Consider the following 57671-nt stretch of genomic DNA (forward strand, 5'->3'; position numbering starts at 1 on the left):
ACCATTGCTACACCGATAGAGAGCACCAGTAAAGACTTAGTAAAATTCATAGAAGATCCTTTATTAATCGTTTTAATGTCGTTATGGCTGGAAATATACTTATATATTGAAGGTTTTTAGTGATCACTCTCTTAATTACACTGCTGATAATTTGAGTATTTACCCTAACTTTAAGCACAAGCGATTAATCAACATAATTCGATTAATTCTGATAATAAACATTAATTTATAAAGAAAATGTGACTAGCTCTATTGATACGGCGAACAAAATAGATAGCTCTAAAGAGTGTCGGAAATGAAAACGAAGTTGTACTAAGTGGCTAATGTAAGCACAGTGACATGATGCCCACGGAGTAATATCCGGAAAATAAAAACTATCGCTAAAAAGACAAGCAATATCATTTTACAGACTTTATCCCGATACGCCCTTTCATAACGAGGGCGCTCTCTTTATGATGAACACAATTAAATTAACTTTGCTAACGGCAGCACTCATTATTCGAGTCACTGCTATGAATGGCAAAATCAAGACTCAACACATGGAGATTCAACATGGCTTACTTTTCACTAGCCTTCGGTACGGCAACCAAAAACCGCGACAATAAAATCATTGAAGCGTTCTTCCCTAACCCACTTCTAAACCCAAGCGACGCTCTTGTAGCAGCTGTAGCTGAAGTGTCAGGTTACGCTGAAGGCAACCAAGCTATAGAAATCTCTGCTGCACAAAGCGCAGAACTAGCGAAAGCATTCGCAGCAAACGACGATGCAGCAAACGCATCTTTCGCAGAAAAAGCGGCAGCGTCTGAACAGCCACTTGTTCTTGTTGTTCTTGCAACTGACGAGAAGCCAGCATCAGTTGCTGAAGGCTTCCTAAAGCTACAACTTATCTCTAACCGCCTAGTACAACCACACGGTACAGTACTAGACGGCATCTTCGGTCTACTGCACAACATCGCATGGACAAACGAAGGCCCAATCGACCTTCCTGAGCTACCAGAGCGTCAAATCGAAGCTCGCCTAGCTGGTCGCGCTCTATCTGTAGATTGCGTAGACAAGTTCCCTAAAATGGTGGATTACGTGGTACCAACAGGTATTCGTATTGCTGATACTTCTCGTGTTCGTCTTGGCGCACACGTAGGTGAAGGCACAACAGTAATGCACGAAGGTTTCATCAACTTCAATGCAGGTACTACTGGCGTAAGCATGGTTGAAGGTCGAATCTCTGCGGGTGTTGTTGTGGGTAACGGTTCTGATATCGGCGGCGGCGCTTCTATCATGGGCACTCTGTCTGGTGGTGGTACGATGGTTATCTCTATCGGCGAAAACTGTCTACTAGGTGCAAACGCAGGTCTTGGCTTCCCAATGGGCGACCGTTGTACAGTTGAGTCGGGTCTTTACGTGACTGCGGGAACTAAAGTTCGCATGCTAGATAAAGAAGGCAACGAAGTAGAAATCATTAAAGCTCGTGACCTTGCTGGCGTTTCTGATCTGCTGTTCCGTCGCAACTCGATCACTGGTCAAATTGAATGTCTAGCGAACAAGTCTGCGGTTGAGCTAAACAGCGAGCTACACAGCAACAACTAATCTAAGCGCTAGATGCTAAATGCTAAATGCTAAATGCTAGAGAATACGAAGCCGTTGGGGTTTAATCCAGCGGCTTTTTTTATAGCGGTAAAGTTGAGAAGACTATGCTTTTTCTGCTGCTAACTGCTCAAGGGCTTGAATTGAAGTTTCTGAAACGAGCGCTCCATCCATGTAGTAACTAACTTTGTCGCCATCACGAACACCCATCAGTACAGCTTTTTGGCCATCATTGTAGGTAATGTCCATACGTATGGTGTTTTCATCGATTTGTTGCATTTCGCCTTGTTCGATATGGCGATTGTTGAAGCCAAGTGGGGCTTCTTTCAATGAATCATCTAGGCTGTCGTTCACATCAATCATGGTATCGACTTTGCTATCAAAGATGTGAGGCGCGCCAGTGAGTGGGTTTTTACCTGCCCAGAATTCGATCGAGTTAAATACGATGTAATCGGCTGCAAATGTTAAAGCGTAAACTGGAGCAAGCAAGAAGTTGACCCCGGCACGAGCGTAGCGGTTATCTACAACTTCTACGTTGAACTTCATTAATTTCCCAGTAACGGCGTTACTACCGACACACCCAGCTAACGACATGACAATCGCTGCCACTGCAACTGCTTTTGTGATTGTTGTTTTCATAGATCCCTCTTATGCCACGATGATTGATTCAGTTTTTGAACGGCCAAATTGAATTGTTCTTGTATGAATACAAGAAATGATGGCCTAACAAATTGATTACATAACATTTAGCGTAGTGGAGTTTTTTAGAACAGCAAACTGCAAACCTTAATCATTTCGGTCAGACTCCTCAAATTTTGGAAATAAAAAAGCGCAGACCTTTCGATCTGCGCTTTTCTCATTTTATCAAAAATGTCTGTTTAAAGAACCAGATTAACCCACATTCTTACGTGCATTTTGGAACATACGCATCCAAGCACCATTCTCGCCCCAACCTTCTGGAGACCAAGAGTTAGCAACCGTACGGAATACACGTTCTGGGTGAGGCATCATGATAGTCACGCGGCCATCCGTGGTTGTTAGGCCTGTGATAGCGTTTGGCGAACCATTCGGGTTGTTTGGGTATTGCTGCGTTTGGTTACCGTTGTTATCAACGTAACGTAGAGCAACAGTACCTGAATTTTCAATCGCGTTTAGGTGGTCGTTGTCACGTACTTCTACGCGACCTTCACCGTGAGAAACAGCGATTGGCATACGAGAACCTTCCATACCATTGAAGAACACAGAGTCAGACTTCTGAACTTCAACTAGGCTGAAACGAGCTTCAAAACGCTCTGATTCGTTACGAACGAAACGTGGCCAGTACTCTGCACCCGGGATGAGTTCACGCAGGTTAGACAACATCTGACAACCGTTACACACACCTAGAGAGAAAGTATCTTCACGCTTGAAGAAGTTTTCAAATTGGTCACGAGTAGAGTCGTTAAACAGAACCGATTTAGCCCAACCTTCACCAGCGCCAAGTACATCACCGTAAGAGAAGCCACCACAAGCTACAAGGCCATTGTACTCTTCTAGTACCGCTTGACCCGTTAGGATGTCGCTCATGTGAATATCAGTTGCTTCAAAGCCTGCACGGTCGAATGCTGCTGCCATTTCAACGTGAGAGTTAACACCTTGCTCACGTAGAATCGCCATCTTAGGCTTAGCGCCTGTGTTTATCATAGGAGCATTGATATAAGGCGCTGCAATATCTTCGTTTACATCAAAGCTTAGGCTAACGTTCAGACCTGGGTCTGAGTTATCTTTCTTCGCTTCGTGCTCTTGGTCTGCACAGATAGGGTTATCGCGTAAACCTTGCATCTTATGCGTAGTTTCAGCCCAGATAGTACGCAGTTCAGTACGGTTACGTTGGATTACAACGTCTGCGCCAGACTTAATCACTAGCTCATCAGAAGCCGCCCCTTCACCAACAACAGAGCCAATCACATGTGAACACGCTTCTAGACCGTTTGCTGCAAGAGTAGAAAGAACAGCGTCTAGGTCGTCGTTGCGTACTTGGATTACTGCACCTAGCTCTTCGTTGAAGAGTACCGCAAGCGTATCTTCACTATTCTCTGATGCAGATAAAAGCGCTGCAATATCAGCGTTAACACCACAGTGACCTGCGAACGCCATTTCTGCTAGCGTTACGAATAGACCGCCATCGCCTTTATCGTGGTAAGCCACAACTTGATCGTTAGCAACAAGCGCTTGAACGCCTTCGTAGAAACCTTTTAGTTGCGCTGCATTGTCTACGTCTGCTGGCTTGTCACCAAGCTGCTTGTAAACCTGCGCTAGTGCTGTAGCACCCATACGGTTTTTGCCGTTACCTAGGTCGATAAGAACCAGTGAAGTGTTGCCTAGTCCTTCAAGGTTATTAGGGGTGCGAAGCTGAGGCGTAATCGTCTTACGAACATCTTCAACACGTGCGAACGCAGTGATAACAAGAGATAGCGGAGACGTTACTTCTTTCTGCTCGCCGTTCTCTTCCCACTTAGTCTTCATCGACATTGAGTCTTTACCCACAGGGATAGTTAGACCCAGTGCTGGACATAGTTCTTCACCTACGGCTTTAACCGCTTCGTAAAGGCCCGCATCTTCACCAGGGTGACCTGCTGGAGACATCCAGTTAGCTGACAATTTAATGTGTTTGATATCGCCGATGTTCGTCGCTGCGATGTTAGTGATTGCTTCACCAACCGCTAGGCGAGCTGACGCGCCAAAGTCTAGAAGTGCAACTGGCGTACGCTCACCAAGAGACATTGCCTCACCGTGGTAAGAGTCGTAACTTGCTGCAGTTACTGCGCAGTTAGCAACTGGAACCTGCCATGGGCCAACCATTTGGTCACGAGCTACAAGGCCTGTTACCGAGCGGTCACCGATAGTGATAAGGAATGTTTTTTCTGCCACTGTTGGTAGGCGAAGAATACGGTCAACCGCTTCGTTTAGTTCGATACCAGAACGGTCAATCGCAGGATTGTTTGCTTTTAGCGTTTTCGCATCACGGTGCATCTTAGGTGTTTTACCTAAAAGGATGTCCATTGGCATATCGATTGGCGTGTTGTCGAAGTGTGAATCTTCAAGTTTAAGTTCACGCTCTTCCGTTGCTTTACCAACAATCGCGAATGGAGCGCGTTCACGCTTACAAATCGCTTCAAATGTCGCTAAGTCTTTATCAGCAACCGCCATTACGTAACGCTCTTGAGATTCGTTACACCAGATCTCAAGTGGGCTCATGCCCGGCTCATCGTTTGGCACGTCACGTAGGTTAAAGATACCGCCACGCTCGCCATCGTCGACTAGCTCAGGAAGTGCATTCGAGATTCCGCCCGCGCCCACATCGTGGATAAATGCGATTGGGTTCGCATCACCAAGCTGCCAACAACGGTCGATAACTTCCTGACAACGACGTTCCATCTCTGGGTTTTCACGTTGTACAGAAGCAAAATCTAAATCTTCAGAAGACGAACCAGAATCCATTGAAGATGCAGCACCGCCACCAAGGCCGATGTTCATTGCTGGACCGCCAAGAACGATTAGGCTTGCACCTACTGGGATCTCTTTCTTCTGAACATGATCATCACGAATGTTACCTAGACCACCAGCCAGCATGATTGGCTTGTGGTAACCACGTACTTCTTCACCTGCGTGAGAGTTTACTTTCTCTTCGTAAGTACGGAAGTAACCTAGTAGGTTTGGACGACCAAATTCGTTGTTGAATGCTGCGCCACCAAGAGGACCTTCAAGCATGATATCCAGAGCCGTTACGATACGGCTTGGCTTACCAAAGTCTGTTTCCCAAGGTTGAACGAAGTTTGGAATCTTCAGGTTAGATACAGAGAAAGCAACCAGACCCGCTTTTGGCTTACCGCCAATACCAGTCGCGCCTTCATCACGGATTTCACCGCCTGAACCTGTTGATGCGCCCGGCCATGGAGAGATTGCCGTTGGGTGGTTGTGCGTTTCAACTTTCATCAAGATGTGTGTTTTTTCTTGGTGGTAGTTGTATTGGCGAGTTTCTGGATCTGGGAAGAAACGACCGACTTCAGAACCTGTCATTACCGCTGCGTTATCTTTATAAGCAGACAGAACGTGTTCTGGTGTCGTTTCAAAGGTGTTCTTAATCATCTTGAACAATGATTTTTCTTGCTTAACGCCATCGATAGTCCAATCAGCGTTAAAGATCTTGTGACGACAGTGCTCTGAGTTCGCTTGTGCAAACATCATTAGCTCGATGTCAGTCGGGTTACGACCTAGCTTCTCAGTGAAGCTTTCAAGAAGGTAATCAATTTCGTCTTCTGCAAGTGCTAGACCTAGGGTAACGTTTGCTTTTTCAAGCGCTTTACGTCCACCAGTTAGTAGGTCAACTTCCGCATAAGGAGCAGGCTCAGCAACAGTGAACAGTGCCGCCGCTGATTCGAAGTCAGTGAAAACCACTTCCATCATACGGTCGTGCAGAATGGCTTTCAGCTCAACAAGTTGAAGCTCAGAAAGTTCAGAAGAGGTTTCAATGTAGAAAGCAGTACCGCGCTCTAGACGTGACACTTTAGCCAGTCCGCAGTTGTGTGCGATATCTGTTGATTTTGAAGACCAAGGCGAGATAGTGCCCGGGCGTGGCGTTGCAAGCAGCAATAAACCTTCAGGTTCATGCTCTTCAATCGTTGGACCGTAAGTCAGTAGCTTTTCTAGCTTCTCAACTTCAGACTCATCTAGGTCTGCCGTTAGATCAGCAAAGTGGGCAAACTCAGCGTAAATACCTGTTACAGGTAAGCTTAATTCACGACAAAGCTCTAAAAGCTTGTTAACACGAAACTCAGATAGAGCTGGGGAGCCACGCAAAATTCTCATGTGCTTAGGTCTCTTATGCAGTTGATTAAGGTAGTATTGGAATAAATTCAGTGGGTTATAGGAACAACCTAACTGTTTTCTTCGAAGCTATTCCCGAAGGTTGCCAAACCTATGCCGATTCCACCTCTTCAATGCGAGCGCATTATAAAGCATTTCTTTTTGTGACGTAACACCAAAAGCAACCGTTTGCGTTATTTTTTTTATCTTTCTGTGTAAATGGTAGTTTTGCTGCATTAATCACCACTTTTACAACTGTTTAATTAAACCTGCTTTGCCAGCCATGCGGGGTTTGGTATAAAGGGGCTTCCACTTTTTGAGATTTCATTTTGATGCCTAAATTTACGCTCATCTTTTCGTCTAAATTTCTTCTGCTCGCTATCGCTCTGTTTGGGCTAACTGGGTGCCAGATTGAATCTGAACCTAAAAGTGTTCTTGAGCAGATACGAGATCGCGGCGTTCTTCGTGTCGGTACCTTGAATAACCAACTCTCTTATTATATTGGTCCTGATGGCCCTGCTGGTTTGGATTACGAGTTAGCTCGTGAGTTTGCAGAAGAGCTTGGTGTAAAGCTTGAGATCAAACCCGCTTACCGCTTATCCGGCCTATTCCCTGCGTTAAAGAAAGGCGAGATCGATCTGATCGCGACCGGACTAACACAAAACAGCAACCTGACACGTGCCTATCGCGCTGCGCCCGCTTATTATTATGTAAGCCAGCAAGTCGTGTACAAAAAAGGCCAGTGGCGCCCAAGAAACCTTGAGCAACTGATCAAGTTCGAGAATGAGCGTCAGGCTGATTTCGTAAAAGCACAAACTGAATCAGAAGAGATAGCGACTACTGACACATTGACGCCATCTTTGGTTGTAGTGAAAGACTCACACTTTGAGCCAACATTAAAACAGCTGCAAAACACACACGATGACTTTATCTACGATGCGATCGGCAATGCTGATATCAACGACTTGCTAAAAGAAGTCTCTACAGGGGAACGCTTGTTTACTGTGGCGGATTCGATTGAGCTGTCACTCGCACAGCGTTTATACCCAGACGTAGCCTTGGCTTTTGAACTTACAGAAGACCAACCGATCTCTTGGTATTTACAGAAGTCTGAAGATGAAAGCCTTTATGCGCTGCTGATTGAGTTTTTCGGTAACCTAAAGCAGTCTGGTGAGCTCGCTTCATTGGAAGAGAAGTATATTGGCCATATCGGCACCTTCGATTATGTCGATACTCGTGCCTTTATCCGCGCCTTGGATAGCAAGCTGCCAAAATGGTCTCCACTGTTTCAGAAATATTCGCAAGAATTTGATTGGCGCTTGATTGCTGCTTTGGCATACCAAGAGTCCCACTGGAATCCTGTCGCACGCTCTCCAACCGGTGTTCGAGGCATGATGATGTTAACGCTACCAACCGCGAAGAGCGTTGGTGTGACCAATCGTCTTGACCCTAAACAGTCGGTACAAGGCGGGGTTGAATACCTGCGTCGTATCGTTAACCGAGTGCCCGACTCAATCACTCAACACGAAAAGATCTGGTTTGCGCTTGCCTCATATAACGTAGGTTACGGGCACATGATGGATGCTCGTCGCTTAACCAAAGCACAAGGCGGTGATCCTGACGCTTGGGGTGATGTGAAAGACAGGCTGCCTCTGCTAAGACAGAAGAAGTACTACAGCAAAACTCGTTACGGTTATGCGCGTGGTGATGAAGCAAGGAATTACGTTGAGAACATTCGCCGCTATTACCAGAGTATTATTGGTCATGTTAATAAGCGTGATAAAGAGGAAGAAGCCAACCTTGAAGGTTTAGTGGTTATCCCACCTTTAGAGATCTCAGGCGCAGAATCAACAATCAGTGCGGCCGAATCCGCTGTGAATGACTCTGAGTCCTCCAAATAAATGAAAAAGAGCAATGCCACATAGCATTGCTCTTTTTTTTTGCTAAGAGGTTCGTGGCTAGATTCAGCAATTAAGTTAATAACGTGGCCGTTAAACCTCAAGTGTCATATTGCAGTAACAATCGAACTTTATAACGACACACCACAGATACATTATGCTTTGTTGTATTCAACTACTGGTCTTGGGGCGGCGTTTCTTACTTACGATGTTGGCTATTACCATGATGACTGCGAAAAACAATATGACAGCAAACGGAACGCCAGATTCGCGACAAAGCTCATAAACAAATAACCACTATAATTAAAACTGAAGTCATAATTACATAGCCAGACGACAAATAGGAAATCGTTGAAATGATGAATAAAAAACTGAAATCGAAGCGCCTTGATAAGACCGTTGCTGCAAACCGTCGTAAGCGCATGCTTTCAAACAATAAGAAAAAGATCATTTGGCGCAACCGTGCTTTCATGCAGATGCTTACTGAGTAAATATAATGACCAAGTAAGTTTTTCTGCGGTACTCATGTTATTGAGGGTGCCGAAAGCTTCTTGTCTCATTTAAGTTTAGGTTTACTTCCGTTTTCCAGCCTGTTGCTCTTCTTCTAAAAGCTGTTCTTGTTGCAAACGTTCAAGCTTTCGCTTTTCTTTTATCTCTTTTCTACGACGTTTAAAAAATGCCTGTAACTGTTCGCGACATTCTTTCTCCAATAAGCCACGTTCAACGTCGGCATAATGGTAAGAGGCTTGGCTTTCAAATAAGTTAAGTACAGTACCCGCTGCGCCCGCTTTTAAGTCAGGTGCTCCAAACACAATGCGCTTTACTCGGCTGTGCAACAACGCACCAGCACACATAGGGCATGGTTCTAAAGTGACGTACAACGTGGTATCCAGTAAACGATAGTTTTCCAAAGCTTGGCCAGCTTTACGCAAGGTTTCTATTTCCGCATGCGCTGTGGCATCGTGGCTGCCAATCGAACGATTCCAACCTTCAGAAATAATCTCCCCCTCTTTCACCAACACAGCACCAACGGGAACCTCCCCCTCTTTCTCTGCTTGCTTAGCCACCTCGATGGCGCGTCGCATGAAGATTTCATCTTGAGGGCTAAATTGATGGTCTGACAAAGGAGGACTCCGAAAAAGGTAAAGGTAAAGGTAAAGGTAAAGGTAAAGGTAAAGGTAAAGGTAAAGGTAAAAACAAAAAATAGGTATGCGACGAAGCATACCTAATCTTGGTGATTATGAACAATAAAGAGATAACGAACAACAAGCGCGGGCTTGTTCGTTAAATATCTAGCGGCTTATCTAACTAACAGCATCGCCTAGCTCATTGACTATTTTTGTCGCTTTAACACTCACAATTCGATTATTTTCCACAGAGATAATTTCGAACTGCCATTGTTGATATTGAACGACTTCGCCAATATCAGGTAAGCGACCAATCAACCATGTAACTAAACCGTTCAAAGTTTGGAAACCTTCCTTCTCACCTCCTAAATCTGATAGCTCTAAACGATTCTTCAGTTCGCTGATAGGGATTAACCCATCCACTAGCAAGCCATCTTCAACTTCCTCTGTCCATAGGTCATTGGGGTTATTGGATAACTCACCTGCAATCGCTTCGAGAATATCGTAATGAGTCACAAGGCCTTGCACATCGCCATACTCATCGACAATGAATGCCATCTCGGTACCCGACTCTTTAAAGTAGCCAAGTAACCGCAGTGCCTTCATCGATTCTGGAACATAGATCGGCGACTTAGACAGCCCCATAATGACTTGAATACTTAAATTGCCCGCCTGATTCAGCAAAGCCTTGGCTGATACCGTACCGACTACTTTATTGAGATGGTCTTGGCATAGTGGAAAAACACTGTGCTTTGAAGAGCGCAGTTTCTTAAATATCTGCTCGACAGGTTGGTCAATATCGAGAAAATCGACATCTCGGCGTGGGGTCATCAAAGAACTCACCAGGCGATCATCAAGCTGCAAGATATTACGAATCATCTCTTGCTCGCCGCGCTCAATCACTCCAGACTCTGAGCCCTCTTTTACAAGTGCATGGATATCGTCTTCAGTAACACTATCCTCTTCGCCACTGCGCCCCATCAACTTTAAGATGCCTTCAGTTGACGCAGACAACGCAAATACAAACGGCGTCGCAATTCTAGATAACCAAAAAATAGGCAGGGCCACCAACACAGCAATGTTCTCAGCTTGAGACTGAGCGAAACGTTTTGGCACCAACTCGCCTACAACAATGGCGAAGTAAGTAATACCCACAACCACAACGGCGGTAGACAGGATATTCGCTTGTGTTGGATCGAATCCCCACAGTTCAAGTTGAACCGCGAGTGGAGCTGATAACGTAGCCTCACCGACAATACCGCTGAGTAAGCCGATTACCGTGATACCGATTTGAATGGTTGAAAGGAAGCGGGTTGGATTTTCTTTGAGCTCAAGTGCAACCTGAGCGGAGCGATGTTTTTCGGCTAAGCGTTTCAACCGACTATTTTTTGCTGCTACCAGTGCAATCTCAGACATGGCAAACAGACCATTTAAAACAATTAACCCTACTAAAAGCAGAATCTTCATGTGGATTGGATTTCCTAACTTTACCGGCCAACAATTAGCCGTAATCCGGAGTATAAGCTGAGTGCCTTTATTTTGAATATAAAAAGTTTTGGATATAGAAAGTTTTGAATATAAAAAGTCTTGGATATAAAAAGTAGGAAAAAAATAGCGAAAAAAAAGCCCGCACATTTCGGTGCGGGCTTCGATGATTTTGTCTTACTGACTTTTGCTTTTCTTACTTAGCTTTACTTATCTTACATTGTGTAAGTGTAAGGAGCTTGGATACCTAGTGGGATACCAAGAGCCCAGTAAGCTAGCAAGAAGATAGACCAACCGATTAGCATAGCAATCGAGAATGGCATCATTAGAGAAGCTAGAGTACCGATACCTGTCGACTTAACGTAGCGTTGACAGTAAACAACAACCAGTGGGAAGAACACCATCAGTGGAGAGATGATGTTAGACACAGAATCGCCTACACGGTAAGCCGCTTGAGATAGCTCAGGAGAGATACCTACAACCATTAACATTGGAACTAGGATAGGGCCAATCAGTGCCCATTTTGCAGAAGCTGAGCCGACAAGAAGGTTAACTGATGCCGTTAGTAGAATCATACCTACAACGGTAGCTTCACCCGGAAGATCCATTGCTTTCAGGCCTTCAGCACCGTAAAGCGCTAGCATTGTGCCAATATTCGATTGAGCGAATGCAGATAGGAATTGAGCACAGAAGAACGACATTACAATGTATGCGCCCATCGTTGCCATCGTCTCTGACATTGCTTTGATAACATCATTGCTGTTCTTAAAAGTACCCGCTACACGGCCGTAGACGATACCTGGAATAATGAACAGAATGAAGATCAGAGGAACGATAGACTTCATAACAGGTGCTGAGAACGCCGTTAGCTCACCTTCAGGCGAACGAAGTGCTGAGTTTTCAGGAACCAAAGCTGCGATTAGCAAACCAATACCAGCCACCATTGCCCAACCCGCAAATTTGAATGCTTTAGATTCAATCGCTGTGAACGTACCTAGATCCGGTGCTTGTTCAGCATCTTCATCTACTGGTGTTTTTGCAAGACGAGGTTCAATGATCTTCTCTGTCACGTACCAACCGATACCAACAATGAGAACTGAAGACAAGCCAGTAAAGAAAATGTTCGCTAGAGGGTTAACCACGTATGCAGGGTCAAGAACGTTTGCCGCTGTTTGAGTGAAGCCTGCTAGTAGCGGGTCAATACCTGAAGGAATGAAGTTCGCTGAGAAACCACCTGATACACCAGCAAACGCTGCTGCAATACCCGCTAGAGGGTGACGACCCGCTGCGTGGAAGATGATACCGCCAAGAGGGATTACTAGAACGTAACCTGCATCTGCTGCTGTGTGAGACACGATAGCAACAAGGATTAGCATTGGCGTTAATAGCTTAGCTGGCGTGAAGTTAAGCATCTTCTTAAGGCCAGTCGTAATGAAGCCTGAAGAGTCTGCTACGCCAACACCTAGCATAGCAACAAGTACGATGCCTAGCGGTGCGAAGCCTGTGAACGTGGTAACCATATTCGCCAGGAAGCTAGCAAGCGCTTCACCAGTTAATAGGTTATTTACTTCTAGAGCAGCACCCGTTTGAGGGTTGATTAGGTCGAATGAAAGATTCGACAAAAGTGCAGATGCTACCCATACAATAACTAGAGCCCAGAAGAACAGAATTGCTGGATCTGGAATTTTGTTGCCGGCGCGTTCAATGAAGTTTAGAAAGCGATCCATTCCACTGATTTTCTCAGTCGACGGTGCTTTTTTTACGGCTTGGTTACTCATGGTAACTCCATATGTGATGTTGTTTGTTTAGGCCTAATATAAGTTTTGACCATGGCCTATTGGTACAGCACATATTCTATTAAAGTCCCTATCAAAAAGCACAAGGTTCCACCGTCTTTTCCAAAAATGGAGACATATTTTGCAAAAATACCATACAACAGCAACAATATAAAAACACAAAACACACCATTCCATATACAGGATTTTAACTAGCACGTAAACAATGTCCGAGAAGTGAAAAATGTCAGTAAAAGGAGTGACGTAGGCCTTGGCATGTAACAAACGTTTGCTTGATAGATCAATCAAATTCGCTGTATTTGGAGAGCATAGTCTCAAGAAAAATGCTTTGCGCGCGGTTCATACGGTCTTGCCATGCAACAGTAACAGTAATGTTTTTTAACGCACTAGAGAGTGCACCATCAGCATTTGTCACTTCACATTTCATCGTATAGGCAGAGCTTGCTAAACCGGACAGTGGATCCGAACTTGCAGCATTGAGACAGTAACTCGCTTGATTGAGATCTGCAAAAGGGATTAATCCAACCGCCCCACTCACCTCCGAGACACGAGTCCGATAATATTCCATCTGCCTCTCAGCAAAATGCAGAGCCTCAACACTATGAAGAGCAAAGTCCGATTTTTGTTCCGCGTAGACCTGCAGTTTAACCAACCCTAACCAAGCAACACCGATGAGTAAGAAAGAGATAAGAACCTCGATCAAACTGAAACCTTGGTGTTTAGAAGTCATTCCATGAGCCTCGCTTCCATTTCGCTTTCAAAGGAGCACTATGAGGATTGTATTCCCCGGTATAATCTAAATTGATTGAACCTTGAATTGTCGATAATCCCCCAGTGGAATCAAAAAACATCCCGCCTTTCGGGAAAAAAGAAGCAAATCCAATGTAAACCGAATTGCTCTGAACTAAATCAGTAATAGGAATTGTATCTGGAACTTTAGCCCATAAACCACTCAGTAGGTCGGTATCAGTATCGGGAGAGTTAGGGTTATCGAATACGCTCATATCATTTAGATGATAAAAAGCCCCGTCAAATACGCTCGCATTACCGTTCGCAATAATGCCGTCTTGGATTACCAGTGAACGGGGTGTAATAACACCTGGTATAGGTTCGACTACATTGATGGCAGGTGAGTAAACGACGCAATCACCTATAACCCAGACCTTATTCTCCCCACTTGAAAAGGCATCATTAATAGCTTTACTACATTTATTACCTTCATATTTCCCACCAACCAAGTCTGTGTGTTTAGGAGGAGATGTAGTCCGGTCAATAAGGTCAACAACATGATAATCAAGCTTAATTTGGTCAATATTCTCTGACGTTTTAGGGACTCCAAAGTAGTTAGAGAACGTATCGATATCAGGATCGAATTTGAAGTCTGATTGAAAAGAGTTTGAAGGCAATGCCCCAGAAGAATCGATGGTTGCATCATTGCTAATATTGGTGGTTTGTTGGCAAGATTCGAATGCAGGAAAAGGAGGTGACTCTGGTGTAATTGTCTTTAAACGACCTCCTCCCTTTTTTCTATAGATTACACTATCCAAAAATCGAACAGAGACGCACTCATTTATACCATCAACAGCAGTAAGAGCAATATCCGGATTAATATCGATGTTGTGATCAGAAATAAATTCCAGACTCGAATTGGTTTGCATTACTCCGAGACCCGAAGCGTCTTCAAAGCTAATCTCTTTGCTCAGCGATAAAGATTGAGAACTCGAGACCAACAAATTCGGTGTGAGAATTTCTGATTCCAAAGTAACGACTTTCGACTGCTGGCAATGATCCATTAAATCATGGGGAATAACAGTAAGATCATTTTCAGCTATGTAAGTGAAGCCACACTCTAAACCACCTTCTGCTAACCAGTGGGCTTTACGCCCTTCCACCTCATTCTGAGCGACTTTAATTTGATGAAACACACTGCGATACGTGCCTAACGTCACCACTAAAGCACCAACTAAAAGCACCGATGTGACCAACAAGGTCACCACACCGCGTTGCTTTCTAGACACCATCATTGCCAGTTCCTTTGTTTAACGGAAACCGAAACCGATTTGGTAACACCTGCGGTTGGAATTGAAGCCGTAATGTTGATATCGGTAAGCGTGGTTTTAATCGAGTTCTGCTCTAATAACTGAGCATCAACACTGAATGCATCTACCTCGATCAGGCTGTCATCGAAAAGTGAGTAACATCCAGTAACCTGATTAAAAGTAGGAATCGCCTCAGATACAGTGGTGCCCTTCTCACATATTTTCAGCTTGGTTCCATCTTTCTGATAAACGATATTTCGAATATCTTTGTTTCCGTTTGAGCCCTCTCTGAAGTAGACAAACCCAACGGCAACACCGCCACTCACTTGGATGGTATTGCTCGCTCCAGATAACTTGATTGAGTAACCATTAGAGCCATCGTAGCCCGCTCGTTGGATATCTTCTTTCATGACCTGCATCGTACTGGTTAGATTTTGCAGCAGTAATAACTCAATGCCTTTATCTTTAGCAATTCTCTGCCCCGTAATGAAGACGCTGCCGATAATCGAAATAGCGAACACGCCAATCACAGAGGCCACCATTAATTCAATCAGTGATGTACCTTTTTGCTTCCAAAGAGCTGTCAATCTTGGTTTAACAGACATCATAGCCATACTGTGCACTCGACTCACCACACACCTTAATTCGCCCCGGCGGGCTGGATAATTTGATCAGAACCCGGTCGGTTGAAGCCGCATTAGGAGCCAGATAGAGAGTCCCGCGAGAAGGCCTTCCACGAACGCTCTCAAAAGTGATTCTGTCTCCGGTGTAGTTATGAGAAAAAGAAAGGTCGCGAAAGGGTTCGCCCGACAATTGCAGTAAGGTTTCTCCTGACAAGTCTTCGGTAGGTTTTAACCAAACAGTCCAATCTCCTGTTGATTGCACTTCATTCTTTTCCATCGAGAAATGAACCCAAAGATCTTGATTCCTTTTTACTGACTCTGACTTAGCCTGAATTAGAAAACCATTCAACTCCCCTGCCAACCGCTGCATCTTGACGGTTTGACTGACAGAACTAAAACTCGGAGCAGCCGTCGCTATCAGTATCGACAACACCGATACCGTGATTAACAGCTCTAATAAAGTAAACCCGCGAGTCATTTCCCAAATTCCTATGTAATCTGATGCGTAACCGTATTTAATCTTGCGCCGATGCTACCACCGGAGAAAAATAGGCAGAGATATGAAAGGAAACTACTCGCGATGATTCGAAGAAATATATGCAACAACAACAACTTAAGTATAAAAGGGATGACATTGATCGAATTATTGCTCGCAGTTGCCATTGTGGGAATACTCGGCGCAATTGCCTACCCAAGTTATACAAGCCATTTAATTAAAGCGCATCGAGTCACAGCGATGGCCGACATGAGCAAGATTCAATTAGAGATGGAAACGCTGTATACAGGAAACTACGCATCGGCAGCGGAGAGTATTATTTCAGCAGGGACATGTTTGTTTTGCGATACCGACACCAACCGATACACGTTAGCGATTTCAGCCAGTAGCACCACCTATTCAATTCAAGCTGAACCGCTTTCTCAACAAGTGAATGATGAGTGCTTAGATTCAACTACCGATAAGTTGGAATTGCACCACTCAGGTGTTTCGGAGCCAGAAGCGTGTTGGAAGTGACGAGAACAACCACCAAAGGGCTCTAGAATTTATCTGAGAAATATCGATTATTTCTTATCTGAGCTTCTTTTCTCTGATCTACAGGTACAAAAAAGCCTGCACTCTGGCAGGCTTTAAAATTTTCAAATCACTATCTAATTACTTAGTTAGGTCATCGAAGAAGTTTTTAACGCCGCTGAAGAAACCTTCAGATTTTGGCTTATGTTTGCTCGCCGCTTCGCCACAACATGTTTCTTCGAAATCACGAAGAAGTTGTTTTTGACGAGAGCTTAGCTTAACAGGTGTTTCAACCACTAACTTAACGATTAAATCACCAACACCGCCGCCACGAACGCCTTTTACGCCTTTGCCACGCATACGGAACATACGGCCCGTTTGTGTCTCTTCTGGCACTTTAAGGTTAACACGGCCATCCAATGTAGGAACTTCAACTTCACCGCCTAATGCAGCCATTGTGAAGCTTACTGGCACTTCGCAGTAAAGGTTGTTGCCGTCACGCTCAAAGATGTTGTGCTCTTTTACATGAACTTGTACGTACAAGTCGCCAGCTGGTGCGCCATGCTCTCCCGCTTCGCCTTCGCCAGATAGACGAATGCGATCGCCAGTATCAACACCAGCAGGGATCTTAACGTTAAGTGTTTTAGTTTTCTGTTTGCGACCTTGACCATGACATGAGTTACATGGGTCTTTGATGATCTTGCCTTTACCATTACAAGTAGGACAAGTCTGTTGAACCGCAAAGAAGCCTTGACGCATTTGAACTTGGCCGTGACCATGACAAGTGCCACATGTTTGTGCAGAAGAACCCGCTTTAGCGCCGCTGCCGTCACACGTATCACATTCAACAAGTGTTGGTACTTCGATCTCTTTAGAAACACCACGAACGGCTTCTTCTAGAGAAAGCTCCATGTTGTAACGTAAATCAGAACCACGTTGTGCACGCGCTTGACCGCCACCACGACGACCACCGCCGAAAATGTCGCCAAATACATCGCCGAAGATATCGCCGAAATCACCTTGACCACCGCCGCCGAAACCGCCGCCGCCACCCATTCCGCCTTGTTCAAAAGCTGCATGGCCGTATTGGTCGTAAGCTGCTTTCTTTTGAGAATCGGTTAGGATCTCATACGCTACTTTTACTTCTTTAAACTTATCTGCTGCGGTGTCGTCACCCTGATTACGGTCCGGGTGGAATTTCATCGCTAAGCGTTTGTACGCTTTTTTAATATCGCGCTCTGATGCATCGCGGCTTACGCCTAATACTTCGTAAAAATCACGTTTTGACATGTTCTAGGTCACCAAAATAATTGCTACTACCGAATGATCACTTCAGCAGTCTGTGTATCAATCTAGATAAAAGTTCTGCCGGCTGAAACGCCGAATAAAGCTATTATCTAGATCGACAAGTCTAAATACAAATTTACGGGCGTGAGAGTTACCTCTGACGCCCGCAATAATAAGTCTTTGAGACAAATTCCTAAGCAAATAGCTTGAGTTCTAGGAGGAAGCGCGGAGCCTACGTTAGTAGGTGAGCGCTTCCGACAACGAAATCAGGCTACTCTGCAACGAAATTATTTTTTGTCTTCTTTAACTTCTTCAAACTCAGCATCAACAACATCGTCGTCTTGCTTAGGTTGTTCACCAGCGTCAGCACCAGCTTGTTCAGCTTGAGCTTTCTGTTGAGCAATTTCCATTAGCTTTTGAGCTGCTTGCATAAGTTCTTGAACTTTAGCGTCGATAGCTTCTTTGTCGTCACCAGACTTAACTGATTCTAGAGCTTCGATAGCCGCTTCGATTTTCGCTTTATCTTCTGCAGGTAGAGCTTCACCAGCTTCTTCTACTTGCTTCTTAGTGCCGTGAATCATTTGGTCAGCTTGGTTACGTGCAGTTACTAGCTCTTCGAACTTTTTGTCCGCTTCTTTGTTAGCTTCTGCTTCTTGTACCATTGCTTCGATCTCATCCTCAGACAAACCGCCTGATGCTTGGATTGTGATCTTCTGCTCTTTACCCGTTGCTTTATCTTTAGCAGATACGTTCAGGATACCATCAGCATCTAGGTCGAATGTTACTTCAACTTGTGGCATGCCACGTGGTGCTGGTTGGATGCCTTCTAGGTTGAACTGACCAAGAGACTTGTTGTAAGTCGCTTGCTTACGTTCACCTTGAAGAACGTGGATAGTTACTGCGCTTTGGTTGTCTTCAGCTGTAGAGAACACTTGATCCGCTTTAGTAGGGATAGTTGTGTTTTTCTCGATAAGCTTAGTCATTACGCCGCCCATCGTTTCGATACCGAAAGATAGAGGAGTAACGTCTAGAAGAAGAACGTCTTTAACTTCACCAGCTAGTACACCACCTTGAACAGCAGCACCCATTGCAACAGCTTCGTCAGGGTTCACGTCTTTACGTGGCTCTTTACCGAAGAATTCAGTTACTTTAGCTTGAACCATAGGCATACGAGTTTGACCACCAACTAGGATAACGTCAGTGATTTCGCCTACAGATAGGTCAGCATCTGCTAGAGCAACTTTTAGTGGCTCAAGAGAACGTTGAACTAGGTCTTCAACTAGAGACTCAAGCTTCGCACGAGTCACTTTGATGTTCATGTGCTTAGGACCAGTCGCATCAGCAGTAACGTAAGGTAGGTTTACGTCAGTTTGAGTAGTAGAAGAAAGCTCGATTTTCGCTTTTTCTGCTGCTTCTTTAACACGCTGCATTGCTAGTGGATCAGATTTAAGGTTGATACCTTGCTCTTTCTTGAACTCATCTACTAGGTAGTTGATCATGCGGTTATCGAAATCTTCACCACCAAGGTGAGTGTCACCGTTAGTTGAAAGAACTTCGAAAGTCTTCTCGCCTTCTACTTCATCGATCTCGATGATAGAGATATCGAATGTACCACCACCAAGGTCGTATACAGCGATAGTGCGATCACCACCTTGCTTGTCTAGGCCGTAAGCTAGAGCAGCAGCAGTTGGTTCGTTGATAATACGTTTAACATCTAGACCCGCGATACGGCCAGCATCTTTCGTTGCTTGACGTTGAGCATCGTTGAAGTAAGCAGGAACAGTAACAACTGCGCCAGTTACTTCTTCGCCTAGGAAGTCTTCAGCTGTTTTCTTCATTTTCTTAAGAACTTCAGCAGATACTTGAGGAGCAGCCATTTTTTGGCCTTGCGCTTCAACCCATGCATCACCGTTATCAGCTTTAACAATGTTAAAAGGCATGATTTCGATATCGCGCTGAACTTCTTCATCTTCAAAACGACGACCGATTAAACGCTTAATTGCGTACAGCGTGTTTTGAGGGTTAGTCACCGCTTGACGTTTCGCAGGTTGTCCAACTAGCGTCTCGCCTTCAGTGTATGCGATTACCGATGCTGTTGTTCGTTCGCCTTCAGCATTTTCTAGTACGCGTGGTTTGTCACCGTCAAGAACAGCAACACAAGAGTTAGTAGTACCTAAATCAATACCAATGATTCGACCCATCAGGCTTTCTCCGAATAAATTCTATTTAGTTTTTTGCTATACCCACTATGTGGGGGGTGGTAATCAGGGATTCAACCCTAATACACAAAATTAAAGTGCAAATGTATTTTGCTTTCGTATGCACCATAGATAAGGGCTGCAAACTGGTTTTCAAGGGAAATAGGTAAAATAAATCTAATTTTCCTCCTATCTTTCTACTTAATGATAAAAAGTGGCTTACCCCTTATCATTTAAGGTCGAAAGTTGGCACATTCACGAGCTCAACTTCACAAATGAAATCTCTGCCATATTCCATTTAACGAAAAAAAGACCTTCGCATGGAAGGTCTTTTTCAAATAGAGATTAGTAAAAAGCTAATGATTCAATACTATTATTGGTTCGCAATATTATTGATTGAGAATTAACTGGTAGAAGCTTGCTTGTGTGTAGTCACCCGCTTCCATACCACGCCATTCACATGCCGAGCTCGACTTCTTAGTGTTGCATTGGTTGTATGCACCCGCTTTGAAGTACATCCAATCTTGACCATAGCCAAGATCAACGTCGTGCCCCTGATATTTACCTTTCGCCAAATCAACATCATAGGTCTTCACAACGGGATCCGCTGAGTTTGGATTCTTAGTAAACGTTAAGTGCATGATGTTATCTTTAATATTTACATCATATGAAAACACTTCACCCAATTTAATGCCATCACTAGGATCAGAACTGCCCTTTTTCAAATTGTATTGACCAAATACGCATGGCGGATGTCTTTACGAAGTTTCTTACCGTTTTCGTCTTTCGCATTTTTCAGTTCTTTAGGCGGATTAAGTTCATAGTTCCACGTTAACGATCCATGTTCGTGCTCTGGTAATTTACGGTAAACAATTTTCAGAGGTTCATTGTCTGAGCCATGGATTTGACCAATAACGACTGAGAATGCGCCTGTTTTTTTATAGTTACCACTGGTGCTCACCTGATCAACAGAAAGCGTTGCTGTCATTTGCCCGCCGATAGAACCAAACTCTTCAGCATTTTTATGGCTTGAAATAGCAAAGTTATTACTCGGTGCAGAGTAGCTGTCAGATAGCATCGCTCTTAGCTCACTACGAGTGTTCTTGCTGTTCGGCGTTGTTGGTGCTTTATTCGGAGCCACGAAGACCATCGCTCCAGATTCTTTATCTGTATAGAACCATTCAGGGTGAGCGTAAGGGGTGTCTACATTCGACAATTCCTTCTTACCTATCTCTAGCGTTTTACCTTTTCTAGACCCTTCGGTAGTCAACTCAGGCAAGTTAATTTTCCACTTAGATAAGTCGAAGTTTTGCGCAGGGGCTTTTGTCGGATCAAGATTAAACTGTTGGCCGACATCGAGATTTGAAGCGAGAGTTGGAGTAGCGAAGAGAGCAGCCGTCAGTAAGCTAAGGTAAGACAACTTCATTATTTGGTTTCCTTTATATTGTCAGAATGTAGGTTCCCAAAAAGAATAAAATAATATTGTATTATTATTTGCGATCGAAGTTAAATATTGAAAACTGATGGTCGTTCCGGTTCAAATAAAGATAAACAATGAGACTTAACGCCAGCTCCTTCCTCTTTGATCCACTCACTCCTCTTTAACCAACTCATCCAATAGCACCAAAGCGCCGATCAGCAGACACAAAAAAGCCCCGCTCCAATTGGGCGAGGCTTCTAATTATCGAATTCTTAATTAAGAATTAAGCTTCTGCTTTCTTTAGCTCAGCTTCTTCGCTAGCTTCAACGCCGATTTCGTTTTCAGATTTCGCTACGATAGTGTTAACCGCAGTATCACCAACAACGTTAGAAGAAGTACAGAACATGTCACAGATACGGTCAACAGCAGCAACAATCGCTAGACCTTCTGGTGGCAAACCTAGTTGGTGTAATAGAACACCGACCATAACAACACCGCCACCAGGAACACCACCAGCACCGATAGACAGTAGCAAGATAGTTAGACCTAGAGTAAAGATGTCAGCAGTATTGATTGGCTGACCAAATGCGTTTGCGACGAACATAGTTGCTAGTGCGATGTAGATAGATACACCAGACATGTTCATTGTTGCACCTAGTGGTACACCGAAACCTGCCACTGACTTAGATACGTTCAGTTTGTCAGTTAAAGTACGCATTGTTACTGGAATTGTAGCGTTCGAACTTGCAGTCGATAGTGAGAAAAGGATTTGCTCACGAGTTGCACGTAGGAACTGCTTTGGAGAAATACCAGTGAATGAACCAACCATCATTGGGTAGAAGAAGAAAATCCAGAACACAAGCATTGCCACAACAAGCGCTACATAGCCAGCAACCGACATTAGCGTGTTTGCATCAAGTGTTGCACCTAGTTGGATCATCAGAGCAAATACACCGTATGGCGCAAGGCTCATTACTAGGCCGATAAGCTTCATCATGATTTCGTTAGCCATCTTGAATGTCTTGATAGCTGGGCCACCACGAGAATCAAGAGCTTGGATAGCAAGACCAGTCAGAATAGCCATGAAAATGATTTGTAGCATGTCGCCACTTGCAAATGCTTCTACAGGGTTGCTAGGAACGATGTTAACAACAAGAGAGAAGATATCTGGCGTTTCAGTTGTTGTAAGCGCAATTGTCTCAGAAACTGTACCCGCTAGATTCGCACCAGCACCCGGTTGGAAAATAAGACCAATCGTTAGAGCAGCAGAAATCGCGATGATGGTGTTAATAATGTAAAGACCAAAGGTTTTACCACCAAGACGACCAAATGAACGAATATCTTTTAGCTCAACGATACCGCAAACGATAGATACGTATACAAGAGGTACTACAAGCAACTTGATAAGTGATACGAACATACCACCAGCACCTTCAGCAGCGCCGAGTAGGTACGTATCAAAAATAGCAATGCCACTGAATAGGTACTGAATAGCAGTACCAATAATAAGGCCGGCAAACAAGCCTACAAAAATCTTACTTGAGAGCGATTTATCCATCGTTCTTCTCCAGTTTGTTGTGTTTAAAAATTGTACTTTTATAGTTATATATGCGACCAAAATCGCTATATTGCAGTGGATTTTACATACAAAGATAACAATTAAAAGCATTTATTTACAAAAACATTACAAGTGTGACATCAAAACATTTCCTCATTAACAACCAGTTTCATAATATAAAACTCTAAATCGTTGATCTGGATAAAATAAAAAGAACGATATTCTTAATGCGATTTTGATGACTATTTACGTAGACTCTCAAGTTACAGGCATAAAAAAAGAGAGGCATATGCCTCTCTTTTCATTTCACGTTAACCAGTGAATTATTTTGCCGCCGCTATTTTCTTACTTCACAATTGCAACAATCAACTGCTCAGCAAACGGCAACTCAATTACTTAGCAACCATTACCATTGCAGGGCGAATAACACGGCCGTTAAGCTCGTAGCCTTTCTGCATAACAAACATCACAGTATTTGACTCGTGGTCTGGGCTTTCTTGGATAGACATGGCTTGGTGGTATTCAGGATTGAATACTTCACCTTCAGGGTTGATCTCTGTAAGACCAAATTTAGCCACTGTGTCGACGAAAGTTTTGTGAGTTAGCTCAACACCTTCAAGAATCGGCTTAACCGCTTCGTTCTCAGCATCCGCAGCTTGTACTGCACGCTCTAGGTTATCGATAACAGGTAGTAGGCCTTCAGCGAATTTGTTTAGCGCGTATTTACGTGCTTTATCCACTTCTTGCTCAGTACGACGACGCATATTCTCAACTTCAGCCTTTGCGCGAAGAACAGAATCTTGCTGCTCTTTCACTTTAGACTCGCTAGAAAGCAGTGCAGCTTCTAGTTGAGCAATTTTTGATTCCTGCTCATCAGCCGCGTCTTCATTCAGTTCAGCTTCTTCAACTTTCTCAGCTTCAGCAATGATCTGATCTAGCTCTTCTTCGGTTACTTTGTTTTCTTCGTTGCTCATGATATCTCCAGAATTCGTTTTCAATGCAAGTGACTGGCGTATTTGCGCCTCAAATTGATATAAAACACTCGCATAGACGTTCAACTTGCCTTTATTATGGGGATGAAGAATTTTGATTCAAGCCTAATTCGTTTGGAAACCGTATGAAAAAGCCATTTGAAGTCATCGCCATTATTGGTAAACCTCGAGATCAGCAAGCAATTCAGACTCATAGAGAGATCTATCAGTGGTTAAGTACTGAGGGTTATCAAGTGTTTGTTGATGACAGACTCGCCACTATTTTAGACGATATCCCACAAGAACATTTTTCTAGCCTGATTGAATTGGGTAAACGTGCAGATCTCGCGATTGTAGTGGGTGGTGACGGAAATATGCTCGGTGCCGCTAGAATCTTGTCACGTTTCGATATTTCAGTCATTGGTGTTAACCGAGGTAACCTTGGCTTTCTAACCGATCTCAACCCTGAAAACTTCCAGAGCGCGCTTACTGATGTGCTAAAGGGAGAGTTCATGGAAGAAGAGCGATTCTTACTTGAAACTGAAATTCACCGTCATGGCCAAATAAAAAGCCACAATGCGGCACTTAACGAAGCCGTACTTCACCCCGGCCAAGTCGCACGCATGATCGAGTTTGAAGTGTATATCGATGACAGCTTTGCCTTCTCACAACGTTCTGATGGTTTGATCGTTTCAACCCCGACGGGTTCAACCGCCTATTCACTTTCTGGTGGTGGCCCTATTCTGTCATCAAGCCTCAATGCAATATCATTAGTGCCAATGTTTCCGCATACCCTTTCAAGCCGCCCACTAGTGGTTGATGGAAAGCGTCGCATCAAGCTTATCGTATCACCGGATAATCGCGGAACTCAGGAAGTAAGCTGTGATGGCCAAATCTCACTGCCCGTTTCCCCTGGCGATGAGATCCATATTTATCAAAGCCCGAATGTGCTCAAGCTGATCCACCCTAAAGACTACAACTACTATCATGTCTTACGTAACAAGTTAGGTTGGTCGAGTAAGCTGTTCTAACGAATAAACAGTTCTAAGAAAATAGTCTGTTCAAAGCCAACAACAAACCATTTTGAAAGGTTGACGACGTTCGTCAGCCTTTTTTATTGCCCGTAGAAACCTCGTCGGCCCTTATATTCCGGACACACTCCGTACCGTCACTCTCAAGAGGGAGGAGCGACTGAGTTGGGAATCTATAGTAGTTTCAGAGCCCTACGAACAGCATCAATTCTGAGAGCTGTCACAAAAAATTTTCACCTGTCGACTTTACTGTATAAAGAAACAGTATATACTGGGCTTATATACAGTATTGTTCAGTTATACAGGTAAATAAAATGCTGGCTCATTTAAGTGTTAATAATTTCGCTATTGTTAAGTCTTTACAGCTAGAACTCTCTAAAGGCATGACAACAATCACCGGTGAAACTGGTGCAGGTAAATCTATCGCTATCGATGCTTTAGGTTTATGTCTTGGAGGAAGATCCGATGCAGGAATGGTAAGACAAGGTGAAGATAAAACCGAAGTCAGTGCGGCTTTTTTACTTGAGAACAATCTGCATGCAACCCGCTGGTTAGAAGACAATGAACTACTTGATGGCGGTGAATGCATCCTACGTAGAACTATCTCTAAAGAAGGTCGCTCTCGTGCATTCATCAACGGTAGCCCCGTTCCTCTTTCACAATTGAAATCGCTAGGTCAGTTGTTGATCAACATTCATGGCCAACACGCGCACCATCAGTTAATGAAAAGCGACTATCAAATGGTGATGCTTGATCAATACGCTGGTCATTTGAACCTTTTGAAATCAACACGTAATGCTTACCAAGCATGGCGACAAGCAGATAATCACTTAAAAGAGTTACGTGAAAATAGCCAGCAAAACCAGGCTCAAAAACAGCTCCTTGAATATCAAATCAAAGAGTTAAATGAGCTGTCTATTGGAGAGGAAGAATATGAAGACCTCGAACAAGAGCATAAGCGCCTCTCCAATAGCGGAGAATTGGCCTCAACCTGCCAGCAGGCTATCGAGCTTATTTTTGAAGGCGAAGAAGTTAATGCGCTTAGTATTCTGCAATCGGCCAATCACTCCCTAATTCAATTAGCAGAGCTTGATGAACGGTTAGTTGATCTGCCTAACCTACTCTCTGAAGCCATCATTCAGATTGAAGAGACCAACAATGAACTCAGAACCTATCTAGACAGCATTGATGTCGATCCAGGCCGCATGGTTTACGTTGAAGAACGCTTCTCAAAAGTGATGTCGATGTCTCGTAAACATCACGTGTTGCCAGAAGATCTGTATAAACACCACCAAGATTTATTACAGCAAGTCGAAGCGCTTGATTGCTCAGATGAAAAATTGGATGAGTTAGAAAACGACGTCGAGAATCAATATCAGTCGTTCGTGACTAAGTCAGATAAACTTCATAAGTCACGAACTCGTTACGCGAAAGAGCTCAATAAGCTGATTACTCAGAGCATGCACGAACTCAGTATGGAAAAAGCGCAGTTTGCCATTGAAGTAAACAACACCAACACGCACCCATCGCCATTGGGTATGGATAACGTGACCTTCATTGTTTCAACTAACCCGGGCCAACCGATGCAGCCAATTGCTAAAGTAGCCTCCGGTGGTGAACTTTCACGTATTTCATTAGCGATTCAGGTGATCACTGCGCAAAAAGTAGATACACCAAGTCTAATTTTCGATGAAGTCGATGTAGGTATCAGTGGGCCAACCGCTGCCGTGGTCGGAAAAATGCTGCGTACGCTGGGAGAATCTACCCAAGTGATGTGTGTGACTCACTTACCTCAAGTGGCTGGTTGCGGGCACCAACAACTGTTCGTTGCGAAGAACACAAAATCAGGCAAAACAGAAACGCAAATGCATACATTGGATGACCAACAACGTATTTCAGAGCTTGCTCGCCTACTCGGTGGTAGCCAGATTACAGAGTCGACATTAGCCAACGCAAAAGAATTATTAATCGCAGCTTAAGTTAAACATTCAGCAAATTTCTGATAAATTACCGAAAATTCTTGGCAATTTTGCAACTTAATTCAAAATTGCCAGTCATAACAAGCTCAAAGCGCAAGGAGCTTTTTACTTCTTGCTGGAGCTTGTTTATTATCAGGCAGTATTTTAGCGAAGAAAGATCTCAGACTATGCGAATTAAAAAGTGGTTAGTTGCAGTTCCACTTGCACTAACAATGTTGACCGGTTGCTCTCTACTAGAGAAGTTGGTTTATCGAATTGACATCAATCAGGGTAACTATGTTGAACAAGAAGCTGTCGACCAGCTGAAGTTTGGCATGACAAAAACACAAGTTCGTTACGTTATGGGCTCACCTATGCTTATCGAAAATGGCTACCCAGATACGTGGTACTACATTTACCTCCACACAAAAGGCCATGAAGACTCGATTCAAAAAAATCTTGTTGTTAACTTTGATGCGACTGGCACCTTAGTAACGATCAATGGTGACTTTGAAGCCAGTGATGAGTTCTTCGAAAGCCTTCGCTAGCTTTCAACCAACGAAGCTTTCCCGTCGACAAAGCTATCAGCCGATAAAGTTATCAGTCGACGAAACTATCAGTCGACAAAGTATGAATCGCAAAAGCCTGCTCATGAGCAGGCTTTTTAATATCCGTTAACAAATTAATTTTCATCGAACTAACCAGCAGGTACAAAAAAGCTCGCCAATGCGAGCTTCTTTATCATTCAAATTTGTTTGGTATTACGATTTAGCAGCCGCCGCTTTTGCTTGCTCTGCACGCTTACGTCGAATCTCTTTTGGATCGGCCAGTAGCGCTCGATAGATTTCGATACGATCTTTATCTCGAACGGTTGCATCCAACTTAACGTTGCGGCTGAATACACCCACTTTATTTTTCGCTAAGTCGATCTCTGGATACAATTCTAAAACACCCGACTGCGCAATAATCTCTTCAACGGTCGCGTTCTTATTCACCACCAAGGTAAATACACGCTGCTCATGTGGAAGCGCAAACACAACTTCTACGTGGATCATATCGGATTCAATAGTCATGGCTTAGTAAACCTGTTTAGCTCGTTGAGTAAAAGCACTGACCATATTGCTCGTCAGCTCATTGAAAATCTTACCAAATGCCATTTCTATCATTCGACTAGAAAATTCAAACTCTAGTTTAAGCTCGACCTTACAAGCTTGGTCGTCTAGTGGAGTGAAATACCAACCACCCTGCAGCTTTTTGAACGGACCGTCCACCAGCTCCATTAAGATCTCAGCACCATCTGCCATTCGATTTGACGTAGTAAATGTTTTGCTGATACCAGCTTTAGAGACATCAACCGAAGCCACCATCGCAGAATCTGAAGATTCGATCACACGAGAACCAGAACATCCTGGCAAAAACTCAGGATAACGAGCAACATCATTGACCAAGCTGAACATCTGGTCGGCACTAAAAGACACTAATGCTGAACGAGTAACCTTTGGCATATAGACTCCTGTTAAAGACAGCGTTACATTAACACAAACTGCAATTTTAATTGTATTGGGCCAGAGCGCAAATAAAAAGGATTCCCCATCTAGGGCGCATTCCGTATAATGAGGCCATTATGGCAAAGAATAAATCAAAATCAAAAGCCGGTAGTAATACCATTGCGCTTAATAAGAAAGCTCGCCACGAATATTTCATCGATGATGAGATAGAAGCGGGGCTTGAGCTACAAGGCTGGGAAGTAAAATCCCTACGTGAAGGCAAAACCAATATCGCAGAAAGCTACGTATACATCAGAGATGGCGAAGCATTCATCAGTGGTATGACGATTACTCCGCTAACTCAAGCGAGTACTCATATCGTGGCGAACCCAACACGTATTCGTAAACTATTAATGTCGAGAAAAGAGCTCGACAACCTTATCGGTCGTATTAACCGTGAAGGCATGACACTTGTCGCAACCGCGCTTTACTGGTCTCGTTCTTGGGCTAAGGTAAAAGTAGGCGTAGCGAAAGGTAAAAAGCTGCACGATAAACGTACTGATATGAAAGAAAAAGATTGGGCGAGAGATAAAGCACGAATTATGAAGAGTAATTTGCGTTAATTTTAAGCACTTAAACGCACAGTGCTAGACAGGCTAAGCTTTTCTGGTACTATGCAAATAACACTTGGGGCTGATTTAGGATTCGACAGGAATTTTGAAGTCTGAGGTGCATGCCGTGGGGCGGTTGGCCACGTTAAAAGCCGCAAAAAAATAGTCGCAAACGACGAAAACTACGCACTAGCAGCTTAATAACCTGCTCAGAGCTCTCTTACCCTAGCTTCCGCTCGTAAGACGGGGACCAATAAGAGATCAAACCCAAACTAGCTAGCGCGGATTCTCCCACCTGAGAGGAAAAGCGCGAATAACAATTCAGGTTAGCCTTTAACTAGCGTGTCGGTTCGCAGGTTGCTGGTGAAATTAAAGATCGACTAAGCATGTAGTACCAATGATGAATGATTTTTGGACGCGGGTTCAACTCCCGCCAGCTCCACCAAACGTTTGGAAAGGGCCAACTCGAAAGAGTTGGCCCTTTTTTTTGCCTAAACATTAGGTACTTAAAATCATAAATCGACCCAATCCATTGATATTAAAACAAATATAGAATTAATAAAAAACCACACACTCCAACGTAGAAGTATGTGGTCATTTAAAATAGTTCTATTGCAAACCTAAACGAGATCGATTTAGAGGTTAATCCATATCACCCAACAAGTAATCTTCATCGCTGCTCACTACTGCACCGTGCTTTAAGAAGTTCTTACCTAGGATCATGCTGTATTCAAAGCGAGAGCGATCTTGAAGATTTACCCTTACCTCTTTCTCTAAGTCACCTAACTTAACCTTCATTTCGACGACAGGGCGAATGTTCACCTTCTCGCCTTTCTTGGCTTTAATGCGCATGACATCAATCACTGGCTTGGTGAACTCTTGCTTATCGCCTTGGTTGTTTTGGTAGGTAAAACTCACCATGTCTTGGCCATCTTTCTTAAATCGCTTGATATTGACTGCATTCATTGAGCTGACATCCGCGCCAGTGTCTAGCTTGGCAGGGAATTTCATACCGTTCACTTCAACAACTTCTATATGCCCTACTTTAAACAAAGGCTCCGATTTCAAAAGATAGTCAGAACGAGTATTCACATATACCCCATCTTTCGCCATCTTCTTACCTAAGACGAAGTAAGCCTCTTTTTCATTAGTGTTCAACACGTCGATAGCAAACTCTTGTTGGCGAACTTTACCAGCGCCTAAAAACTCACCACTAACAACTGGGCGAACATCTTCACCGACTCGAAGCTTTTTAATTACTTTCTTAATGACTTTCTGTTGTTCACCATTCGCATCAATAAGGAAAAATTCAACGGACGTATCTTTGCCCTTTCCTGTCATTTCAAAACTATCAACCTTTAGCAAAGGCGTGTTTACGGTGAATGAGGCAACTGCCTTCATAGGGAAACCATCTAAGGTGATACCTTCCTCCGGTGAGATAATCAACGGCTCACTCTTTTTCGCAACCTCGCTGAAACTCTCAGAACCTTTAGAGAGAATATTTTCAGCGTTGGTATCAATCATGAAAAGTTCGCTAGCGGTGCTCGTTCCAAACCTCAACTGTGACGCACTGCTAGAACGGTCACGTAAGTAAACTAGAACATCTCGTGTTGTGTTTTCATCGAGTTGGACGGGCACATACACTAAAGGTCTCTTCTTACCGCCCACACTCAACATACGAACTAATGGCAGTGTCATCTCTTTTTGCTTGCCGTCATTGTCGACCATATCAAACGTGACTTCGCTGTTTTTCTTGTCAACATCGATATTTTTTGAATGCAAAATGCTGTAACGATTCTTTAAAGAGAAGGTCGCATTCATTGCCATTCCCGAGATAGACACTACCTCTTTTCGACCTACTACTGTCGCGTTTTCCTGCTCTTGCAAGTAGTCATAGCCCGCAAACACTAAAGCGTTATCAGCAAGAAAGGTTTTGCCAATCAGCACTGGTGCTGAAAAATGGCTTCTGTCGGTAAGGTTAACGTCTGTTTTTAATTCTTGATCCGCAATGGTGAGTGACATTTTTACGGTGGGACGAAGTAAAGGTGTGCTGCTGGTGCGGCTACGTATCATGCTGACACGCTCTAAAGGCGCTTCGATTAATACCATATCTCCCGTGCGCGGATTTTGAACTTTAAAAGACACCACAGCTTCATATTTCGCAAAGGTACTGCCATTCCAATCATCGTAATCAACATCGGAATTGTTCAACAGGTCTTCGGTTAATGCCGCCATCAGCTCTTTGTCTTTAAGATTCTTGTAATCGGCATTTGTACTCTTCACATGAATGTCTTCAGCGTGCATAGAGGTGGTTTCTGCACCAGTATCGATTTTACCAATGAAAGGAACGTCTTTTAGCCCTTGAACGCTAGATAGGTACACGTTCTCTGTACGGCCTAATACCGCCTTACCATCGAGTTCGTAAGTAGGGTTTTGCGTGGTAGGTGAAGTATCAGTAGCCAAAGCATATTGTGAAAAAAGTAGCGTACTTAGAAGAGTTAGAGCCAAAGGTATCTTTTTCATTAGTTGGTCCGTTGTGATCAGTTCACTAATAATACTGGCGTTTCGGCGAAGAGTTCCCCTACCAGTACAGGTTCTCACATAACGTTAACGCTATGAGTTTTTCAATGACAAACCGATGACTTTGCAGAGCATTACCTTGTCGATTATTGACTAATGGATACCCAATAACCTTTTCAATGCTTGATGTTACATTGGAGAAATGAATATAAAAAAGGCCAACGACATACGTTGACCTTAGCTATTCGAAACACACCTTAAGCAGGCTTAACTTGCTAAAACACAAACGGTTCTAGATAAACATAGCACTAAAAAGTCCCGACTGTTTTCTTTGCACAGATAGCTCGAGCTTTTTCTGCATCCTCACCTTTATTTTTTGAATAACTTTTATTCTTATTAAAACATTGGCGATAAGATTCGATGTAACGCTCAAATAGCACTTTAGCTTCAGATTGCGGTTTAGAAAGCAGTTGGTTAACGAATTTTTTTGAGCCGACCTCAAAATGCTGAGTATCGATTGGGCTATTCCAATCCCCTCCCCAGATCATAAATCCGTGATGGGCGAAAAGCTCAACCACATCTTCTGCCATGCCTCTTCGTTCAATTTCATCTCTTGCACGAAAGCGAGTACGATTCACATAGCTTGTCGCAGATTGTGAAGGCTTTACCGTGATTTTTCCGTGGCTATCGAACTCTAAGAAAGGGTTTTGAACTGGGTTGATGTCTATCGCCACACCATAGGCATGTTTCGACCAACCCCCTCCGCCAGTAATAGGACGAGCGTTAAACGCACTGCTGTTGTTCGCGTCCATTGAGGCGTTATCGTCACCTTTGAATTCACGCATTAAGCGAGCAGAATGAAGAGGGAAAGTGCGCTGTTTAAGCTCTGAAAAGATTTGTTCAACAGCAGGCGCAATAACATCAAGCACGATCATATTGCCCTGTTGCATTTCCCCTTTGAAATTAATGAAATCGAAATCCACTTTGGATAGTCGCTCACAACCAACAGGCGCACCATTACTCAAAACATTGTTCTTTTTCATCATGTCGCATTGCCATTGAGATATAGGGGCAACTTGAGCATAACTCACTGCACTGAGCAAAGTGGCCAGACAGCCGACAATAAAACGTTTCATATCAAAGACTCAAAAATAGTAAGAGTGAAAAGTAGCAGAAGTTGGAAAGTAACATATTAAGCCAAGTTGAGCGCACGCTTTGTTAGCGCGTTTTGTCCCAATAAACAATCTCTCGAACTCGACCATTCTGATCCTTATCAACTTCTCCACCAACATCAGAAGGCTCTGGTAAGGTCGATAATTGCGGAGCGTAATAGGCAACCAACATAAGTACGAACGCATCGTAAATATCGTCTATCGCGACGTCTTTACGCTTGGTATTTGAAATGGCCAACGACAAGCCGTCACACCATTGGGGGGCGAGTTGCTGAATAATAGAAAGCCGTTCCTCTTTGCCTTCTTGTGTTCGTTTGGAAAACGTCGCGGTTCACCTTTCAAAGCTGCAAACACCACCTCAGGATGTGATTCCCTGATAGAAAGATTGGGATGAGTTTCAATGAGCTCATCAAGCTCACGGATCTTAGGCACAATTCCCCAAGTCTGTTTAGAAAACTTCTTATCAAGCTTCTCCACATTGGCATCACACGCTGCAATATAATCAGTTTGGTAAACCGCCTCACGACACGGTACCGGAAACACTGAAGAACCACGCTTGCTGGTGAGAAAACGCCTTGCTGCTTTGTCGCATAATCTATCCGGAGTCTGTGAATCGCTAAAACCAATTGGCATATCGATTAACGTCGTCGAACCTGCAAGTTCATCAACCAACTCATCGAGCGTGTTTACCACTTTATACGCTGGCACCGCGTTATCAGAGACAATCCAAGCGATCCAACCCGCCTTGCAGCCATCAATTCCGATGTATTTCATTGTGTTCTCAAATTACGAGCTCATGTTATTTACGTACTGTCTCTAACTATCGGCTTTGAATCAACTTAACTCCGGTGTATATGCCCACAATAATACTCAACACAGAAAAAACACCCGCCAACGACAGCACAGGCATCGCCACTAACAGCTGAGTATCGTTCCCGCCACCAGCCATTACTGCTCCAAACCCCATAAGTACACCAGCAACCAAATGTTTGCCCAATCGACGTATAGAGCTCAACCTCAAAGAAAAAGACCCAGTAAATAACGCGGCGCTGACCATGCCAACCAATAGCATGGCCATTAATATAAAACGCTCGCTGCTTGGCCAATCTTCAACTTTTCCATGCCAGAGTGAAGTACCCATTGATTTCAATAACCCACTTGGCGTCCAATGCGGTTCATACAAGAAAACAAAGCCCGCCATTAACCCAATCCCTAACATTGAGAACCATAACTTGCGATTTATCGCATTCATGAAGTAGCAACTCACCACAATAATGAACGAAATGATCCCAAGGAATGTATATCGGGAAAAATCAGATAATACCAACCGAGCCCCTTTTAACTCCGTAGGCAACACTGGAGCAAACAACAACCATGCGATGAACCACCCTAATATGGTCGCCAACATAACCACTTCACCACGAGCTAAGCGGCTCACCGTAGAGACGCCACAACCACTATTAATTGCCGCTCCAATACCAAATAGAAAACCACCAAACAGGGAAAACAGACTCGGCCAAAACGCAGAAGATAACGATCGCCCTTCCACTGCCGATCCTAATGCCATAAACACCCAAGCCAATGAGCCACTAAACACAATCGCGACAATCAACATTGGTGATCCGTTTGTCGCCTCTTTAACTCCCCGAACCATACAAAGGCCGGTAGTTTGGGCGAGATATCCCACCAGAAAAATGCAGAGCAAAGCGAGAGTAAACAGCATATACAGCCTCCGAATTGCGTTGATTTTATTATTGTCGTTGGTTAAATATAGTCAGAAGCCCCAATAACAGCGTGCAAGGACAAGCCTGAACAGGGATAATTGTTTTGATAATTAAACCAACCTCAAGCACCCAGCCGATAAAAAACTAATGACCACATACTCACACATAGACATCCCATTTAACCTGCGCCACACCTGTTGGTTTTGTGGTGAACCTTCCAATGACGTTGTTGAATTCCCTAAGACTGCACAGGCTATCGCCAAAATAGACCATTCACCAATTGCACTGCCAGCTTGTAAGGAGTGCGCAAATGTTAAGTATGCAAAGGATCTAACTTCGATTTGGGCTGTGCGCGATCAGATAAAACACGCACTCATCGATAAGTACGCAAAGCACTTAGGGATTGGTGAAAATTGGACGGAACAAGAGCTTATTGATTCTGACTTTTCAGGTTCGACACTTGGCGGGTTTGGGCGCAGTGCTTGGAAGATGTATCAAATAGCCAAGCAACGAATAGACTATAAAGGTTGGCCTTTGTCGGTTGATGACATTGTAATCGAGGCCTACGACGAAACCAGTGGCTTTGAATTTGACGGTACTCGTTATGCTTCAATCAATTCGTGTATCGATTATTTCACTAAGGCTGCGGGCGTAGACAAAGAGCTGCTATCGCAACTTGTCGACATAGTTTCAACAGACCGTTTTAGCTACGCACTGCGAATCGCCAAGCTGAACAAGAATGTCTCTAATACCAAACGCTTAGAGATCATCGAAGAGGTGTTACAGCAAGAGTCTGAACAAGAAGAGATACAGCTGGAGCAAGCCAACTCACTGTTCAACCCAAATGTCGAAGAGGTCAGCATTTCAGGTTCGACGGCTCCGGTGTTCGCTATTCAATGGGCAATGATGAATAACGTTAAAGATTTAGCTCACCTTTGTTCACTCGAAGATGATTATTTTGACTATTTCGAACATCTTGGTGGCCCTGCGGCTTTCATGTCTTATAACGGCTTACAGCTCTATTTAGAGTCGCGTCAAGATCCTGAATGGGTAGAAAAGTCGGATCCAAATAAACAGTATTGGTGAACATGCCTCGCTACTGGTGAACACGTGTAAGCTCGATGATCGTGTCAAACACCCATTGTTAGTCCTTGTTTTATATAAAGATCTAAAAACAGAACCCTATAACAGTTAATTGTTGCAATTCGGTTAAATAGAGTGAAAACTTCAAGCATCTAAAACTATTTAATCACTGCAATCTTGCGGTGAGTAAGGAGTGAATTGTGCTTGCTGTTCTTCGTATAATTTTGGCTACGGTGTTTATTATTTTCACCACCCTCTGTGCTTTTGTTTACTGCTTGTTTAGCCCCAAGAATCCCAAGCATGTGTACGTTTTCTGTCGTTGGTTCAACCAGCTACAAAAGATCGTCGGTGTAAAACTGGTGCAGCGCGGCCTAGACAATGCGCCAACGTCAGAAAAAAGCGTCTACATATCTAACCACCAAAGCATATTAGACTTTGTGACTGACCCAGGGATGCTAAGGCCTCGTACCGTTTCTTTAGGTAAGCGTGATTTGTTGTATGTGCCTTTCTTTGGTCTGCTGTATTGGATCACCGGTAACATCATGATTAACCGTGAAGACAAGTCCAAAGCACGCGATACGATCAAGCAAGTGGCAGAAGCGATTCATCAGCGAGATCTGTCTGTTTGGGTTTACCCTGAAGGAACGCGCAGTAAAGGGCGTGGACTACTGCCATTCAAAACGGGCGCTTTTCGGATGGCTATTGAAGCCGGCGTGCCTATCACTCCGATGTGTACCAGCACCACACACAATAAGATTGACCTCAACCGAGTTAATAACGGCATTGTGATAACCGAGATGCTTGAACCTATCGATGTGTCTGGATACAAGCTCAGCGATGCAAGAGAGCTGGCCAATCGCTGTCACACAATCATGGCAGAAAAAATAGCAGAGCTTGATGACGAAGTAGCTCGTTTAGAGGCGCAACAAAATCCAGAGTTGGATTCAGACCGTTCTTCTGCGCGTTAATAAGGTAGCCACAGAGGGAACAGGAGCTAACTCGCAACGAATACACTGAGTCATCGCTCAGTTACTTAAAAAGACACTCAACGATCGCAACTCTCATTGTTCTTGTTTTACATGCCGGCGCTTATCCGCAAAATAAAAACAGGCGTTAATGGCTTTATAGATCAATGGGAGTAAACGATGGAAGTGATTCACCATGGTGGCAAACATACCGTCACAGGATCTTGTCACGAATTAAGAGATTCAGGCCAAGCGGTGCTCATCGATTGTGGCCTTTTTCAAGGTTCAGATCTTCAAGGCAAAAAGCTTCAAGGTTCGGACGCACGTCCTCTTAATATTGAATTTGAAACTTCCCACCTTAACGCTCTGCTGCTGACCCATACTCACATTGATCATATTGGCCGATTACCTTGGTTACTCGCCAGTGGATTTAACCAGCCAATTTATTGTACGCAAGCCACCGCCGAACTCGCTCCTTTAATGATTGAGGATGGGTTAAAACTACAAGGGCTCAGCAATAAACAATCGAAGCTGATACTCAAAAAGATTCATTCGTTGATAGCCCCCAAGCCTTACGGGGAATGGTTTTCCATCACGTCCACACAGCAAAACAACGGAAAGGGCCACCATAGGCCAAATAGTCTGTATGCCCGTTTTCAACCTGCGGGGCATATCTTAGGTTCGGCCTATATAGAGATTAAGTTACCAAGCCAAGAGGTCGTAGTCTTCTCTGGCGACTTGGGCCCAACTAACACACCACTTCTGCCCGATCCTCTGCCACCACAACAAGCCGATTACCTATTTATCGAATCAACTTACGGCACCAGTACACATGACGATATTGCAACGCGATCGGAGCGCTTGAAGGCGATCATTGATCGTTCGCTGCTTGATGGTGGCGTTATTTTAATTCCGGCTTTTAGTATCGGTAGAACGCAGGAGCTGTTGTTTGATATCGAACACCTGATCTTTGAGCATCAACTCAGCAGCGATATTCCTATCATCCTCGATTCACCTATGGCAGAAAAGGTGACGCGATCCTACCGACGCTTTAAAGACTTATGGGGGCAAGAAGCCAAGCAGCGCCTAGAGCTGAAACGCCACCCACTCGCTTTTGAGCAATGCATTACCGTTGATGGACATAGAATGCACAAGAAAATCGTTAATCGCCTTAAGTCGACAGGTGAACCCGCAATTGTGGTCGCAGCTTCTGGAATGTGTCAGGGCGGCAGGATAATGAACTACTTATCCGCCTTGCTTCCCGATAAACGAACCGATGTGATTTTAGCGGGCTATCAAGCACACGGAACGCTCGGACGAGAGCTGCAACAAGGCGAAATGCAGGTTTCTATTGATAACAAAGACGTTGAGGTCAATGCTCAAATTCATGGCATGTCTGGCTATTCTGCTCATGCAGATAAAGAGGACCTCAATCGATTTATAGAAGGAATAGCCGTTCCGCCAAAAGAGGTGCATTTAATCCACGGCGAGCCCAATACTCAGTCTTACTTTGCTCAAGAATTGGTTAAAAAAGGATTTACGGTCGTTTAAAACAGGTGATTAATTCGTAGCTTATGATTACGAAAATCCTTGCAAAAATCTTTAAAACCACTACTGACACTTTACACAATACAGCACCTTAAACCTGCCTACTTTCACTATATTGGTGATATATTCTTGCTTACTCAGCGCTCTCATGGCTTATCAGTCGTTAGTGCTGAACGGCGTTTCCGCTCATTTTTCTTCTATTCTCCCTTCTGTCGCACATTGCAAGTTTCGAACCTTTGTCTTAATCACTATTTATTCACTTGATGAAGCACAACCAAATAGTACTAGTTGCATATAAATCCAAATAAGACAATTACCGAATTAGAACTAAGCGTTAACAAACCCCCTCTGTAACTTGCTTTATGTCACAGTAATCCTAATGCGCAGTTAAATAATTTAACACTTGGGTTACAAGTGAAGTATTGTGTTGTTCGAAAAACAATCATAAGTAAAACTAACAGGGAAAATACTCATGCAGTCATTCGTTGATTTTTTGAATGGAATAATCTGGAGCCCAGTACTTATCTACCTATGTTTAGGTGCAGGTCTGTTCTACTCCATCATGACTCGATTTGTTCAAATCCGTCACTTCTTTGAAATGTGGCGCTTGTTACTATCGGGTAAAAGCTCAGAAAAAGGCATCTCGTCTTTCCAAGCTCTAGCCGTTTCGCTATCTGGCCGAGTAGGTACAGGTAACATTGCCGGTGTTGCTGCCGCTATCGGTTTCGGTGGCCCAGGTGCAGTATTCTGGATGTGGGTTGTAGCCTTCTTTGGCGCCGCGACTGCTTACGCAGAATCAACGTTAGCGCAAATATACAAAGAAGAAGACGAAGGCCAGTTCCGTGGTGGTCCGGCTTACTACATCGAAAAAGCGATGGGTCAAAAGTGGTACGCATGGATTTTCGCTATCTCGACTATTTTTGCATGTGGTATTTTACTTCCAGGTGTTCAGTCAAACAGTATTGGTAATGCTGTAGAAGCTGCATTTGGCTCAGGAGATATGATTGAAACAGCTATCGGTACATTCAGTTTTGCTAAAATTTTCACTGGTACTGTTGTTGCTATCATCCTTGCTTTCATCATCTTTGGCGGTGTTAAACGTATTGCGAACTTCACACAAATTGTTGTTCCATTCATGGCATTGGCTTACATCATTATCGCGTTCGTTATCATCTTGCTAAACATCGGCCAAGTGCCCGCTGTTTTCGGAATGATTCTTGGCGATGCATTCACACCTATGGCGGGCTTTGGTGCTGCAATTGGTTGGGGTGTTAAGCGTGGTGTTTACTCAAACGAAGCAGGTCAAGGTACAGGCCCTCATGCGGCTGCGGCGGCAAATGTCGATCACCCAGCTCAGCAAGGTTTGGTACAAGCGTTCTCTATCTACATTGATACTCTTCTAGTATGTTCTGCTACAGCGTTCATGATCATCATCACTGGTGCTTACAACGTTCACGGTGGCGCTGAAGGTGTGTTCCTTGTTCAGAACCTAGCAGCAAACATTGGTGCGAATGGTCCTGTATTTACACAGCTTGCTATTGAAAGTGCACTACCAGGCATTGGTAAGCCGTTCATCGCATTTGCTCTGTTCTTCTTCGCATTTACAACGATTCTTGCTTACTACTACATCGCAGAAACAAACATTGCTTACCTACGTCGTACCATCAAGATCCCTGGCATGATGTTCGTACTTAAGCTTGTTCTTATTACTGCTGTTTTCTATGGCACAGTTAAAACCGCAAACCTTGCATGGGCAATGGGTGATGTTGGTGTTGGCTTGATGGCATGGTTAAACATTGTTGGTATTCTGATTATCTTCTTCATGTCGAAGCCTGCGCTTAAAGCTCTAGCCGACTACGAAGAACAACAGAAACAAGGCGTAACTGAGTACACATTTAACCCTGTAAAACTTGGCATTAAAGGTGCTACTTACTGGGAAGAGAAGTACAAACGTAAGACAGGTAAATCTCCAGAAGCAGAAGCTGCAGACGGTAAACCTGTAGAGCAACCATCATCTTAAGATTGCTTTAGCAAGCAAGATTATTTTAACAAGTAAATTGCTTTAACTAACGCGATACATAACGCATAAAAAAGGGGTTAGCCATTTCGGCTAACCCCTTTTGTTTTATTCATAACCAATAAACGGCTTATAACAAACTAACTGTTCCCGAGTTAGAGTATTAAGCAGCGATTTCTTGTGTTGCCATTTGAGGTGCTTTCTTCTCACCGATAGGCAGTACTGTACGGCCGTATTCGTTGTTGATTACTTGTGCCATTGCAAAGTAGATAGCCGATGCGCCACAGAAAATACCTTCAAAACCAGCGATAGTGCCGATTAGTTCACTGCCAGTGAAATCACGAGCTGCAAGTAGGAAGAACAGGATCGTTAGTGAACCGAATACTACTTGCTTCGCAACTGGGTAACATAGAGAACCGATGAACATGAAGCCTGTGAAGATGCCCCATAGTAATAGGTACCACCCCATGAATGCAGCAGGGCTTGCTGGAAGGCCCATGTAAGGCATCACGATCAAACCAACTAGAGATAACCAAAATAGGCCGTATGAAGTAAATGCTGTCGTACCGAACGTGTCACCACGTTTGAAACACATAGTGCCCACGATAACTTGGCTCAAACCACCGTAAAAAATACCCATTGCAAGAATCATAGAATCGATTGGGAAGAAACCTGCGTTGTGGATATTAAGAAGAATGGTGGTCATACCGAAACCCATTAAGCCTAGTGGCGCTGGGTTAGCTAGTTTGGTGGACATTGCGAATTTACCTTATTAAAGTGGTTGATTAAAAAAAAACGATAAAAATTATCAGAAAATTTTAATATATAAACCGTACAACTAGGTAATCCAGTTATCGCAAACTAAGATTGTACAAATGATCTTATGGAAAATTAGTTTCATAACCAGCCTGTTTAATTCACCGAGACTATCAATAAACAAATTCCCTATCACGCTCGTTGCCCACTGTAGGGAATGACGAGAGAGGTAAGTGTCGAGGCAATTAGATAGAGGCTGGTGCTACATTATTCCAGAATCGAGGGGCGAGGTACTGGTATCTACTCTTCGATATAAACTCTTACGGCACATACAAGAGATTCCCTATCACGTTCGTTCCGCACTGTAGGGAATGACGCGTGAGGTAAGTGTTGGGGTAATTAGATAAAAGCTGGGGCTACGTCATTCCAGAATCGAGGGACGAGATATCTGGAATCTCGCCCTCTTCTGTAATCTTAAATTACGCTTGTTGAGTTTTAGAATCAGACACTTGAGATTGAACTTCTGAAGAAGCGTTTTTACTCGCATCGCGTTTAGCTAACAGAGTCACAAGGATAAGCTGAGCAACAAGAGCGCCCAGCACAACCAATGCACTTCCAGTAAAGCCAGCCACTACAAAACTAACCAAAGCGATGGAGCCGTTCATCAACGCATAAGGAAGCTGTGTCTTAAAGTGTTCAAATTGATCACACCCTGCACCTGTTGAGGAAAGAATGGTTGTTTCAGAGATCGGTGAACAATGGTCACCAAACAAACCACCAGACAACACAGCTCCAATTGCGACGAGTAGCGGTGCATCGATCGCAATAGCGGTTGGAATGACCAATGGCATCATAATCGCGAAGGTTCCCCACGACGATCCAGTAGCGAATGAAATGATAGCCGATAATAAAAACGCAACCGCAGGCACTAACCAATATGGAAAGCCGCTCTGTGCTTGCTCTGCAATATAAGCCGCCGCACCTAACTCTTTACCTACCGTACTTAACGCCCATGCCAGTACCAAGATGATCGCTACGGGCATCATGTTTCCCATGCCTTTTAAATACACTGAAACACCATCAGACAGCTTTCTTACACCGTAGTAAGCCATTAGCGAGATCAAAGTAATCGCCGCAAAGAAATAAGCCGATGATAAAGCCGCTCTGAATGATGAACCCGCGACCTTTTGAAACGGGAAGCCTTGTGGAACTAACATGGTACACAACACCACCAGCATCACTAACAATGGAGCCCAAACAAAAGATGCCTTTGCATTTTTATGCGAGAACGGATTCAGTGAGTCGTTATTCACGCCAGTATCGATTCCCGCTTGGCAATCACGCTCGGCTTTTGCCATTGGCCCAAAGTCTAAACCTTTAACGGACACTAACGGGACGATGAAAATCGCTAGGAATGCGTAGAACTGAAAAGGAATCGCACCGATGAAGGCATCCCAATCAGACATGTTGACATTCAACGCCGTGAATTCTTTTTGAATCAGACTCATGATGTAAACGCCCCATCCAATGAAAGGGATAAGAATAGCAACGGGCGACGAGGTTGAGTCGATGATGAATGCTAGCTTCTGTCTTGAGAGTTTCAGTTTATCGAAAAGGGGACGAAAAACAGGGCCAACAATTAACGGAGTACCTAAGTCTGAGAAAAATATAACGATTCCACCCAACCAAGCAGACACTTGAGCTTGGCATTTGTTGCTTACCCATTGAGTCACTCGCTTTGCAAACGCAACACCACCGCCCGACTTCTCCATCAGAGCAACAAAGCCACCGATGAACACCAACAGCATGATCACACCTGCGTTATAGCTGTCGGTAAGTTGAGGGACTAAGTAACCTTTCACCATGGTACCAAACGTATCAAGAGGATTAAGTTCGCTAAACATACCAGTGAGCATTGCTACACCACTCAATACGCCAGCAAAAAGGCCAATCACCACATTCCTTGTCGCCAACGACAACACCAAAGTAATCACAATGGGGATGAGTGACGTGATATCTGTCTGTTCCATAGGTACACCTTAACCCTAAAATTAAAAGAATAAATATAAATTAAAATTGAATATAAATTCACACCACTCATTTGTACAGAACTTTATCCTCTAACTGGATAATTAGTCTTTAAATACGCTTCAACATAGCCAAATAGACCAATAGCCCTCCTTAGATAGCCAAGTTCGAAACGAAAAAAAGCCGAAAGTAGAAACTTTCGGCTTTTGATTATTTATATCATTATGATCGTACTACTGAACTCGTCGGTTAGATCGCTTTTCAGTATTCAGACGATCAATTACAGCTAATTTCATCCCAGAACCAATTCGACTGAACAGGGCTTTCCCATACACCTGGGCCGTTTTTAGCCACGAAACACTTGCCGTTATGCGTCACTTTATCACCGTTACTCACTTGGCTAACGCCCGCTTGCCATGTGATAAACACCGATGGGTCAACGATGACAGGCGGCTCAGTAACAGGCGGTTCTGTGATTGGTGGGTCAACAGGTGTTGGGTCTACCGGAGCAGGATCGACAGGCACAGGGTCAACTGGCGGCGGATCTGTCACTACTGGTGGTGTTGGCTCACCCGCTACTAATTTCCAAGGGCCGCCATTGGCAGGGTCATCCCCTTGTGTCCACCATTTCGCTTCGTAGGTTGCACCGTTGTGAGTCACTTGGTCACCCGCGTTATAAACCTTCGTCGCACTCCAACCGTTACCACCGGGATCAGTACCAGGGTCTACCGGATCAAGCTTGTCGACCACTTTCACTTCAGGCCAGCTCGCATGAGAACCATAAAAGTTGGTCACACACTTCTCGTAATCGCCAGCCACCAGCGCTGAATATGCCGTTTGGAATCCAACCAACTCACATTCAAATGAGTAGCCTTCTGGGCGGTCTGCGTAGTATTTCCAGTTCCCATCCCAGTTGGTGTACAACACATCGGTCGCGCCGTTGAGATTCAAGCTTCCGTAAGGCGTTTGCTGCCAACAAGTATTGGCTTCATCCGCTTCTACAGGAATTTCATAGTGCGCAGCTAACCCTTCCCAATAACGAATACGGTTAACAGGTTGGCCTTTGTCTTTATTTTGCTCACCACACTCGATACCGCCATTAATCACGTTGATCGTGGTACCAAATCCATAGCCAATTCCCGCATCCAATTCGCGCTGAGAGGGTGTCCAAGTACGGTCGATCACGTGCAGCATTGCTGGTTTAGGTGCTTGAGGAGTAAGGAAGAACCAGATAGCAGAAGCCAAGTTCAACCATGAATCAGCGACTAAGCCCGGATTATTCAGTAACACCGTTGCATCGCCATCAAACATCACTTCAGAGAAAGCGCCGTAGTTAAAATGGTAAGAAAGCTGTTTAGCACCACGCCCAAAGTAACCCTGCCCAGCGGCACAAGGCCAACGTGCATTCTGCCAATCGTTCTGACCACAACCCGTGGTGTAACCTTCTTGACCTTCAGACCAACCCATTTCACGAACATGTACCAGCGCTTGTTGCCATTCTTCTAGAGCTAATGGGTTATCGGAGGTGTTATCTATCGCTATGTGCCCGCCCGTCTCTTGTGAGAAGTGAGCAAATGCCGTGACAATGGATTTCTTACAGATAGCGTCGGAGTCGCGGCCATCGGTGTACTCTCCACAGAAGGCTGGGAATTTGCCAATCGCACGTAAGAAACGGGTGTATGTGTATTCTGGCGCCGCCATTTGAGTGAGGAAATCCCATTCAGATTGAGGGAATACACGCTCCACTCGTTTCACGTTTTCAGGGTTAGAGGCTAAGCCCGGCTCAATCGCTTCAACAATACTATTGGGACGAGTTTGTAATGCTTGCGACCAGATCGCATACATAGGATCGGATGTTTTCGCTTGTTCAGCAGCTTGTAATGCCGACTTTTCAACAAGGTAGCCATTCGGGTTTTGCGGATCAGGTTGGATGTTCAAAGACGCATGACTTTGCGCTGCCAATGTGCAGCCGAGCACTGTCGCCAAATATTTGATTTTTAGCATGATGGATTCTCTTATCTGTCCTTAATAAGTCCATCAAAGAGTATGCTTCACATGTAAAATGGCCTAGCTGTAGCGGTGTGAATTTATAAAAAGTGCGAGTGATAGTTTTATGTATAGTTAAACGTAACAATGCGTCTCATACTTTCTTGAGCTGATATCTAATTTCCAACTCATTTGGTTTCTAGAGGTTAGATATGGCTCTTTAATACCCTGAATCAGAAAGAAAAAAGCCCCGAACTGAGTTCGAGGCTTTTAATAATTAAGTCAAATAATAGCTAAATCAACGCTGGTTAAATCTCTAAGAGATTATTCCCACTCGATAGTTGCTGGTGGCTTACCAGAAATATCGTAAACAACACGCGAAATGCCGTTAACTTCGTTGATAATACGGTTAGAAACCTTACCTAGGAAGTCGTATGGTAGGTGTGCCCAGTGAGCAGTCATGAAGTCGATAGTTTCTACAGCACGTAGAGATACAACCCAATCGTACTTACGGCCATCGCCCATTACGCCAACTGAACGTACTGGTAGGAATACCGTGAATGCTTGAGATACTTTGTGGTAAAGGTCAGCAGCGTGAAGTTCTTCAATGAAGATAGCATCAGCACGACGCAGTAAATCACAGTACTCTTTCTTAACTTCGCCAAGTACACGAACACCTAGACCAGGACCCGGGAATGGGTGGCGGTAAAGCATGTTGTATGGAAGACCAAGCTCTAGGCCGATCTTACGTACTTCATCTTTAAACAGCTCACGTAGAGGCTCAACAAGGCCCATTTCCATCTCATCAGGAAGACCACCAACGTTGTGGTGAGATTTGATTACGTGTGCTTTGCCAGTCTTAGATGCAGCAGACTCGATTACGTCTGGGTAGATAGTACCCTGAGCAAGCCATTTTGCATTTTTCAGTTTCTTAGATTCTTCATCGAAGATATCTACGAATACGTGACCAATGATCTTACGCTTAGCTTCTGGTTCAGCTTCGCCTTCCAGAGCGTTAAGGAAACGTTCTTCAGCATCGACCTTAATGATCTTAAGCCCGAATTGGTCACCAAACATATCCATAACCTGCTCGCCTTCGTTTAAACGAAGAAGACCGTTATCAACAAATACACATGTTAGTTTGTCGCCGATAGCGCGGTGAGCAAGCATTGCAACTACTGATGAGTCAACACCACCAGAAAGGCCAAGGATAACTTCATCGTCACCTACTTGTTCTTTAATACGTGCAACAGCATCTTCAATGATTGAAGCTGAAGTCCACAGACCTTCACAACCACACGCGTTAAGAACGAAGTTCTCAAGCATTTTTAGGCCGTTTTTAGTGTGTGTTACTTCTGGGTGGAATTGAACACCGTAGTATTTCTTATCTTCGTTTGCCATTGCTGCGTATGGGCAAGTGTCTGTCTCTGCGATTTTTGTGAAATCTGCAGGGATTTCAACCACTTTGTCACCGTGGCTCATCCAAACATCTTGAGTCGTCTCAAGGTCAGCAAAAAGTGCAGATTCACCCGTTACTTGTACCGCTGCGTAGCCGAACTCGCGCTCAGTAGACGTTGCTACTTTACCGCCAAGTTGCTCAGCCATAGTTTGCATGCCGTAGCAGATACCGAAGACAGGAACACCTGAATCAAATACGTACTGAGGTGCACGTGGAGAATTCTCTTCCGTTACACTTTCAGGGCCACCAGATAGGATGATGCCGTCTGGATTGAATTCACGAATATCCGCTTCTTCTACGTCCCAGCTCCAAAGTTCACAGTAAACACCGATCTCACGAATACGACGAGCAACTAGCTGTGTGTATTGAGAACCGAAGTCCAGAATTAGAATACGTTGGTCATGAATATTTTTAGTCATTATAAGCAGTCTTATTGGCTATGTGATAAAACGGAGGCGAGTTTACTCACCTCTGATTAACTCTTCAAGAAATAAAGCAAACGTTTTCGTTAGATATCTTTAACCACGTGTTTTGAGAAAATCGGATTTTTAACAAAACAGACGGTAGATAAAATAATGTGCCGACTAAATCAGCACATTATTCAAACGTTTGGACGTATCATTAACCTAAACGGTAGTTAGGTGCTTCTTTCGTGATTTGAACATCGTGTACGTGAGATTCTTTCATGCCCGCACCAGAGATACGAACAAACTCAGCTTTAGTACGCATATCTTCAACAGTTGCAGAACCCGTTAGGCCCATGCTTGAGCGTAAGCCGCCCATCTGTTGGTGAACGATCTCTTTTAGACGACCTTTGTATGCGATACGACCTTCAATACCTTCTGGAACAAGCTTGTCTGCAGCGTTGTCAGATTGGAAGTAACGGTCAGAAGAACCTTGAGACATAGCGCCAAGAGAACCCATACCACGGTAAGACTTGTAAGAGCGACCGTTGTAAAGGATAACTTCACCCGGTGCTTCTTCAGTACCCGCGAACATTGAACCAACCATCACACAAGATGCGCCAGCAACGATAGCTTTACAGATGTCGCCAGAGAAGCGAATGCCGCCATCTGCGATTACTGGAATACCGTATTCGTTAGCAACTTCAGCTGCGTCTGCGATTGCTGTTACTTGAGGAACACCAACACCAGTAACGATACGAGTAGTACAGATTGAACCCGGGCCGATACCTACTTTAACCGCACTAACACCTGCTTCGATAAGAGCACGAGCGCCAGCGCCAGTTGCTACGTTACCACCGATAATTTGTAGATCAGGGTATGCAGCGCGCGTATCACGGATACGGTTAAGTACGCCTTCTGAGTGACCGTGTGAAGAGTCGATAAGTAGAACGTCTACGCCAGCTTCAACAAGTGCAGCAACGCGCTCTTCGTTACCAGCACCAGCACCAACAGCTGCACCTACACGTAGGCTGCCGCGCTCATCTTTACAAGCATTTGGTTTACGTTCTGCTTTGTGGAAATCTTTTGCAGTGATCATTCCAGTTAGTTGGAAGTCATCATTTACAACAAGAACTTTTTCAACACGCGCTTCGTGCATTTTCTCTTGAACTTCTTCACGAGTTGCACCTTCTTTAACAGAAGCAAGGCGAGATTTAGGCGTCATTACTACATCAACTTTCTTAGAAAGGTCAGTAACAAAGCGAACGTCACGGCCAGTAATAATACCAACAAGTTCGTTTGTTTCAGTAATAACAGGGAAACCGGCAAAGCCGTGTTTTTCAGTAAGGGCTACAACATCAGCGATTGTCGCGTCAGGGTTTACAGTCACTGGGTGAGAAACCACACCTGCTTCGTAAATTTTAACCTGGCGAACCATTTCAGCTTGCTGTTCAATAGACATGTTCTTATGAATGAAGCCTATTCCGCCTTCTTGTGCCAGTGCAATCGCTAGGCGAGCTTCTGTCACAGTATCCATCGATGCAGAGATCATTGGGATGTTTAGGGAAATATTCTTCGTCAACTGAGTGCGAAGATCAGCTGTATTAGGGAGAACGGTGGAGTGTGCTGGCACTAGCAGTACGTCGTCGAATGTCAGCGCTTCTTTGGCAATTCTTAGCATTTGCAATATCTCACAATAATAGGAGTAAAAAGAAACAATCCAATCTCATCGTTTCGCCTAATGAGGGCAGCCAATTAAGGAAAATTAAACTGCATTTGGATTAGATATTGCGGACGGATTATACGGCCAACGAAATCGCTTGGCTACACATTTTTGTATTTTTAATTTGCATTTACCCCCTTGCTATGTATTATATTGCCGCTATCTTCCATACTCACGCCCTGTGAGATTCCAAGAAAGACCTTCCTTCAAGGAAAGATAGCGCTTTTATGACCAATCCAAACATCTTTACTGTTTCTCGCCTCAACTCAGAGGTTCGTCTCCTATTAGAAAATGAAATGGGGATAGTCTGGCTTGTTGGTGAAATCTCAAACTTCTCGGCTCCTGTCTCAGGTCACTGGTACCTCACGCTTAAAGACTCGCGCGCTCAAGTTAAATGCGCAATGTTTCGAGGCAATAATCGTCGCGTCACTTTTAAACCTCAGAACGGCAATCAAGTTTTAGTCAAAGCGCGACTGTCTCTTTACGAGCCTCGTGGTGACTATCAATTAATCATTGAAAGCATGCAGCCAGAAGGTGACGGTAAGCTTCAGCAAGAGTTCGAAAAGCTGAAGATGAACCTCGCCGCAGAAGGACTGTTTGCTCAGTCCAGTAAGCAAGTTCTGCCAGAACATCCTAAATGCGTTGGTGTCATCACCTCTAAAACAGGCGCTGCCCTCTTCGATATTCTCGATGTACTGAAAAGACGAGATCCTTCACTGCCTGTCGTCGTTTACCCAACTATGGTTCAAGGCGAAGAAGCGGCGATTCAGATCGCTCAAGCAATTGGACGTGCCAACGAACGCAATGAATGTGACGTATTGATCGTTGGTCGTGGTGGAGGTTCGTTAGAAGATCTATGGTGCTTCAATAACGAGATCGTTGCTCGCACGATTGCAGCAAGTCAAATCCCGATTATCAGTGCTGTTGGCCACGAAGTGGATGTCACTATCGCCGATTTCGTGGCAGACATGCGCGCGCCAACGCCATCAGCGGCAGCTGAACTGGTTAGCCGTGATAACAGCCATAAAGAACAAGCTTTCACGTCTAAACGCGCTCGCTTAGTGAGTGCGATTCGTCATGTGTTAATCAAACAAGCGCAATCAACTCAAACGTTGAAATACCGCTTAGAGAAACAACACCCGAGCTACCAACTGCAAAAGCAGAGTCAGCAGCTTGATGACCTAGACATGCGTTTGCGTCGTGGTATGACTCAATACTTAAAGCAGCATGCACAGCGTGTTGAACGTAAACAGCACCAGCTTCAGTTGAACTCACCAGTGAAGCGTCTTGGTGAACAAAAACTGCATCTACAACGTTCAGAGCAAAAGCTATTAGATGCGATGGATAAAACACTGCTAACCACTCGCCACCAGCTAGCCATGGCCGCCGAGAAGTTAGAAACAGTGAGCCCGCTGGCAACTCTAAAGCGTGGCTACAGCATTACTCATTCCGCATCGAGCAAGACTGTGTCATCAATCAACGATGTTGAGGTGGGCGAAGTGATCACCACCCAAGTTGAAGATGGTGTGATTGAATCGCAAGTGACAACAAGAGTCGCTAAGAGCGAGCTTTAGCTTCGACTAGAGCGTTAGAAATCATTTAAAACCAGAAAGCCCTATCGAATAATCGACAGGGCTTTTTTGTGTCTAATAGATTAGAAAGAAAACGAACGGATTTAAACTCTACTCCCTATTCATAATTCACGACTCAGTCGTAGAAGGCTCCTTCATAGTCAGCATTCCTTCCGTCACAATAAAGTTGATGATGAAGTCCAAACCTTGACTCTCTTTTAGGTTGGTGAACACGTAAGGCTTGGTTGGACGCATGCGCTGCGTGTCTTGCTCCATCACCTCAAGTGACGCACCAACATACGGCGCTAAATCGATCTTGTTGATAACTAACAGATCAGAACGTGTAATACCCGGCCCACCTTTACGTGGGATCTTCTCCCCTTCCGCCACATCGATTACATAGATAGTAAGGTCGGCTAATTCAGGACTGAACGTGGCACTCAGGTTATCGCCACCACTTTCAACGAACACCACATCAAGGTTCTTGTGTAACTTAGCAAGCTCCTCTACGGCAGCTAAGTTCATCGACGCATCTTCACGGATCGCCGTGTGCGGACAGCCACCGGTTTCTACACCAATGATGCGGTCAGGTTCGAGTGCTTCTGCTCGTGTGAGTATCTTGGCATCTTCTTGGGTGTAGATATCGTTGGTTACCACAGCAATGTTTAGCTTGTCGCGAATCGCCTTACATAGCACCTCTAACAATGCTGTTTTACCAGACCCTACCGGGCCACCAATACCAATTCGAAGGGGTTGCTTATAACTTTCCATTGTCTACTTCCTTATATTCTTTTTGCTACATCGCTAGTGCTAACCGCTACGAACGAAATAGTCGTGTGTATTGTGTTTCGTGCAGTGAACTTGCTAATGCCATTGATGGCGAAAAGCTGCCTATCATCCAATCTTCTATCGAGCGTGCCTTTTCGATCACCTCAGGAAAGGTGTTGGTGATATTCATCAATGCCAACTGCCCATCGGTTTGCCCTAAAGGCACCAGTTTCACGCCTGCAGTAACGATATTTTCAAGCCAGCTCCATAAGTAACCTTGCTTGAGGCTTTCTAAATCAATATCCCAATGTTGCGCAGCCATACACATACCCAACAATTGATTTGGGTGACTATCAACAGAATCCACCAGCGAAATATCGATATCTAAGCGCTTCAATAAGGTGTTCAATGCATGCCCACGCTGCTTTTCTTCCGCTCGTAATTCACTGGTTTCACGGCTTGAGTACAAGTAGTTACACCAGTGCTCAACCTCATCAAGTTCACCCTTTTCTAGAGAGTGATAAAGGCGCTCTAAGATGGGTAATTCCAAGGTCGCCACACTGGAGCTGACGATGGTATTAAGCCACTGTTCCATACTATCGCGATTGGTCACCCACCCCGCTTCAACCGCTAACTCGAGACCTTGCGAATAAGTGAAACCACCAATCGGCAACGATGGACTGATCAACTGAAACAGACGATAAATAGCGACATTTTCTGTTGTGTTCATACTCTGCTCTCTGTCTTCTAGAATCGAAAAACTCGAGAGCTTACGCGCCTAACAGCAATAGTGTGCTTACTGAAGCCACACCAACCGACATCCATTTAGAGTAAACCGCGCGGCCAACAAACGTACCGATAACCATTAATGCCAAAGCACTGATGCTCATACCGGTTGCGAACTGAGTCAGGTTGCTCGCAGCTTCAACGCCGTGTGCGTAACCATGGAAAAACAACATAGCAATTGAAGCGACTAATACGCTGTTTACACGCTTGGTTGATGGTGAGAACACGTGCCATAAACATAGGCTGACGACGAACAGAGAAGAGATAATGGCAGGCTCAACAATCACAGAGAAACCTAAGGCTTGGCCAGCGATAAGCCCTACTACCAACGACGCCAATCCACCGCCAATCAGAGCGGCTTTTATCTTGATTGAAAACGAAAGTGCGCCAATTAATAGACCGAAAGCGATCAGCATGATCAGATGATCCATGCCTGTCACCGGGTGAGTTAAGCCAGACATAAACGAGTGGGACTCATGAACCGAATTTGCTCCATGTCCTGGGTGAGCCAAAGCCATCGTTGATGTTGTTAGAGAAGTTATTGTGAAAGTGCATAAGCCTGCAGCTGTTTTAAAGTTCATCGCGAGTTCCTTGCGTTTATAGTTATTAATATTTGTTGTTATATAAATCGTTTAGTGAGTCATCAATGACTCGATTAATGATGGTGATGATGACCACCTGAGCGACCGCCATAAGCGCCGCCTTCTGGTTCAAACGGTTGTTTCTCGGTAGTCACTTTAGCGCCTAAGCCTTCAACCATTTCATCCAAAACATGGTCGTGTTGATAACGAACCCAACCCGCTTCCACTTGCAGCGGAACATGACGGTTACCAAGGTGGTAAGCCACTCGTGTTAACAGGAGCAGGTCTTCACAGTAAACAGTCGAAACGGTTTCAGGTGCCGCTTTCACTTCCACGACCAAGCCACATTCACTTGAGAGTTGTTCACCGCCACGCAAGATATGACCTCGTGGTAGAAACAGCCCTGCATTGCGCCCGTCATCTAGCATCACCTTAAGACGGCTTTTGATGCGGCTATCGATCGGTAGGCTTAGAAAGCCATCTGGAGCCGTGTTCAACTCGGCTTGAATTTGAGTAAGTTCAATCATGCTATTACCTCAATCTCCTTGTGAGATTTATAACGTTCAAAATAGGGTCCCCAAAATAAGAGTGTTCAGTCAAAGATCCCTTAGCTCAGAGCTAAAACAGGAGTCTTCAGCTCAGAGTTAAAATGAGAGCCCTCAGCTAAGCCTTAAAACAAGAGCCTTCAGCCGATCTATTAAAACAAAAAGTACCGCTGAGCCATTGGCAGTTCTTCAGCAGGCTCACATGTCAGCAGCTCCCCATCGGCGCGCACTTGATACGTCTGAGAATCCACCTCAATCTTCGGCATCCAATCATTGAGTTTCATGTCGGCTTTGCTGATGTTTCGGCAGTTACTTACTACGCCAATCAAGCTCTGCAGACCCAACTGTTTATCAATATTCTGCGCTTTGGCTTCCTTAGAGACAAACAGCATTGATGTGTTTTGACATGCCTTTCCGTAGCTACCAAACATAGAGCGGTAGTGAACTGGTTGAGGGGTTGGGATTGAAGCGTTTGGGTCACCCATCGGCGCCATGGCGATCATGCCGCCTTTCAAAATCACACTGGGTTTCACACCAAAGAAAGCGGGCTTCCACAACACTAAGTCTGCTAATTTCCCGGCTTCGATAGAACCGATTTCATGCGACATGCCATGAGTAATCGCTGGATTGATGGTGTACTTAGCGACATAACGTCTTAGACGGAAGTTATCGCTGTAGTCTGAATCTTCTTTTAGGCTGCCACGCTGTACTTTCATCTTGTGCGCGGTTTGCCAAGTTCGAGTTATTACTTCACCCACTCGCCCCATAGCTTGAGAATCCGAAGCGATCATAGAGAACGCGCCTAAATCATGAAGAATGTCTTCAGCGGCAATGGTTTCACGACGAATACGCGACTCGGCGAACGCCACATCTTCAGCAATAGACGGGGAAAGGTGGTGACATACCATCAACATGTCCAAATGCTCATCGACGGTGTTTATGGTGTAAGGTCGTGTTGGGTTAGTTGAAGAAGGCAGAACGTTCGGCTCGCCTGCAGCGCGAATAATATCAGGAGCATGACCACCGCCCGCACCTTCGGTGTGATAGGTATGAATCACGCGGTCGCCGATTGCGCCAAGTGTCGATTCAACAAAGCCAGATTCATTCAAGGTATCGGTATGAATCGCAACTTGTACGTCCATCTCGTCAGCAACGCTCAAGCAGGTATCGATTGAAGCGGGTGTGGTTCCCCAGTCTTCGTGCAACTTCAAACCGACTGCGCCTGCCGCTACTTGTTCACGTAGAGCTTCCGGTTGGCTGGCATTCCCCTTACCGAGCAAACCAAAGTTCATTGGGAATTGATCGAGTGATTCCAGCATGCGGTGCATGTTCCAAGGCCCCGGCGTACATGTGGTTGCGTTGGTACCCGTATTTGGCCCAGTGCCACCGCCAATCATGGTTGTAACACCTGAAGCTAGCGCTTCTTCAATTTGTTGCGGGCAGATAAAGTGGATGTGTGAGTCAATACCACCAGCAGTCAAGATCGAACCTTCGCCCGCTAAAATCTCCGTGCCCGGGCCGATCACAATATCAACGCCCGGTTGAACATCTGGGTTGCCCGCTTTGCCTAATGCCAGAACTCGGCCATCTTTAATTGCGACATCGGCTTTCACGATGCCCCAGTAGTCTAATACGATGGCGTTGGTGATCACCAAATCCGGTGTCTCAGCACTTGGACGTTGGCTTTGCCCTTGTCCATCACGGATAACTTTACCTCCGCCGAATTTCACTTCGTCGCCGTAAACCGTGTAATCTTTTTCAACTTCTAACCATAAATCGGTGTCAGCAAGACGCACTCGGTCTCCAACTGTTGGCCCGAACATTTCCGCGTAAGCCTGTCTGGATATCGTCGCCATGATCAATCCTTTGTTGTTTTAATTATTTCCGTGAAGAGCGCTTAGAGCTTGCCCATCACCTTTCCTTGGAAGCCGTAAATTTCTAACTTACCGGCATAACGTACTAACTCGACGCTACGCGACTGACCCGGCTCGAATCGAGTTGCAGTGCCCGCAGGGATATTGAGTCGAAAGCCTTTAGTGGCTTCTCGGTCAAAGATCAGCGAAGGGTTTGCTTCATAGAAGTGGTAATGAGAGCCAATTTGAATAGGACGATCGCCAATATTTTGAACTTTAACTGACGTTGTCTCTCGACCTTCATTTAAGGTGATGTCACCGGGAGCGGTTTCTACTTTGCCGGGAACGAATCCTGAGTATTTTTTTGTGGAACCAGCCATCTTACTTCTCCCTACACGATAGGTTCATGAACGGTCACCAACTTGGTGCCATCAGGAAAAGTGGCTTCGACTTGTACATCAGGGATCATGGAAGGGATCCCCTCCATAACGTCATCGACAGTAAGAAGTGTGCGTCCAAAATCCATCAACTCTGAAACGGTTTTACCCTCGCGGGCACCTTCGAGAATGGCACTGCTGATCAGTGCAATAGATTCTGGATAGTTGAGTTTTAAGCCTTTTTGTTTGCGCTGCTGTGCCAGCATTCCTGCGCAGAAGATAAGTAGCTTATCTTTTTCTCTTGGTGTTAATTCCATTTAGCCGCCCGCTGTTAGTGTTGTTTTCTTAGTGCTCAAAAACGCATGAGCAGTAAGTGGGATTCAAACACAGCAAGCTTTAAAAAATGTACCGAGGGCCGGAAGTCGCCCTCGGTACAAAAAGGGCTAATCGCTAAGTCGCCCAAATCCTTGGTAAATCAGGAGTCGTACCACATAAATGAGAGCGAGTTGCTTGCCATATCTGACCAAAGGCCTGGAGGATGTCTTCACTCCAATACCCCAAGGCTCGCACCACAATCAATCCCTCTATTTGCGTCGCACCCATTATTAATGTGGGCTCATTCGGCATTTTCGATGTAACTGATTGCTGTGAAGCTTGCTGTGTAATAGATAAGAGCAAGCTCTGTACCAACTCTAAATCTTGCTTCTCATTTGACGTAATATAAAAGGTACCCATCATTGAAAAATCGAGTAACCCCATATTTATCATGAGCTTATCGCCACCATGAAAATTAAAACCTTCGGTGAGAAGCCTTTGATTATCAAGATAGATTTCCGTTTTCCCAACAAGGTGACCATGCTCAAATCCCTCATTCTGTGCAGGTCGCCCAAAACAGTGCATCTCCCAACCCCAAAACTGTGCACCCTTTTCTAGCCGAATTTCAGTGTCTAAACGTACGTGTGCATTAGGGAAAAAAATGTTCTCTTGCGGCATCCATTCTAAGCGTGCATCTTTCTTCACTCGCAGTGTCTGCTTCTGCTTGGCGTACTTATTATTAGAACGATAAAACTTAGTGGCACCGGGTGTCGTAATCAGCGTATGAGCGCCACTTTCTATGGTCGCTTCAATGTTGAGAGTGTCACCACCTACTACTCCGCCGGGGGGATGGAGTAAATAGGTGTGACACGTTTCCCCATCAGGATACAAGGGGCGTTGCACCGCAAGCGGACCAGACTGCTGACGATTCTTTAAAACGGTTTTATCACCACGGTCGACAAAGGTGAGGTTTAAGCTCGCCTGCCAACCGTCTCGAATATCTTGTTCAATGGTTTCATTCAGAGACAAAGCCTCGGCTAAAGAAGCGTCCCTTTCTTCGCTCAAAGAAAATAAAGCACTCATACGGTCAGGTACTCCTTGATCAAGGATTCATTAAGCCCTTTCATTTCTCCTTCCGCGACCTGACGTCCACGGTCAAGAATGCAGAAGCGATCACCAACCTTGCGAGCAAACGGCAGCTTCTGTTCAACCAACAGAACCGTAAGTCCCATCTTCTCATTGAGCATGCGAATGATGTCGCCAATCTCTTGCACAATATTGGGCTGAATACCCTCGGTCGGTTCATCCAAGATCAATAGCTTTGGATTAACCACTAGCGCACGACCAATCGCAAGCTGTTGCTGCTGACCACCGGATAAGTCGCCACCGCGACGATGCAGCATCTCTTTTAATACTGGGAAGATATCGAAGATGAACTCTGGGATCTTACGGTCACCCTTGTCGCGAATCGGCAAACCTACTTCTAGATTTTCTTGCACAGTAAGCATCGGAAAGATCTGACGGCCTTGCGGCACATAACCGATTCCTTGGCGAGCACGATCTTCGGCATCGGTTTTCAAAAGCGATTCACCCGATAACGAAATGTCACCACTTTTGACTTTAACTAGCCCCATGATGCATTGCAGAAGAGTCGTTTTACCAACGCCATTGCGTCCCATCAATACCGTGCATTTGCCTTCTGGGATCTGCATGTCTAAATCCCACAATGTGTGGCTCTCACCGTAATATTGATTAACTGATTTAACCTCTAGCATCCTATTCTCCGAGATAAACTTGTTTAACTTCAGGGTGAGCTTGCACTTGATCCATGGTGCCTTCGGCCAACACGTGACCTTGATGAAGTACGGTGACATGGCTAGCGATTGAACGAACGAAATCCATATCGTGTTCAACAACGACTACAGAGTGTTTGCCTGCCAGTGAGTTAAGTAACTCTGATGTACGATCCATCTCTTGGTGAGTCATACCTGCAACGGGCTCATCCACCAGTAACAGCTTGGGATTTTGCATCAATAACATGCCGATCTCCAACCACTGCTTTTGCCCATGTGACAGATTGCCTGACAAATTCGCTGCTTCATCTTTTAAATGAATCAGCTCAAGCACAGAGGTCAGTTTGTCTTTCTGCTCACCAGACATCACCGCAGTGAAAGTAGACCAAACAGAGCGGTCACCGGCCATGGCTAATTCAAGGTTTTGCCAAACGGTTAGACATTCAATCACGGTCGGTTTTTGAAACTTACGCCCAACGCCTGCATTGGCAATTTCAGCTTCGTTCATCTTCAATAAGTTGATGTTCGAGCCTAACCACACATCACCAGTATCTGGCTTTGTTTTACCCGTGATGATGTCCATCATGGTGGTTTTACCCGCGCCATTAGGACCGATGATGCAGCGCAGTTCGCCTTCTTTGATATAAAGATTGAGGTCGTTTATCGCTTGGAAACCATCGAAGCTTTTGTTAACGCCTTCCACGTACAACAACACGTTATGACGGGTATCGATGGCGGGATGAACATCAGGCTTGAGGTAATCAAAGACTTCG

The 57671-nt window shown here is 44.6% G+C and carries 47 protein-coding genes, 1 other RNA gene and 2 pseudogenes (2 of these 50 cut by a window edge); 14 read left to right on the top strand and 36 right to left on the bottom strand.

Annotation, left to right across the window (positions count from 1 at the left end; genetic code table 11):
• Positions 1-50 carry the 5' end (the start) of a bifunctional UDP-sugar hydrolase/5'-nucleotidase UshA gene (gene ushA / locus AACW75_RS07950; protein ID WP_145570606.1) on the bottom strand. 1651 nt of this gene lie to the left of the window's left edge, so the window shows 50 of its 1701 coding nt (coding positions 1-50); it begins with the start codon at positions 48-50; the stop codon falls past the left edge of the window.
• Positions 51-552: 502 nt separating this feature from the next.
• On the opposite strand from ushA, the gene dapD reads away from it, so the two are divergent.
• Positions 553-1584, top strand: coding sequence for a 2,3,4,5-tetrahydropyridine-2,6-dicarboxylate N-succinyltransferase (dapD, locus tag AACW75_RS07955; protein WP_108091795.1), 1032 nt, complete (start codon positions 553-555; stop codon positions 1582-1584).
• A 102-nt stretch (positions 1585-1686) separates the two neighbouring features.
• On the opposite strand, the gene AACW75_RS07960 is transcribed toward dapD, so the two are convergent.
• Both AACW75_RS07960 and purL read right to left on the bottom strand, forming a co-directional pair.
• Positions 1687-2220 carry a DUF3332 domain-containing protein gene (locus AACW75_RS07960; RefSeq protein ID WP_017074183.1) on the bottom strand — a complete coding sequence of 178 codons (534 nt, stop codon included), beginning with the start codon at positions 2218-2220 and terminating at the stop codon, positions 1687-1689.
• Between the two features lie 252 nt (positions 2221-2472).
• Entirely contained in the window at positions 2473-6429 is a 3957-nt protein-coding gene (purL, locus tag AACW75_RS07965) for a phosphoribosylformylglycinamidine synthase (protein ID WP_145570604.1), read from the bottom strand.
• 329 nt (positions 6430-6758) lie between these two features.
• Here purL and mltF point away from each other — a divergent pair, with 329 nt between their 5' ends.
• A complete protein-coding gene (mltF, locus tag AACW75_RS07970; protein ID WP_145570602.1) occupies positions 6759-8327 on the top strand; it encodes a membrane-bound lytic murein transglycosylase MltF in 1569 nt (522 codons plus the stop codon).
• 353 nt (positions 8328-8680) lie between these two features.
• Positions 8681-8815: a hypothetical protein gene (locus AACW75_RS07975; protein ID WP_261377644.1), complete on the top strand. Its 135-nt coding sequence runs from the start codon at positions 8681-8683 to the stop codon at positions 8813-8815.
• A gap of 81 nt (positions 8816-8896) precedes the next feature.
• On the opposite strand, the gene tadA is transcribed toward AACW75_RS07975, so the two are convergent.
• From tadA to AACW75_RS08010, 7 genes are all read right to left on the bottom strand, one after another.
• Positions 8897-9448 carry a tRNA adenosine(34) deaminase TadA gene (gene tadA, locus AACW75_RS07980; protein WP_145570600.1) on the bottom strand — a complete coding sequence of 184 codons (552 nt, stop codon included), beginning with the start codon at positions 9446-9448 and terminating at the stop codon, positions 8897-8899.
• Positions 9449-9628: 180 nt separating this feature from the next.
• The gene (locus AACW75_RS07985; RefSeq protein ID WP_145570598.1) at positions 9629-10918 is read right to left on the bottom strand and encodes a hemolysin family protein; all 1290 of its coding nucleotides are present in this window, start codon (positions 10916-10918) and stop codon (positions 9629-9631) included.
• 233 nt (positions 10919-11151) lie between these two features.
• Positions 11152-12714 (bottom strand): AbgT family transporter, encoded by a 1563-nt coding sequence (locus tag AACW75_RS07990; protein WP_017074177.1) that lies wholly within the window; start codon positions 12712-12714, stop codon positions 11152-11154.
• A 298-nt stretch (positions 12715-13012) separates the two neighbouring features.
• Positions 13013-13462 carry a prepilin-type N-terminal cleavage/methylation domain-containing protein gene (locus AACW75_RS07995; RefSeq protein ID WP_145570596.1) on the bottom strand — a complete coding sequence of 150 codons (450 nt, stop codon included), beginning with the start codon at positions 13460-13462 and terminating at the stop codon, positions 13013-13015.
• Entirely contained in the window at positions 13452-14756 is a 1305-nt protein-coding gene (locus tag AACW75_RS08000) for a hypothetical protein (protein ID WP_145570594.1), read from the bottom strand. Before AACW75_RS08000 ends, AACW75_RS07995 begins: the two co-directional genes overlap by 11 nt.
• Complete coding sequence (locus AACW75_RS08005; RefSeq protein WP_145570592.1) at positions 14753-15385, bottom strand: PilW family protein; 633 nt, start codon at positions 15383-15385, stop codon at positions 14753-14755. The genes AACW75_RS08000 and AACW75_RS08005 overlap by 4 nt, the downstream gene beginning before the upstream one ends.
• On the bottom strand, positions 15366-15872 hold the full coding sequence (locus tag AACW75_RS08010) for a GspH/FimT family pseudopilin (protein WP_145570590.1): 507 nt from the start codon (positions 15870-15872) through the stop codon (positions 15366-15368). The genes AACW75_RS08005 and AACW75_RS08010 overlap by 20 nt, the downstream gene beginning before the upstream one ends.
• A gap of 51 nt (positions 15873-15923) precedes the next feature.
• On the opposite strand from AACW75_RS08010, the gene AACW75_RS08015 reads away from it, so the two are divergent.
• Positions 15924-16406 (top strand): type IV pilin protein, encoded by a 483-nt coding sequence (locus tag AACW75_RS08015; RefSeq protein ID WP_445329516.1) that lies wholly within the window; start codon positions 15924-15926, stop codon positions 16404-16406.
• A 138-nt stretch (positions 16407-16544) separates the two neighbouring features.
• Here AACW75_RS08015 and dnaJ read toward each other — a convergent pair whose 3' ends face one another.
• The 5 genes and pseudogenes from dnaJ to grpE all read right to left on the bottom strand — a co-directional run bounded on the left by dnaJ (position 16545) and on the right by grpE (position 23840).
• The gene (dnaJ, locus tag AACW75_RS08020; RefSeq protein ID WP_017074171.1) at positions 16545-17693 is read right to left on the bottom strand and encodes a molecular chaperone DnaJ; all 1149 of its coding nucleotides are present in this window, start codon (positions 17691-17693) and stop codon (positions 16545-16547) included.
• A gap of 284 nt (positions 17694-17977) precedes the next feature.
• Entirely contained in the window at positions 17978-19891 is a 1914-nt protein-coding gene (gene dnaK, locus AACW75_RS08025) for a molecular chaperone DnaK (RefSeq protein ID WP_017074170.1), read from the bottom strand.
• Between the two features lie 386 nt (positions 19892-20277).
• Positions 20278-21314: pseudogene (locus AACW75_RS08030) on the bottom strand (polysaccharide lyase family 7 protein).
• Positions 21315-21591: 277 nt separating this feature from the next.
• Positions 21592-22866 (bottom strand): dicarboxylate/amino acid:cation symporter, encoded by a 1275-nt coding sequence (locus tag AACW75_RS08035; RefSeq protein WP_017074168.1) that lies wholly within the window; start codon positions 22864-22866, stop codon positions 21592-21594.
• Positions 22867-23258: 392 nt separating this feature from the next.
• Entirely contained in the window at positions 23259-23840 is a 582-nt protein-coding gene (gene grpE, locus AACW75_RS08040; protein ID WP_102552163.1) for a nucleotide exchange factor GrpE, read from the bottom strand.
• A gap of 143 nt (positions 23841-23983) precedes the next feature.
• On the opposite strand from grpE, the gene nadK reads away from it, so the two are divergent.
• From nadK to bamE, 3 genes are all read left to right on the top strand, one after another.
• Positions 23984-24868 (top strand): NAD(+) kinase, encoded by an 885-nt coding sequence (nadK, locus tag AACW75_RS08045; RefSeq protein WP_017074166.1) that lies wholly within the window; start codon positions 23984-23986, stop codon positions 24866-24868.
• Between the two features lie 314 nt (positions 24869-25182).
• A complete protein-coding gene (recN, locus tag AACW75_RS08050) occupies positions 25183-26847 on the top strand; it encodes a DNA repair protein RecN (RefSeq protein ID WP_017074165.1) in 1665 nt (554 codons plus the stop codon).
• Between the two features lie 167 nt (positions 26848-27014).
• Positions 27015-27374, top strand: a complete 360-nt coding sequence (gene bamE / locus AACW75_RS08055) for an outer membrane protein assembly factor BamE (protein ID WP_029224935.1) — start codon at positions 27015-27017, stop codon at positions 27372-27374.
• 213 nt (positions 27375-27587) lie between these two features.
• Here the strand turns inward: bamE and AACW75_RS08060 are convergent, their stop codons facing one another.
• Positions 27588-27899: an RnfH family protein gene (locus AACW75_RS08060; RefSeq protein WP_004735158.1), complete on the bottom strand. Its 312-nt coding sequence runs from the start codon at positions 27897-27899 to the stop codon at positions 27588-27590.
• A 3-nt stretch (positions 27900-27902) separates the two neighbouring features.
• Positions 27903-28331 carry an SRPBCC family protein gene (locus tag AACW75_RS08065; RefSeq protein WP_017074163.1) on the bottom strand — a complete coding sequence of 143 codons (429 nt, stop codon included), beginning with the start codon at positions 28329-28331 and terminating at the stop codon, positions 27903-27905.
• A gap of 119 nt (positions 28332-28450) precedes the next feature.
• On the opposite strand from AACW75_RS08065, the gene smpB reads away from it, so the two are divergent.
• Both smpB and ssrA read left to right on the top strand, forming a co-directional pair.
• Positions 28451-28936 carry an SsrA-binding protein SmpB gene (gene smpB, locus AACW75_RS08070; protein WP_029224934.1) on the top strand — a complete coding sequence of 162 codons (486 nt, stop codon included), beginning with the start codon at positions 28451-28453 and terminating at the stop codon, positions 28934-28936.
• Positions 28937-29002: 66 nt separating this feature from the next.
• Positions 29003-29369, top strand: a transfer-messenger RNA (tmRNA) gene (ssrA, locus tag AACW75_RS08075).
• A gap of 197 nt (positions 29370-29566) precedes the next feature.
• On the opposite strand, the gene AACW75_RS08080 is transcribed toward ssrA, so the two are convergent.
• The 4 genes and pseudogenes from AACW75_RS08080 to AACW75_RS08095 form a co-directional block, all read right to left on the bottom strand.
• Positions 29567-31447, bottom strand: a complete 1881-nt coding sequence (locus tag AACW75_RS08080) for an ATP-dependent zinc protease family protein (RefSeq protein WP_145570586.1) — start codon at positions 31445-31447, stop codon at positions 29567-29569.
• A 305-nt stretch (positions 31448-31752) separates the two neighbouring features.
• Complete coding sequence (locus tag AACW75_RS08085) at positions 31753-32580, bottom strand: M15 family metallopeptidase (protein WP_145570584.1); 828 nt, start codon at positions 32578-32580, stop codon at positions 31753-31755.
• Positions 32581-32662: 82 nt separating this feature from the next.
• Positions 32663-33390: pseudogene (locus AACW75_RS08090) on the bottom strand (DUF429 domain-containing protein).
• Between the two features lie 46 nt (positions 33391-33436).
• Positions 33437-34270, bottom strand: a complete 834-nt coding sequence (locus tag AACW75_RS08095; protein ID WP_186437191.1) for a YeeE/YedE thiosulfate transporter family protein — start codon at positions 34268-34270, stop codon at positions 33437-33439.
• Between the two features lie 217 nt (positions 34271-34487).
• On the opposite strand from AACW75_RS08095, the gene AACW75_RS08100 reads away from it, so the two are divergent.
• The 4 genes from AACW75_RS08100 to AACW75_RS08115 all read left to right on the top strand — a co-directional run bounded on the left by AACW75_RS08100 (position 34488) and on the right by AACW75_RS08115 (position 39956).
• Positions 34488-35426, top strand: coding sequence for a hypothetical protein (locus AACW75_RS08100; RefSeq protein ID WP_145570580.1), 939 nt, complete (start codon positions 34488-34490; stop codon positions 35424-35426).
• 197 nt (positions 35427-35623) lie between these two features.
• The gene (locus AACW75_RS08105; protein WP_145570578.1) at positions 35624-36391 is read left to right on the top strand and encodes a 1-acylglycerol-3-phosphate O-acyltransferase; all 768 of its coding nucleotides are present in this window, start codon (positions 35624-35626) and stop codon (positions 36389-36391) included.
• 177 nt (positions 36392-36568) lie between these two features.
• Positions 36569-37939 carry an MBL fold metallo-hydrolase gene (locus tag AACW75_RS08110; RefSeq protein WP_145570576.1) on the top strand — a complete coding sequence of 457 codons (1371 nt, stop codon included), beginning with the start codon at positions 36569-36571 and terminating at the stop codon, positions 37937-37939.
• A gap of 469 nt (positions 37940-38408) precedes the next feature.
• Entirely contained in the window at positions 38409-39956 is a 1548-nt protein-coding gene (locus tag AACW75_RS08115; RefSeq protein ID WP_017074142.1) for an alanine/glycine:cation symporter family protein, read from the top strand.
• A 160-nt stretch (positions 39957-40116) separates the two neighbouring features.
• Here the strand turns inward: AACW75_RS08115 and AACW75_RS08120 are convergent, their stop codons facing one another.
• The 5 genes from AACW75_RS08120 to guaB all read right to left on the bottom strand — a co-directional run bounded on the left by AACW75_RS08120 (position 40117) and on the right by guaB (position 48267).
• The gene (locus AACW75_RS08120; RefSeq protein WP_010440610.1) at positions 40117-40710 is read right to left on the bottom strand and encodes an acetate uptake transporter; all 594 of its coding nucleotides are present in this window, start codon (positions 40708-40710) and stop codon (positions 40117-40119) included.
• 478 nt (positions 40711-41188) lie between these two features.
• A complete protein-coding gene (locus tag AACW75_RS08125; RefSeq protein WP_145570574.1) occupies positions 41189-42739 on the bottom strand; it encodes a Na+/H+ antiporter NhaC family protein in 1551 nt (516 codons plus the stop codon).
• 274 nt (positions 42740-43013) lie between these two features.
• A complete protein-coding gene (locus tag AACW75_RS08130; RefSeq protein ID WP_145570572.1) occupies positions 43014-44741 on the bottom strand; it encodes a chitinase in 1728 nt (575 codons plus the stop codon).
• Between the two features lie 306 nt (positions 44742-45047).
• Positions 45048-46601, bottom strand: a complete 1554-nt coding sequence (gene guaA / locus AACW75_RS08135) for a glutamine-hydrolyzing GMP synthase (protein ID WP_145570570.1) — start codon at positions 46599-46601, stop codon at positions 45048-45050.
• 202 nt (positions 46602-46803) lie between these two features.
• Positions 46804-48267 (bottom strand): IMP dehydrogenase, encoded by a 1464-nt coding sequence (guaB, locus tag AACW75_RS08140; RefSeq protein WP_017074138.1) that lies wholly within the window; start codon positions 48265-48267, stop codon positions 46804-46806.
• Between the two features lie 269 nt (positions 48268-48536).
• On the opposite strand from guaB, the gene xseA reads away from it, so the two are divergent.
• Positions 48537-49883 (top strand): exodeoxyribonuclease VII large subunit, encoded by a 1347-nt coding sequence (gene xseA / locus AACW75_RS08145; protein ID WP_145570568.1) that lies wholly within the window; start codon positions 48537-48539, stop codon positions 49881-49883.
• A 126-nt stretch (positions 49884-50009) separates the two neighbouring features.
• Here xseA and ureG read toward each other — a convergent pair whose 3' ends face one another.
• The 10 genes from ureG to urtD all read right to left on the bottom strand — a co-directional run.
• Complete coding sequence (ureG, locus tag AACW75_RS08150) at positions 50010-50651, bottom strand: urease accessory protein UreG (RefSeq protein ID WP_004735125.1); 642 nt, start codon at positions 50649-50651, stop codon at positions 50010-50012.
• Between the two features lie 46 nt (positions 50652-50697).
• Positions 50698-51378 carry an urease accessory protein UreF gene (locus AACW75_RS08155; RefSeq protein ID WP_135455528.1) on the bottom strand — a complete coding sequence of 227 codons (681 nt, stop codon included), beginning with the start codon at positions 51376-51378 and terminating at the stop codon, positions 50698-50700.
• A 40-nt stretch (positions 51379-51418) separates the two neighbouring features.
• Positions 51419-52015, bottom strand: a complete 597-nt coding sequence (locus tag AACW75_RS08160) for a HupE/UreJ family protein (RefSeq protein ID WP_145570566.1) — start codon at positions 52013-52015, stop codon at positions 51419-51421.
• Between the two features lie 74 nt (positions 52016-52089).
• Positions 52090-52542, bottom strand: coding sequence for an urease accessory protein UreE (gene ureE / locus AACW75_RS08165; RefSeq protein WP_114633024.1), 453 nt, complete (start codon positions 52540-52542; stop codon positions 52090-52092).
• Positions 52543-52712: 170 nt separating this feature from the next.
• Entirely contained in the window at positions 52713-54416 is a 1704-nt protein-coding gene (ureC, locus tag AACW75_RS08170; RefSeq protein WP_145570564.1) for an urease subunit alpha, read from the bottom strand.
• A 41-nt stretch (positions 54417-54457) separates the two neighbouring features.
• Positions 54458-54793: an urease subunit beta gene (locus tag AACW75_RS08175; protein ID WP_145570562.1), complete on the bottom strand. Its 336-nt coding sequence runs from the start codon at positions 54791-54793 to the stop codon at positions 54458-54460.
• Between the two features lie 11 nt (positions 54794-54804).
• Positions 54805-55107, bottom strand: coding sequence for an urease subunit gamma (gene ureA / locus AACW75_RS08180; RefSeq protein WP_004735119.1), 303 nt, complete (start codon positions 55105-55107; stop codon positions 54805-54807).
• A 133-nt stretch (positions 55108-55240) separates the two neighbouring features.
• Positions 55241-56188 (bottom strand): urease accessory protein UreD, encoded by a 948-nt coding sequence (locus AACW75_RS08185; RefSeq protein WP_145570560.1) that lies wholly within the window; start codon positions 56186-56188, stop codon positions 55241-55243.
• A complete protein-coding gene (gene urtE, locus AACW75_RS08190) occupies positions 56185-56880 on the bottom strand; it encodes an urea ABC transporter ATP-binding subunit UrtE (protein WP_010440573.1) in 696 nt (231 codons plus the stop codon). The genes AACW75_RS08185 and urtE overlap by 4 nt, the downstream gene beginning before the upstream one ends.
• Before the next feature lies 1 nt (position 56881).
• Positions 56882-57671 carry the 3' portion of an urea ABC transporter ATP-binding protein UrtD gene (gene urtD / locus AACW75_RS08195; RefSeq protein ID WP_145570558.1) on the bottom strand. 53 nt of this gene lie beyond the right edge of the window, so the window shows 790 of its 843 coding nt (coding positions 54-843); its start codon lies off the right edge, out of view; its stop codon occupies positions 56882-56884.

The organism is Vibrio sp. L3-7, from assembly GCF_963898195.1.
Lineage (GTDB): Bacteria > Pseudomonadota > Gammaproteobacteria > Enterobacterales > Vibrionaceae > Vibrio > Vibrio echinoideorum.

Excerpts from the sequence above, each read along its gene's own strand:
- AACW75_RS08005 (WP_145570592.1), bottom strand. The coding sequence starts at position 15,385 with ATGGCTATGATGTCTGTTAAACCAAGATTGACAGCTCTTTGGAAGCAA.
- AACW75_RS08175 (WP_145570562.1), bottom strand. The coding sequence starts at position 54,793 with ATGGCTGGTTCCACAAAAAAATACTCAGGATTCGTTCCCGGCAAAGTA.
- AACW75_RS08110 (WP_145570576.1), top strand. The coding sequence starts at position 36,569 with ATGGAAGTGATTCACCATGGTGGCAAACATACCGTCACAGGATCTTGT.
- AACW75_RS08160 (WP_145570566.1), bottom strand. The coding sequence starts at position 52,015 with ATGAACTTTAAAACAGCTGCAGGCTTATGCACTTTCACAATAACTTCT.
- AACW75_RS07960 (WP_017074183.1), bottom strand. The coding sequence starts at position 2,220 with ATGAAAACAACAATCACAAAAGCAGTTGCAGTGGCAGCGATTGTCATG.
- AACW75_RS08060 (WP_004735158.1), bottom strand. The coding sequence starts at position 27,899 with ATGACTATTGAATCCGATATGATCCACGTAGAAGTTGTGTTTGCGCTT.
- smpB (WP_029224934.1), top strand. The coding sequence starts at position 28,451 with ATGGCAAAGAATAAATCAAAATCAAAAGCCGGTAGTAATACCATTGCG.
- AACW75_RS08080 (WP_145570586.1), bottom strand. The coding sequence starts at position 31,447 with ATGAAAAAGATACCTTTGGCTCTAACTCTTCTAAGTACGCTACTTTTT.
- purL (WP_145570604.1), bottom strand. The coding sequence starts at position 6,429 with ATGAGAATTTTGCGTGGCTCCCCAGCTCTATCTGAGTTTCGTGTTAAC.
- guaB (WP_017074138.1), bottom strand. The coding sequence starts at position 48,267 with ATGCTAAGAATTGCCAAAGAAGCGCTGACATTCGACGACGTACTGCTA.
- ureC (WP_145570564.1), bottom strand. The coding sequence starts at position 54,416 with ATGGCGACGATATCCAGACAGGCTTACGCGGAAATGTTCGGGCCAACA.
- ureE (WP_114633024.1), bottom strand. The coding sequence starts at position 52,542 with ATGATTGAACTTACTCAAATTCAAGCCGAGTTGAACACGGCTCCAGAT.
- AACW75_RS08095 (WP_186437191.1), bottom strand. The coding sequence starts at position 34,270 with ATGGTTCGGGGAGTTAAAGAGGCGACAAACGGATCACCAATGTTGATT.
- AACW75_RS08115 (WP_017074142.1), top strand. The coding sequence starts at position 38,409 with ATGCAGTCATTCGTTGATTTTTTGAATGGAATAATCTGGAGCCCAGTA.
- AACW75_RS08010 (WP_145570590.1), bottom strand. The coding sequence starts at position 15,872 with ATGACTCGCGGGTTTACTTTATTAGAGCTGTTAATCACGGTATCGGTG.
- AACW75_RS08185 (WP_145570560.1), bottom strand. The coding sequence starts at position 56,188 with ATGAGTGCTTTATTTTCTTTGAGCGAAGAAAGGGACGCTTCTTTAGCC.
- xseA (WP_145570568.1), top strand. The coding sequence starts at position 48,537 with ATGACCAATCCAAACATCTTTACTGTTTCTCGCCTCAACTCAGAGGTT.
- AACW75_RS07990 (WP_017074177.1), bottom strand. The coding sequence starts at position 12,714 with ATGAGTAACCAAGCCGTAAAAAAAGCACCGTCGACTGAGAAAATCAGT.
- bamE (WP_029224935.1), top strand. The coding sequence starts at position 27,015 with ATGCGAATTAAAAAGTGGTTAGTTGCAGTTCCACTTGCACTAACAATG.
- AACW75_RS08130 (WP_145570572.1), bottom strand. The coding sequence starts at position 44,741 with ATGCTAAAAATCAAATATTTGGCGACAGTGCTCGGCTGCACATTGGCA.
- AACW75_RS07975 (WP_261377644.1), top strand. The coding sequence starts at position 8,681 with ATGATGAATAAAAAACTGAAATCGAAGCGCCTTGATAAGACCGTTGCT.
- recN (WP_017074165.1), top strand. The coding sequence starts at position 25,183 with ATGCTGGCTCATTTAAGTGTTAATAATTTCGCTATTGTTAAGTCTTTA.
- mltF (WP_145570602.1), top strand. The coding sequence starts at position 6,759 with ATGCCTAAATTTACGCTCATCTTTTCGTCTAAATTTCTTCTGCTCGCT.
- dnaK (WP_017074170.1), bottom strand. The coding sequence starts at position 19,891 with ATGGGTCGAATCATTGGTATTGATTTAGGTACTACTAACTCTTGTGTT.
- nadK (WP_017074166.1), top strand. The coding sequence starts at position 23,984 with ATGAAAAAGCCATTTGAAGTCATCGCCATTATTGGTAAACCTCGAGAT.
- AACW75_RS08125 (WP_145570574.1), bottom strand. The coding sequence starts at position 42,739 with ATGGAACAGACAGATATCACGTCACTCATCCCCATTGTGATTACTTTG.
- AACW75_RS08015 (WP_445329516.1), top strand. The coding sequence starts at position 15,924 with ATGCTACCACCGGAGAAAAATAGGCAGAGATATGAAAGGAAACTACTC.
- AACW75_RS08035 (WP_017074168.1), bottom strand. The coding sequence starts at position 22,866 with ATGGATAAATCGCTCTCAAGTAAGATTTTTGTAGGCTTGTTTGCCGGC.
- AACW75_RS08065 (WP_017074163.1), bottom strand. The coding sequence starts at position 28,331 with ATGCCAAAGGTTACTCGTTCAGCATTAGTGTCTTTTAGTGCCGACCAG.
- grpE (WP_102552163.1), bottom strand. The coding sequence starts at position 23,840 with ATGAGCAACGAAGAAAACAAAGTAACCGAAGAAGAGCTAGATCAGATC.
- AACW75_RS08120 (WP_010440610.1), bottom strand. The coding sequence starts at position 40,710 with ATGTCCACCAAACTAGCTAACCCAGCGCCACTAGGCTTAATGGGTTTC.
- guaA (WP_145570570.1), bottom strand. The coding sequence starts at position 46,601 with ATGACTAAAAATATTCATGACCAACGTATTCTAATTCTGGACTTCGGT.
- AACW75_RS08155 (WP_135455528.1), bottom strand. The coding sequence starts at position 51,378 with ATGAACACAACAGAAAATGTCGCTATTTATCGTCTGTTTCAGTTGATC.
- ureG (WP_004735125.1), bottom strand. The coding sequence starts at position 50,651 with ATGGAAAGTTATAAGCAACCCCTTCGAATTGGTATTGGTGGCCCGGTA.
- AACW75_RS08085 (WP_145570584.1), bottom strand. The coding sequence starts at position 32,580 with ATGAAACGTTTTATTGTCGGCTGTCTGGCCACTTTGCTCAGTGCAGTG.
- AACW75_RS07985 (WP_145570598.1), bottom strand. The coding sequence starts at position 10,918 with ATGAAGATTCTGCTTTTAGTAGGGTTAATTGTTTTAAATGGTCTGTTT.
- dapD (WP_108091795.1), top strand. The coding sequence starts at position 553 with ATGGCTTACTTTTCACTAGCCTTCGGTACGGCAACCAAAAACCGCGAC.
- urtE (WP_010440573.1), bottom strand. The coding sequence starts at position 56,880 with ATGCTAGAGGTTAAATCAGTTAATCAATATTACGGTGAGAGCCACACA.
- dnaJ (WP_017074171.1), bottom strand. The coding sequence starts at position 17,693 with ATGTCAAAACGTGATTTTTACGAAGTATTAGGCGTAAGCCGCGATGCA.
- AACW75_RS07995 (WP_145570596.1), bottom strand. The coding sequence starts at position 13,462 with ATGACTTCTAAACACCAAGGTTTCAGTTTGATCGAGGTTCTTATCTCT.
- AACW75_RS08100 (WP_145570580.1), top strand. The coding sequence starts at position 34,488 with ATGACCACATACTCACACATAGACATCCCATTTAACCTGCGCCACACC.
- ureA (WP_004735119.1), bottom strand. The coding sequence starts at position 55,107 with ATGGAATTAACACCAAGAGAAAAAGATAAGCTACTTATCTTCTGCGCA.
- AACW75_RS08000 (WP_145570594.1), bottom strand. The coding sequence starts at position 14,756 with ATGATGGTGTCTAGAAAGCAACGCGGTGTGGTGACCTTGTTGGTCACA.